This is a genomic window from Ralstonia sp. R-29 (genome assembly GCF_049913345.1).
Taxonomy (GTDB): domain Bacteria; phylum Pseudomonadota; class Gammaproteobacteria; order Burkholderiales; family Burkholderiaceae; genus Ralstonia.
In genome coordinates this window covers 1133812-1190709 of the sequence record NZ_CP184377.1, presented here as the reverse complement: position 1 = coordinate 1190709, position 56898 = coordinate 1133812, and the positions used below count along the sequence as shown (strand labels likewise).

General features: G+C 63.9%; 56 protein-coding genes and 1 tRNA gene (2 of these 57 cut by a window edge). 25 read left to right on the top strand and 32 right to left on the bottom strand.

What is annotated here, in order from left to right:
* From ACN9M1_RS05650 to ACN9M1_RS05635, 4 genes are all read right to left on the bottom strand, one after another.
* Positions 1–224 carry the 5' end (the start) of a molybdopterin cofactor-binding domain-containing protein gene (locus tag ACN9M1_RS05650; RefSeq protein WP_426398128.1) on the bottom strand. 2077 nt of this gene lie to the left of the window's left edge, so 224 of the gene's 2301 nt are visible here — the first part of the coding sequence; it begins with the start codon at positions 222–224; its stop codon lies beyond the left edge, outside the window.
* Positions 221–688, bottom strand: coding sequence for a (2Fe-2S)-binding protein (locus ACN9M1_RS05645; RefSeq protein WP_426398126.1), 468 nt, complete (start codon positions 686–688; stop codon positions 221–223). The genes ACN9M1_RS05650 and ACN9M1_RS05645 overlap by 4 nt, the downstream gene beginning before the upstream one ends.
* 149 nt (positions 689–837) lie before the next feature.
* Positions 838–928 (bottom strand) — tRNA-Ser (locus ACN9M1_RS05640).
* A gap of 124 nt (positions 929–1052) precedes the next feature.
* Positions 1053–1361 carry a DUF7696 family protein gene (locus ACN9M1_RS05635; protein WP_426398124.1) on the bottom strand — a complete coding sequence of 103 codons (309 nt, stop codon included), beginning with the start codon at positions 1359–1361 and terminating at the stop codon, positions 1053–1055.
* 782 nt (positions 1362–2143) lie between these two features.
* Here ACN9M1_RS05635 and ACN9M1_RS05630 point away from each other — a divergent pair.
* The 7 genes from ACN9M1_RS05630 (at position 2144) to ACN9M1_RS05600 (ending at position 8376) form a co-directional block, all read left to right on the top strand.
* Entirely contained in the window at positions 2144–3163 is a 1020-nt protein-coding gene (locus ACN9M1_RS05630; RefSeq protein WP_426398122.1) for a hypothetical protein, read from the top strand.
* Between the two features lie 4 nt (positions 3164–3167).
* Entirely contained in the window at positions 3168–3971 is an 804-nt protein-coding gene (locus tag ACN9M1_RS05625) for a DUF4239 domain-containing protein (RefSeq protein WP_426398120.1), read from the top strand.
* A 627-nt stretch (positions 3972–4598) separates the two neighbouring features.
* Entirely contained in the window at positions 4599–5720 is a 1122-nt protein-coding gene (locus ACN9M1_RS05620; RefSeq protein WP_426398119.1) for an extracellular catalytic domain type 2 short-chain-length polyhydroxyalkanoate depolymerase, read from the top strand.
* 38 nt (positions 5721–5758) lie between these two features.
* On the top strand, positions 5759–6307 hold the full coding sequence (locus ACN9M1_RS05615; protein ID WP_426398117.1) for a hypothetical protein: 549 nt from the start codon (positions 5759–5761) through the stop codon (positions 6305–6307).
* Entirely contained in the window at positions 6304–6930 is a 627-nt protein-coding gene (locus ACN9M1_RS05610) for a hypothetical protein (RefSeq protein WP_426398115.1), read from the top strand. The genes ACN9M1_RS05615 and ACN9M1_RS05610 overlap by 4 nt, the downstream gene beginning before the upstream one ends.
* Positions 6931–7047: 117 nt before the next feature.
* The gene (locus tag ACN9M1_RS05605) at positions 7048–7665 is read left to right on the top strand and encodes a hypothetical protein (RefSeq protein WP_426398113.1); all 618 of its coding nucleotides are present in this window, start codon (positions 7048–7050) and stop codon (positions 7663–7665) included.
* A 93-nt stretch (positions 7666–7758) separates the two neighbouring features.
* A complete protein-coding gene (locus tag ACN9M1_RS05600) occupies positions 7759–8376 on the top strand; it encodes a hypothetical protein (RefSeq protein ID WP_426398111.1) in 618 nt (205 codons plus the stop codon).
* Positions 8377–8732: 356 nt separating this feature from the next.
* Here ACN9M1_RS05600 and ACN9M1_RS05595 read toward each other — a convergent pair whose 3' ends face one another.
* Positions 8733–9365, bottom strand: a complete 633-nt coding sequence (locus tag ACN9M1_RS05595; RefSeq protein WP_426398109.1) for a TetR/AcrR family transcriptional regulator — start codon at positions 9363–9365, stop codon at positions 8733–8735.
* A gap of 146 nt (positions 9366–9511) precedes the next feature.
* Here ACN9M1_RS05595 and ACN9M1_RS05590 point away from each other — a divergent pair, with 146 nt between their 5' ends.
* Positions 9512–10405, top strand: a complete 894-nt coding sequence (locus ACN9M1_RS05590; RefSeq protein ID WP_426398107.1) for an NAD(P)/FAD-dependent oxidoreductase — start codon at positions 9512–9514, stop codon at positions 10403–10405.
* A 100-nt stretch (positions 10406–10505) separates the two neighbouring features.
* The gene (locus ACN9M1_RS05585) at positions 10506–11369 is read left to right on the top strand and encodes a class I SAM-dependent methyltransferase (RefSeq protein ID WP_426398105.1); all 864 of its coding nucleotides are present in this window, start codon (positions 10506–10508) and stop codon (positions 11367–11369) included.
* A gap of 141 nt (positions 11370–11510) precedes the next feature.
* Here ACN9M1_RS05585 and ACN9M1_RS05580 read toward each other — a convergent pair whose 3' ends face one another.
* Complete coding sequence (locus tag ACN9M1_RS05580; RefSeq protein WP_426398103.1) at positions 11511–13574, bottom strand: sodium:solute symporter family protein; 2064 nt, start codon at positions 13572–13574, stop codon at positions 11511–11513.
* A 15-nt stretch (positions 13575–13589) separates the two neighbouring features.
* Positions 13590–15572 (bottom strand): acetate--CoA ligase, encoded by a 1983-nt coding sequence (acs, locus tag ACN9M1_RS05575; protein WP_426398102.1) that lies wholly within the window; start codon positions 15570–15572, stop codon positions 13590–13592.
* Positions 15573–15788: 216 nt separating this feature from the next.
* Here acs and ACN9M1_RS05570 point away from each other — a divergent pair, with 216 nt between their 5' ends.
* From ACN9M1_RS05570 to murI, 6 genes are all read left to right on the top strand, one after another.
* The gene (locus ACN9M1_RS05570) at positions 15789–16748 is read left to right on the top strand and encodes a DMT family transporter (protein WP_426398100.1); all 960 of its coding nucleotides are present in this window, start codon (positions 15789–15791) and stop codon (positions 16746–16748) included.
* 9 nt (positions 16749–16757) lie between these two features.
* Positions 16758–17306, top strand: coding sequence for a metalloprotease (locus ACN9M1_RS05565; protein WP_426398099.1), 549 nt, complete (start codon positions 16758–16760; stop codon positions 17304–17306).
* A 108-nt stretch (positions 17307–17414) separates the two neighbouring features.
* Positions 17415–17954 carry a TIGR00645 family protein gene (locus tag ACN9M1_RS05560; RefSeq protein ID WP_426398097.1) on the top strand — a complete coding sequence of 180 codons (540 nt, stop codon included), beginning with the start codon at positions 17415–17417 and terminating at the stop codon, positions 17952–17954.
* A 132-nt stretch (positions 17955–18086) separates the two neighbouring features.
* Complete coding sequence (locus tag ACN9M1_RS05555; RefSeq protein ID WP_426398095.1) at positions 18087–19187, top strand: Acg family FMN-binding oxidoreductase; 1101 nt, start codon at positions 18087–18089, stop codon at positions 19185–19187.
* A 213-nt stretch (positions 19188–19400) separates the two neighbouring features.
* Complete coding sequence (locus ACN9M1_RS05550) at positions 19401–20924, top strand: fumarate hydratase (RefSeq protein WP_426398094.1); 1524 nt, start codon at positions 19401–19403, stop codon at positions 20922–20924.
* 7 nt (positions 20925–20931) lie between these two features.
* Positions 20932–21780 (top strand): glutamate racemase, encoded by an 849-nt coding sequence (murI, locus tag ACN9M1_RS05545; protein WP_426398092.1) that lies wholly within the window; start codon positions 20932–20934, stop codon positions 21778–21780.
* A gap of 40 nt (positions 21781–21820) precedes the next feature.
* Here the strand turns inward: murI and ACN9M1_RS05540 are convergent, their stop codons facing one another.
* Positions 21821–23098 carry a dicarboxylate/amino acid:cation symporter gene (locus ACN9M1_RS05540; RefSeq protein WP_426398090.1) on the bottom strand — a complete coding sequence of 426 codons (1278 nt, stop codon included), beginning with the start codon at positions 23096–23098 and terminating at the stop codon, positions 21821–21823.
* Positions 23099–23458: 360 nt separating this feature from the next.
* Here ACN9M1_RS05540 and ACN9M1_RS05535 point away from each other — a divergent pair, with 360 nt between their 5' ends.
* Positions 23459–23800 (top strand): DHCW motif cupin fold protein, encoded by a 342-nt coding sequence (locus ACN9M1_RS05535; protein WP_426398088.1) that lies wholly within the window; start codon positions 23459–23461, stop codon positions 23798–23800.
* Here ACN9M1_RS05535 and ACN9M1_RS05530 read toward each other — a convergent pair whose 3' ends face one another.
* A complete protein-coding gene (locus ACN9M1_RS05530; RefSeq protein ID WP_426398087.1) occupies positions 23801–26128 on the bottom strand; it encodes an AAA family ATPase in 2328 nt (775 codons plus the stop codon).
* Positions 26129–26905: 777 nt separating this feature from the next.
* Here ACN9M1_RS05530 and ACN9M1_RS05525 point away from each other — a divergent pair.
* The 5 genes from ACN9M1_RS05525 to hemP all read left to right on the top strand — a co-directional run bounded on the left by ACN9M1_RS05525 (position 26906) and on the right by hemP (position 31322).
* Positions 26906–27565 (top strand): TonB family protein, encoded by a 660-nt coding sequence (locus ACN9M1_RS05525; protein ID WP_426398085.1) that lies wholly within the window; start codon positions 26906–26908, stop codon positions 27563–27565.
* A gap of 33 nt (positions 27566–27598) precedes the next feature.
* Positions 27599–28327 carry a MotA/TolQ/ExbB proton channel family protein gene (locus ACN9M1_RS05520; RefSeq protein ID WP_426398083.1) on the top strand — a complete coding sequence of 243 codons (729 nt, stop codon included), beginning with the start codon at positions 27599–27601 and terminating at the stop codon, positions 28325–28327.
* Between the two features lie 9 nt (positions 28328–28336).
* Positions 28337–28750: an ExbD/TolR family protein gene (locus ACN9M1_RS05515; protein WP_426398081.1), complete on the top strand. Its 414-nt coding sequence runs from the start codon at positions 28337–28339 to the stop codon at positions 28748–28750.
* Positions 28751–28892: 142 nt separating this feature from the next.
* Entirely contained in the window at positions 28893–30908 is a 2016-nt protein-coding gene (locus ACN9M1_RS05510) for a BCCT family transporter (protein WP_426398079.1), read from the top strand.
* A gap of 153 nt (positions 30909–31061) precedes the next feature.
* Positions 31062–31322 carry a hemin uptake protein HemP gene (gene hemP, locus ACN9M1_RS05505; RefSeq protein WP_426398077.1) on the top strand — a complete coding sequence of 87 codons (261 nt, stop codon included), beginning with the start codon at positions 31062–31064 and terminating at the stop codon, positions 31320–31322.
* A gap of 228 nt (positions 31323–31550) precedes the next feature.
* On the opposite strand, the gene ACN9M1_RS05500 is transcribed toward hemP, so the two are convergent.
* The 5 genes from ACN9M1_RS05500 to ACN9M1_RS05480 all read right to left on the bottom strand — a co-directional run bounded on the left by ACN9M1_RS05500 (position 31551) and on the right by ACN9M1_RS05480 (position 34235).
* Positions 31551–31964: a GlcG/HbpS family heme-binding protein gene (locus ACN9M1_RS05500; RefSeq protein WP_426398075.1), complete on the bottom strand. Its 414-nt coding sequence runs from the start codon at positions 31962–31964 to the stop codon at positions 31551–31553.
* A gap of 264 nt (positions 31965–32228) precedes the next feature.
* Complete coding sequence (locus ACN9M1_RS05495) at positions 32229–32498, bottom strand: hypothetical protein (protein ID WP_426398073.1); 270 nt, start codon at positions 32496–32498, stop codon at positions 32229–32231.
* Positions 32499–32743: 245 nt separating this feature from the next.
* Positions 32744–33085, bottom strand: a complete 342-nt coding sequence (locus ACN9M1_RS05490) for a hypothetical protein (RefSeq protein ID WP_426398071.1) — start codon at positions 33083–33085, stop codon at positions 32744–32746.
* A 148-nt stretch (positions 33086–33233) separates the two neighbouring features.
* Positions 33234–33473, bottom strand: coding sequence for a hypothetical protein (locus ACN9M1_RS05485; RefSeq protein WP_426398070.1), 240 nt, complete (start codon positions 33471–33473; stop codon positions 33234–33236).
* Between the two features lie 264 nt (positions 33474–33737).
* Positions 33738–34235 (bottom strand): phasin family protein, encoded by a 498-nt coding sequence (locus tag ACN9M1_RS05480; RefSeq protein WP_426398068.1) that lies wholly within the window; start codon positions 34233–34235, stop codon positions 33738–33740.
* A gap of 190 nt (positions 34236–34425) precedes the next feature.
* Here ACN9M1_RS05480 and ACN9M1_RS05475 point away from each other — a divergent pair, with 190 nt between their 5' ends.
* The 4 genes from ACN9M1_RS05475 (at position 34426) to ACN9M1_RS05460 (ending at position 37160) form a co-directional block, all read left to right on the top strand.
* Entirely contained in the window at positions 34426–34845 is a 420-nt protein-coding gene (locus ACN9M1_RS05475; protein WP_426398066.1) for a PRC-barrel domain-containing protein, read from the top strand.
* A 140-nt stretch (positions 34846–34985) separates the two neighbouring features.
* Positions 34986–35186, top strand: coding sequence for a glycine zipper 2TM domain-containing protein (locus tag ACN9M1_RS05470; RefSeq protein WP_252684146.1), 201 nt, complete (start codon positions 34986–34988; stop codon positions 35184–35186).
* Positions 35187–35342: 156 nt separating this feature from the next.
* The gene (gene nodI / locus ACN9M1_RS05465; RefSeq protein ID WP_426398064.1) at positions 35343–36305 is read left to right on the top strand and encodes a nodulation factor ABC transporter ATP-binding protein NodI; all 963 of its coding nucleotides are present in this window, start codon (positions 35343–35345) and stop codon (positions 36303–36305) included.
* Between the two features lie 33 nt (positions 36306–36338).
* Positions 36339–37160, top strand: coding sequence for an ABC transporter permease (locus ACN9M1_RS05460; protein ID WP_426398062.1), 822 nt, complete (start codon positions 36339–36341; stop codon positions 37158–37160).
* Between the two features lie 66 nt (positions 37161–37226).
* Here the strand turns inward: ACN9M1_RS05460 and purF are convergent, their stop codons facing one another.
* The 18 genes from purF to ACN9M1_RS05370 form a co-directional block, all read right to left on the bottom strand.
* Complete coding sequence (purF, locus tag ACN9M1_RS05455) at positions 37227–38762, bottom strand: amidophosphoribosyltransferase (protein ID WP_426398806.1); 1536 nt, start codon at positions 38760–38762, stop codon at positions 37227–37229.
* Between the two features lie 104 nt (positions 38763–38866).
* A complete protein-coding gene (locus ACN9M1_RS05450; RefSeq protein ID WP_426398061.1) occupies positions 38867–39364 on the bottom strand; it encodes a CvpA family protein in 498 nt (165 codons plus the stop codon).
* Between the two features lie 81 nt (positions 39365–39445).
* Positions 39446–40276, bottom strand: coding sequence for an SPOR domain-containing protein (locus ACN9M1_RS05445; RefSeq protein ID WP_426398059.1), 831 nt, complete (start codon positions 40274–40276; stop codon positions 39446–39448).
* Positions 40277–40289: 13 nt separating this feature from the next.
* Positions 40290–41588: a bifunctional tetrahydrofolate synthase/dihydrofolate synthase gene (folC, locus tag ACN9M1_RS05440; RefSeq protein ID WP_426398058.1), complete on the bottom strand. Its 1299-nt coding sequence runs from the start codon at positions 41586–41588 to the stop codon at positions 40290–40292.
* A gap of 93 nt (positions 41589–41681) precedes the next feature.
* Positions 41682–42554, bottom strand: a complete 873-nt coding sequence (gene accD / locus ACN9M1_RS05435; protein WP_426398056.1) for an acetyl-CoA carboxylase, carboxyltransferase subunit beta — start codon at positions 42552–42554, stop codon at positions 41682–41684.
* A 30-nt stretch (positions 42555–42584) separates the two neighbouring features.
* Positions 42585–43382 carry a tryptophan synthase subunit alpha gene (trpA, locus tag ACN9M1_RS05430; protein WP_426398054.1) on the bottom strand — a complete coding sequence of 266 codons (798 nt, stop codon included), beginning with the start codon at positions 43380–43382 and terminating at the stop codon, positions 42585–42587.
* Positions 43383–43396: 14 nt separating this feature from the next.
* Complete coding sequence (locus ACN9M1_RS05425) at positions 43397–44218, bottom strand: DNA-methyltransferase (RefSeq protein ID WP_426398052.1); 822 nt, start codon at positions 44216–44218, stop codon at positions 43397–43399.
* A 10-nt stretch (positions 44219–44228) separates the two neighbouring features.
* A complete protein-coding gene (trpB, locus tag ACN9M1_RS05420) occupies positions 44229–45422 on the bottom strand; it encodes a tryptophan synthase subunit beta (RefSeq protein WP_426398050.1) in 1194 nt (397 codons plus the stop codon).
* Positions 45423–45531: 109 nt separating this feature from the next.
* Entirely contained in the window at positions 45532–46233 is a 702-nt protein-coding gene (locus ACN9M1_RS05415) for a phosphoribosylanthranilate isomerase (RefSeq protein WP_426398049.1), read from the bottom strand.
* A 14-nt stretch (positions 46234–46247) separates the two neighbouring features.
* Entirely contained in the window at positions 46248–47072 is an 825-nt protein-coding gene (gene truA / locus ACN9M1_RS05410; RefSeq protein ID WP_426398047.1) for a tRNA pseudouridine(38-40) synthase TruA, read from the bottom strand.
* A gap of 84 nt (positions 47073–47156) precedes the next feature.
* Positions 47157–50027 carry a FimV/HubP family polar landmark-like protein TapV gene (gene tapV / locus ACN9M1_RS05405; RefSeq protein ID WP_426398045.1) on the bottom strand — a complete coding sequence of 957 codons (2871 nt, stop codon included), beginning with the start codon at positions 50025–50027 and terminating at the stop codon, positions 47157–47159.
* Positions 50028–50427: 400 nt separating this feature from the next.
* Positions 50428–51531 carry an aspartate-semialdehyde dehydrogenase gene (gene asd / locus ACN9M1_RS05400; RefSeq protein ID WP_426398043.1) on the bottom strand — a complete coding sequence of 368 codons (1104 nt, stop codon included), beginning with the start codon at positions 51529–51531 and terminating at the stop codon, positions 50428–50430.
* Between the two features lie 81 nt (positions 51532–51612).
* On the bottom strand, positions 51613–51780 hold the full coding sequence (locus tag ACN9M1_RS05395; RefSeq protein WP_426398041.1) for a hypothetical protein: 168 nt from the start codon (positions 51778–51780) through the stop codon (positions 51613–51615).
* A gap of 79 nt (positions 51781–51859) precedes the next feature.
* A complete protein-coding gene (leuB, locus tag ACN9M1_RS05390) occupies positions 51860–52930 on the bottom strand; it encodes a 3-isopropylmalate dehydrogenase (RefSeq protein ID WP_426398039.1) in 1071 nt (356 codons plus the stop codon).
* Between the two features lie 29 nt (positions 52931–52959).
* Entirely contained in the window at positions 52960–53610 is a 651-nt protein-coding gene (gene leuD, locus ACN9M1_RS05385; RefSeq protein ID WP_426398037.1) for a 3-isopropylmalate dehydratase small subunit, read from the bottom strand.
* A gap of 23 nt (positions 53611–53633) precedes the next feature.
* Positions 53634–55043, bottom strand: coding sequence for a 3-isopropylmalate dehydratase large subunit (gene leuC / locus ACN9M1_RS05380; RefSeq protein WP_426398036.1), 1410 nt, complete (start codon positions 55041–55043; stop codon positions 53634–53636).
* A gap of 222 nt (positions 55044–55265) precedes the next feature.
* Positions 55266–56567: a citrate synthase gene (gene gltA / locus ACN9M1_RS05375; RefSeq protein ID WP_426398035.1), complete on the bottom strand. Its 1302-nt coding sequence runs from the start codon at positions 56565–56567 to the stop codon at positions 55266–55268.
* Positions 56568–56705: 138 nt separating this feature from the next.
* On the bottom strand, positions 56706–56898 hold the 3' portion of the coding sequence (locus ACN9M1_RS05370) for a succinate dehydrogenase assembly factor 2 (protein ID WP_426398033.1). It continues 95 nt past the right edge of the window; the window shows 193 of its 288 coding nt (coding positions 96–288); its start codon lies beyond the right edge, outside the window; its stop codon occupies positions 56706–56708.

Below are 56898 nucleotides of genomic sequence, written 5' to 3'. Positions count from 1 at the left end.
TCCACGCGCGGCATGGCCAGCACAACGTTGCCTTCAGGCGTGATCTTGATCCAGCCGTTCAGCGCGATCTCGCCGTTGTGTTCGGGAAAGACAGCCGCATCGCCCACGCGGCTGCGCGGCGGCATCACGCCCCAGCCCACTACCAGCGCGCCGCCGACACCGAGCGCCCCCAGCAAAAAGCGGCGACGCCCACGACTCCGGGGCTTGTTTGCTTTCGCGTTCATTTCTGCCCCTCCCGCAACGCCTTGGCGGCACGCTTGATGGCGACGCGCACACGCGGGTAGGTGCCGCAGCGGCAGATGTTCGTCATGGCGGCATCGATGTCGGCGTCACTCGGGTCTGGCACGCGGCTCAGCAGGTCTGCGGCGGCCATGAGCATGCCGGATTGGCAGTAGCCGCACTGCGGCACCTGTTCGTCAATCCAGGCCTGCTGCAGCGCGTGGCGTTTGCCTTCGCCGCCGGCCAGCCCTTCGATGGTGGTGATGTGCTTGCCGGCCACTGCCGCCACCGGCAGCACACACGACCGCACGGCCGCCCCGTCGAGATGGACGGTGCATGCGCCGCACGCTGCCACGCCGCAGCCGAACTTGGTACCGGTGAGGTTCAGGTGATCACGCAGCACCCATAGCAGCGGCGTGGCCGGGTCGCAGTCGACGCTGACCGGGCGGTGGTTGACGTCCAGATCCATGGGGCGGTGGTCTCCTAGCCTGTTGTGATTTTTTGCCGGCCAAGCGTACGTTCAAACGCCTGGGGGCGGCAATAGTGGTCCACCTCGACACGGCGACAGCCCAGAACGCAAAAAGGCCCGAGCACTTGCATGCTCGGGCCTTGGATTCCTGGCGGAGAGAGGGGGATTCGAACCCCCGATAGGCTATTAACCTATACACGCTTTCCAGGCGTGCGACTTAAACCACTCATCCATCTCTCCGGAAGCCCGCGATTGTAGCACACCGTACGGACTCGCCAAGTCTCCTTCCCTAACAAAAGGCCCTGCCTTGCCGACAGGGCCTTTCACATGCGTCGCCAACGCATCGGCCGGCATCCGTTTTCGGTCAATGCAGCGTCCCGCTGACCTCAGCCATCTGCATGGCAGCCTCTTCCATGCGCGATTGCAGGGTCTCCATGACCGTCGCGCGGATCGACTCGGCCTTCATCAGCAGGCGCAGCGCGATGTCGGCGCCACGGCTGGCGGCCACATGTTCGACGAAGGCGATACGTGCGCGTTCGTTGAGCGTGGCAACGTGCGCGGCCTCAGACCACACCTGCCACGCGGCAGGCTGACCCGCAAACTGCTCGCGGCGGCGCAGCAGATCCGAGTCGATGGCAGCGGCAATTTCAACGTCCTGAATGGTGCGGTTCATGGCAGTCCCCTTCTGTCTGTGTGCGGCGCCCTGTGCCGGGCGGGTGCGATCGGATTAACGCAACCTCCATGCCAGTTTTCTGGTGCACGCATTCGGCTTGTTTTGCCTGCATGTCGACCCATCACGAGCTGTTTAAAACGTATGGTGGGCGGACATTTACGGGTGCCATCCCCACATCGGTGGGGTGCGAATTCCTCATCTGAAAAATGCATGCAACGCGATTCGCCTGCGGTTCGTTACGTCGCGCGTTACGTAACGCGCGCGCTCGTTTGGTTGTGCTACGCGACAGTGGCGGCAGACGAAACTCGGCGAGCGCGCCCACGCACTGGTGAATGACATCGACAGCGTGGAGGCCAAATACGGCCCCATGGCCACCAACGTTGTGGGGACGTCGCGAGAACGGTAGCGCGTGACGATCTGAGCAGCCATATCCACGTGCAAGGCAAGGACGAAACGAGCCGCCGGCTCTCTGCCCTGCACGACATGAACGGCCGCCCGATTTCCCCTGCCGTCATCTCCAAGCCGTCTCATTTCCAAGTCGTCTTGTTTCTGTCCTGTGTCTTTCGTTAGGCCGTTGTCCGTGACTTCCGCCGCATTGGCGGACGTGCACGCGCGACGCACAGTGAACTTGCACCGATCCATACCCATGACGGAGCAAGCCCGGGCCGCACACGGCCCGCCCTGCCGACGAAGGTCACCATGCGACCCAACACCCCACACCTGCGGCACAGGCCGCCTTGCGCCGCCATACCGCGCATGCCACATACCGGCGGGAGGCCAGCATGATCCCGCTCGCCCTCATGCAGTGGCTGCGCCCGCGTGCGGCATCGCACAAGGTGCCGGTCACCGCCCTGGCCGAACAGCTGCGCGAAGAATGCGAAGCCATGGCCCGCTACGCCCTGCACCATGGGCTGCCGGTGGCGCCGGAGCTGATCGCCCAACTCGGTAGTCTGATCGACCGGCAGATGCCGGGGCACGCCACACCGCATGCCACACCGCACCACGCGCTGGCGGCCATCCACCGCAAGCTCGCGGCGGCCATCGCACCGGCCACACCGCAGGCTGTCACGCTGCTCGACGCGCAACATCGCAGCGACCACCCACTCGCGTGGCTCGGGCCCGTGCCGCTGATCCGGCTACTGACCACCGCCGCGATCGCCTTCCTGATCGCAGTCATTGCCACCGGCATGTCGCCCGATGTGTCGAGTGCGAATATCGACCGGGGCTTCCTGCAGTCCGACGGCACACGCCTGTTGTGGAACACCCTGTTCCTGCTGTTTTGCGCGGGGCTGGGGGCGTCGTTCGCGACGCTGTTCCAGGCACACCGCTATGTGGCGGCCTCTACCTACGACCCCAAGTACGACGCCTCCTACGGCGCGCGCTTGATCCTTGGCGTGATTGCGGGGCTGATCCTGGTGGAGATGCTGCCCGCGCAGTTGTTCGACCGCGGCAGCATGCACAACTTCGGCAAACCGGCGCTGGCCATGCTGGGCGGTTTCTCCGCCACGGCCGTGCACCGATTGCTGCAACGGCTGGTGGACGCGCTCGAAACCCTGGTGCGCGGCGATCGTGCTGCCGATGCGGATGCCGCCATGCAGGCCTATCGCGCCCGTGCCGCCAGCGAACGCACGCAGTGGCAGAGCGAACTCGCCGCCAACCTGATCGACCTGCAGCAGTCGCTCGACAACACCGCCTCGCCCGAGGCCATGCGCCAGCGGCTTGCCGATTTCACGCGCGCCATGCTGGCCGCCAGCGACCCGGCCGCTTCCTCTTCCCGAGACACATGGCAACCCAAGGAGTGAACCCATGCTGTTCCTGTACAACATTCCGGCCTGGGCGATGGGCGCGGTGATCGTCTTCGTCACGCTTGCGGTCGCGCTGGGCGGCTATGCGCTGTTCCGCCGCTGCTTCCCGATCGTGCTCGACGCCGAGCAACGCAGCATGACGGTGGCGATGATGGCCGCAGTCACGACCATCAACTCGCTACTGGTGGCGTTCTCGGCCATCTCGGTGTGGGGCGCCTACCAGGCCGCCGCCGACATCGTGGCGGCCGAAGCTGCCTGCGCCACCGAACTCGCGCATGACCTCTCGGCGTTCTCGCACCCGAGCGCCTCAGTCGCACGGCGCGAACTGATCGTCTATCTCGAACGCGTTGCCCATGACGAGTGGCCCAGCATGCAACAGCGGGCACGCCCTGACGATGGCGCCGAAGCCGCATTCGACCGCATGTTTGCCACCGTCAACCGCGTCACACCGAGCGACGATCGCGAACGCGTCCTGCTGATCGAGGTGCTGGGCCGCGTCAACGAGATGGTCAAGTACCGCGAGAAACGTCTGCAAAACCTTGACGCCGCCATGCCCGGCACGCTCTGGGGCGTGATGCTCATTGCGAGTGGCCTGTCGTTACTGCTGCTCTATGCGTTACCCGCCACGCGCTTTCACGTTGCCCTGGTGACGGTGTGGGGCGTCACACTCGGCCTGGCGTTCTTCTTTGTGCTGGCCGTGGACCGCCCCTTTGCGGGCGAAGTCAGCGTGAGTGCGGCACCCATCGAGCGGGCGCTCCAGGTGCTCTCGGAAGACGAGGGGCTGATGGCACCCCGGCCCCAGTAGCGCCCCGCGTATGCGCGTGCGAACAGCATGGACGACGGTCCGGAGGCCACGAATGCCCGAGAAACTTGCATGAATGAAGGTCTGAGGTCCATTGATGCTGCAAAAAGCGGCATCAACGGGGTGCCGAGACCCGTGAACGCATAAAAAAGCAGCATGAACGGGTGGCCGAGACCCATGAATGCTCAAAAAAGCAGCATTAACGGAAGTCCAAGGCCCATGAATGCATAAAAAAGCGGCATGCATGGAGGCCTGAGGTCCGTGAATGCCGAAAAAAGCAGCATCAACGGGAGTTTGAGACCCGATGGTGGCTCTTTGGGGGTCAACGCCGACAACGCCACTGGGCCGCGGCCTTCGCGGGAACCGACAAGACTCAGTCCACCGCTTGCCTGAAACGCACGCGCCCCCGCTTTGATTGCTCCGCACGTGCACGCCCACGCTGCCCACAGCGACAGTCCGCCCCAGCGCGCCGTCGCTGTTTTTTTTGGGCGGTCACGTGATGCGTCATAGAACGCCGTCCCTGTCATCCCCCCTATTCAAGCGCGGTGCGCGCCTGCCTACGCTGCATCCACAGCAACACGTTCCCCAACGTTCCCCCACGTTCGACAGACAACCGACCAGGAGCCCAGGATGCACCCCACGGTAGAGCACGCAACCCGCAAGACTTACTCCCATCACGATTGCCAGCGCGCGCGCGCCTGGTTGAACCGGACGGCCTGCATTGCTGCCGTCGCCGCATTGCTGACCAGCGTGTCGGATGCCGATGCCGCGCCCCCCGCCACACTTGGCGCATACGGCGCCGACCTGAAGCGCGTTTCGGCATCGGGCCTGTCTTCCGGCGGCTTCATGACCGCGCAGTTCGACGTGGCGTATTCGGGTGAGCTGATCGGCGCCGGCATCGTCGCAGGCGGGCCGTACCACTGCGCCGGGCTGTCGGACCTGGTCGCACCGTTTGCCGCCTCGACCTCGCTATGCATGCAGCCGATCGGCGACGCGCCTTCCGCCGATGACGCCTGGCGCGATGCACAAGCCTTCGCCAAGCGCGGTCTGATCGACGACCCGGCCAACCTGCGCAAGCAGCGCATCTACGTCTTCAGTGGCGCCAAGGACAGCGTGGTCGCCACGAAGGTGGTCGACCAGACCGCCCGCTTCTATGAGGTGGCCGGCGTGCCGGACACGCAGGTCAGCTACCGCAAGCACCCGGATGCCGGCCACGCCTTCGTGACTGACCGGCCGCAAGACATCGCATGCGACGCCAACCGCAGCCCCAACATCAACAACTGCGGCTTCAAGCAATCGCACGACATCGTGCGCTGGATCTACGGCACGGCCGACGCACCGCTCAACCCGCCTGCCGAAGTGGCGCACGGCAAGGTACTCACATTCGACCAGACACCGTTCGACAAAACGCACCGCGCATCGCTGCTCAAGAGCGGCTACGTGTACGTGCCTGCCGCATGCGAGGCCGGCGGCTGCGCCGTCCACGTGGTCTTCCATGGCTGCACGCAAAGCGCCGAGACCATCGGCGAGCGCGTGGTGCGCGACGTCGGCTACAACGAGATCGCCGACACCAACCGCCTCATCGTGCTGTATCCACAGGTGGCCAAGTCTTCCGCCAACCCGCTCGGCTGCTGGGATTTCTGGGGCTACACAAGCGCCGACCCGGATCGCCCCGACTTCTACACGCGTCAGGCACCGCAGATGGCTGCTGTGATGAAGATGATCCAGCGCCTGGGTCAAGTGCGCCCGTAAGTCCCTCGTCTCCACGAACCTCTTGCCAGAAGACGCCCATGCTCGCCAACCTGATCACTCAGTTGCAGGCCGCCCAGCGCGACGCCCTGCAACGCTGGACCCACGCCGTCGCCGATGCGGCCACCCGCTCCCCGCTGCCCGCAGCAGACCTTGATGCCTGGCGCGGCCTGACCCTGGCCGCCCTGCAGGCCGGCCAGCATTACTCCACTGCGTGGCACTCGGCGCTCGATGCCGGCTGGCGCGAGCAGCGCGATCGCCTGGCGCTCGACGGCTCGGCTGATGCGCTGCGTGCGCTCGCCACGCTGCATGCCGATCTCGCCGCGCGTGCGGGTGCGGCCCGCGCCAAGCACGCCGACGCTATGGCCGCATCTGCCGCGCAGTACCTGCAGGACCTGAACCAGGCACGCGACGCCACCGACATCGCCCTGGCCCTCACGTGCCTGACCACCGACAGCCAGGCCCACAGCCGCGAACACGGCATGCAGCTCGCCATGCTCGCCAGTGGTCTGCAACCGGCACTCACGCAGTGGACCGAGCGCGCACTGTCGCCCACCCGGACGACCAGCACCCCGGAGGCCGCGTCATGAACATCCACCTGCGCTTCATCAACCGCTCCAACGATTGCGGCAACAGCGAGGTCGTGCTCTTCCAGCGCAACGTCATGCCCGATCTGGAAGAACTGGCGATCGCCTGGAAAGTCATCCGCTTCTGCGGGCGCGATTGCATGCACCCGTTCGTGTTCTCGACCGAGCTGGAGGTCTCGCTAGGCGATGAGCATGGCAATTTTTCGCCGCGCGTGGCGGCACACCCCGGGGATCGGCTGCTGGTCACGCCGCACCCGACCGGACGTGGCCGGCTCGTTCACGGTGCGGTGGAGCACGGCACCAGCAGCGCTGATATCCAGGTCGTCAATCGCCTGGGCCGCGGCGCTGTCAACGTCAACGCGTTCAGCGCCGGCAAGTTGCTGGCGGCCAAGGTGGCCGTGGCGCCAGGGCAAAAGGCGGAGTTCCGCTTCACGCCGTCGCTCTGGATTGGCGTGGCCTCGGGCATTGAGGAAGGCCGCTCGCTGAACGCGGCGGTGCTGTCGTCCACCAACGCGCTGCTGCAACTGGCCGGCATTGCCGCCGCCGACATCGTGATGCGCGGCGGCGGCAGCGGCAGCGGTGCGCAGCCCTTCAGCTTCACGCTGGAAAACGTTCAGCACCTGTAACGCATTCCCCAACCCATTGTTTGACGACCTGCCCATCGAAAAACCTGGCAGGCCGGAGGCAAGGTGCGCGGCAAACCGATTGCCGCTTGTTCGACTCTCTCGACTCAGGAGCCCGAAGTGGATATCCAACTGAACTTCATCAACCGTTCCAACGATGCCAACAATTCCAGCATCGTGATCTTCCAGAAGAACGTCGCCACCGACTTCGACGAACTGGCCATCGCCTGGAAAGTCATCCGCAACTGCGGCCAGGGCGACAACCACCCGTTCAAGTTCCCGATGACGATGGCCGTGAGCGCCAGCGACAGCTACGGCAACTACATGCCGCAGCAGCTTGCCACCAACGGTCAGGTATTCCAGGTGGTGCGCTCCACCTCGGGCGACGTGCTGCAGCTTTCCACCGACGCGGGCAACAGCTCGGAAGTGCAGGTGCGCAATGATCTGCCGAGCGGCGCGGCCAACGCGACCATCTACAAGGACGGCAGCGCGCTGGCGATCAAGACGTCGATCGCTCCGGGCCAGAAGGCGGTGTTCCAGTTCAAGCCGACCATCTGGATTGGTGTGGCGTCGCAGATCGAGCAAGGGCAGTTGCTGAATTCGGCCGTCATCTCCGACATCAACACCGAGCTGTCGCTGCTGGGCATCGCCAGCGCCGACATCGTGCTCACCGGCGGCGGCCCCGGCCCGAAGTCGCAGCCGTTCACGTTCCGGCTGGAAAACGTGGTGATGGCGTAAGCGCCCCGGCGCCCTCCCCACTGCCCCCGATGGCGGCGCCGCGCGTGCCGCCCGGGTCACCCTACTCACCTCACCCTCATCCCCCAAGCTGCCATGGACATCAAACTCAACTTCATCAACCTGTCGAACGACAGCAACAACAGCCAGGTCGTGCTGTTCCAGAAGAACGTGTCGACCGATTTCGACGAACTGGCGATCGCCTGGAAAGTCATCACCAACTGCGGCCGTGGAGACAACCACCCGTTCGTCTTCCCGATGCAGACGGCCGTGAGCGCCAGCGACGCTGACGGCAACTTCATGCCGCGCAAGGTGGCCGAGAACGGCCAGATGTTCAGCGTCACGCGCGCGGCCTCGGGCAACGTGCTGGCACTGTCCGGCCGTTCGCCCAGTTCGCGCGAGATCCAGTTGCGCAACGACCTGCGCACCGGCGCCATCACCGCTTCGGTGTTCAAGGACAACCGCCTGCTTGCGCACAAGACCGGCATCGTGCCCGGCCAGAAGGCGGTGTTCGAGTTCAAGCCCACGCTGTGGATCGGCACCGCCTCACAGATCGAGCAAGGCGCGGTGATGAATTCCGCTGTGCTGTCGGACATCAACACCGAGCTGTCGCTGCTGGGCATCGCCAGCGCCGACATCGTGATGACGGGCGGTGGCAGCGGCACCTCGGCCACGCCGTACGTGTTCCGCCTGGCCAATGTTGTGATGGGCTGACGGGAGTGGTCAGCCCCCAGGGTCGGAGCCCCACGCTTCGGCCCGCCCTTTCGCCGGCTCGTCGGGAGCCGGTTTTTTTGGGTTCATCGCCGATCTAGGGGGGGAATGCCCCAAAGCGCCAGCTTCCGGCAACTGCAACTGGCCGTAGGCCGTAGTCGGCCCTTCTCTGTCGCTCCACTCAGGCCACAGTAGCGACCGCTATCGTATGCAAAGCGGCCTCTGCCCTGCCCGCTCGGGCGGCTTTTGCGCTCGTGCAATGGCCACGCCCATCAGTCGTCCACGCATCATCCATAGGTTGCTCGGCGAACAGCGCATGCAATCGCTGCGTGTTCTTCATCGGCCGTAATAGCGCACCTTCAGATGCCACCGTGCGCGGCGATGAACATGGCAACGGCCGACCGGCAATAGGATTCGATTTCGTTGTCGTCTTCTGCGCTCGCCTCATCGAAGCGCGCGATCAGCAGGAGATCGGATCCTTTGAAAAGCGCGGCAAACAAGCGTGCGGACAGGTGCGCATCGGGTACGTTCAGCATCCCTTTCTCGTGCAACTGACGCAACACGGCCTCGATGTGGGCGATGACACGGGCGGGCCCGGCTTCGTAATGAAGCTTGCTTAACGACTGTTGATTCGTCTTGTCGGCCAAAACCATCGCTTCGACACTGCGCACGTCCGGGCTCAACAGCGTGCGAAGCAGGGACGATCCCACAGCCACCAGCTGATCTTCGGCCGACCCGTCCACGCTTTCAGAAAGGGCCTGCGGTGCAAATTGATCGCAGCGGGCCACCATGGCTGCGCTGAACAGCGCCTCCTTGTTCTCGAAGTGCCGATAGATGCTCAGCTTGGATATCTTCGCCCGCTGCGCGACCTTGTCCATGGTCGTCGCTTGAAAACCCAGTTCCACAAAGAGTTCGCAGGCGGCGTCGACGATCGTTTGGCGAAGCGCCTCGTTGGCAGGCCGGCCGCGCCGGCCCTGGCTATTTTCGGTCACGGCAATTCCAGTACTTGACAGTATTCAAATTGGTTAATACGATACCACTCAGTATCTCAATGTGCAAGCCAAGGGCGGGTTTCAACCGGTTGTGCTGATCAGGTTTCCCCGGCCCACCCTTCATCCACAACTCGGAGCCCCTCACCATGAATGACGTCATCATCATCGGCGGCAGCTTTGCCGGCCTCGCCGCCGCCCTGCAGCTTGGTCGTGCCCGCCGCAAGGTCACCGTGCTCGATACCGGCCGGCCGCGTAACCGCTTTGCCGGCCACTCGCATGGCCTGCTCGGCCACGATCACAAGCCGCCGCTGGACATCCTGGTCGGGGCACGGCAGCAGCTGGCGCGCTATCCAACGGTCAGCCTCGTCAACGCCCGGGCCGAGAGCGTGTCTGGCGCCATCGACGATTTCTGCGTTGTCACTGACGATCACGAAACCCTGAGGGCGCGCCGTCTGATCCTGAGCTATGGCGTCGTTGACCAGATGCCTGATGTTCTGGGCTTTGCCGAAAGCTGGGGCACGTCCATCGTGCCGTGCCCGTATTGCGACGGCTTTGAAGTTGCCGGCCAGCATTGGGGCCTTGTCTGGTCCAGCCCGCAGTCGTACCAGTCTGCCAAGCTATTCCGCGATTGGACTGATAAGTTAACTGTCTTCGCCGATGGTCGTGACATTGCGCCCGACATTCAGGCCGATCTGGCGCGCCGCAACATACCCCTCGTCGATGGCCGGATCGTCGAGATCGCGCACGAGAAGGGCCATATCGCCACCGTCAATCTCGATACCGGTCGCAATGTCGCGGTCGAAATCTTGTTCGCCAATCCGCGTAACAAGCCATCCGCAAGCCTGCATGAATCACTGGGCCTCGCCACGCTCGATACGCCCACCGGCGTGGTCCTCAACGTCGACGACCGACGCCAAACCAGCATGCCCGGCATCTACGCCGCCGGCGACCTTGCCACGCCCTTCTTGCCATCGGTTACCCAGGCGTCCTCGCAGGGCGCAATGGCTGGCATCTTCGCACAGCAATCGATGGTGGTTTGAGAGCACAGATTCCCTGCGCCCGTTGAGTCGTCGCCTTCGAAAAGGTTGGCGTAGATCGGCGCGGCAAAAGGCGGATCGTCGAGTCAAGCAAGGAGATGACATGACAAAGCAAAGTGCCTATCAGGTCGGTGACTGGAATGGTCAAAGCGGGGAGCGCTGGGTCGCCAACCAGGCCCGGCTCGATGCTATGGTGGCGGTGTTCGGCCAGGCCGCGATAGAAGCCGCCGCGCTCGCGACGGGTGAGCGCGTGCTGGACATCGGCTGCGGCGCGGGCGCGTCGAGTCTGGCTCTGGCAGCCCGCGTCGGCGCGGGGGGCCAAGTGCTGGGCGTGGACATATCCAAACCGCTGATCGACCGAGCGCGCGCGCTTGCACGACCCGATACGCCGGCCCTGTTTCAGGTGGCCGACGCCAGCAGCGCAGAGCTGCCGGAAGGCGCGTTCGACATCCTGTTCTCGCGTTTCGGCGTGATGTTCTTCGACGATCCGACAGCGGCGTTCGCCCATATGCGACGCGCGCTCCGGCCGGGCGGCCGGGTCGCTTTCGTCTGCTGGCGCGGTGCGGCCGAGAACGATTGGGTGCGCCTGCCGATGGGCGCGCTCAAGGGCATTCTCGCCCCGAGCGCGCTGCCCGATCCCAAAGCGCCCGGCCCATTTTCGTTCGGCGACCGGCAGCGCGTGGCACGCATCCTGACGGCGGCCGGCTTTAGCGATATCGCTATCGCGCCCTTCAACGCGGCCGTCCCGTTCGGCGAGGGCGAAACGCGGGACGCTGCGATCGACGACGCGGTAAAGATGACGCTTGAGGTCGGCCCGCTGTCGCGTGTGCTCGCTAATCAGCCCGACGACATCCGCGCCCGCGCCTCGGCCGCAGTGCGTGCCGCCTTTGCGAACCTTCCCGGCGAGAGGTCGGTGATGATCAACGGCGCGGCGTGGATCGTCATGGCGCGCAATCCGGCAAGCTGACAGGTTACGTCGACCAATCTGTTAGAACCGGCAATTCCTCGTGTCTCGGGGAGGGCCCACCTTGAGCGCCGAACGGCCGAACTCGGCCCATCGGTCCGCCCTTGGGTTCTTCCCCGGAAATCGGCGATGAACCGTCTTTTTCTAGATCGGATCGCGGATGTAGCCGACCAGCTTGTCGACCACCGGCCGGTTCGGTTTCGTCAGCAGGCTGACGACAACGGCGGCCGCAAACCCGGCGGGCACGCCAAACGCGCCCGAGGCAATCGGGTCGACGCCAAACCACGGCTGCCCCAGTACGCCCGTCATGCGCGTGAAGAACGGATAGTTGGCGATGATGTAGTACACGCTCACCGCCAAGCCGCTCACCATGCCAGCAATGGCGCCCGCGCGGTTGGTGCGCTTCCAGAACACCCCCAGCACCAGCACCGGAAAGAAGCAAGACGCCGCCAGCGAGAACGCCGCCCCCACCAGGAAGAGGATGTTGCCCGGCTTCAACGACGTCACATACGCCGCGAGCAATGCCACACCCAGCAGGACGACCTTGGCGCTGGTCACACGCCGCTGGTGGCTTGCCGTGTTGTCGATCATGTGGAAGTACACGTCGTGCGACAGCGCATTGGCGATGGTCAGCAGCAGGCCGTCGGCGGTGGACAGCGCAGCCGCGAGCGCCCCTGCCGCAATCAACCCAGAGATCACATAGGGCAGCCCGGCGATCTCGGGCGCCGCCAGCACGACCATGTCGGGCTGCATCATCACCTCGGCCCATTGCACGATGCCGTCGCCATTGATGTCGTGCAACGCAAACACAGGCGGATCGACCTTGCGCCATGGCACGATCCATTGCGGCAAATCCGCGAACGGCGCGCCCACCAGATGCTGCAACAAATCGAGCTTGACCAACGCCGCCAGCGCCGGGGCCGACACGTACAGCAGCGCGACGAAGAACAGGGTCCAACTCACGGAATTGCGCGTCTCGCGCACCGACGGCGTGGTGTGAAAGCGGGTGAGGATGTGCGGCAGACTCGCCGTGCCCACCATCAGGCAGAACACCAGCAAAACGAAGTTCAGCCGCTCGGTGCCGCGCTCGTTTTCCGAGGTGGAGGGAAACGGCTCGGCCGAGGGTGGCGGCAGTTGGCTGCGCGCCAGCGCATCTTCACGTTGCTGATTCCACACCATCGAGGCGGTTGCGGCATCGGCGGGAAATTCTTCCCGCGCCCGCTCCAGCGCCTTGATCTCGCGCAGCGGCGCGTTGCGCTCGCGGGCCAGTTTGAGTTGTGTGTTCAGCGCCTCGCGCGCTTCCACAAACGACTGCGGCAGTTGCGCAATGCGCTCCTGCAGCGCGCGGGCTTCGTTCAGGAAGTGGTCACGCACGCCCTGTTCTGCCGGGTCATGGGCAATGCGCTGCTCCTCTTTCTGAATCTGCAGCAGCAGGCGGCCCGTCGAAAGCTGCGGCAGCGGATCGTGATACCGCTGCCAGCCGATCAGCCCCACCACCCCCAGGAACGACACGATCATGATGATGTACTGCGCCACCTGGGTCCACGTGACCGCGCGCATGCCGCCCAGGAACGAGCACACCAGAATGCCCGCCAGCCCGAAGAACACCCCCACCGAAAACTCCACGCCGATAAAGCGCGTGACCACCAGCCCCACACCCTGAATCTGTGCGACGAGGTAGACGAACGAGCAAAGCGTCGCCCCCAGCACCGCGATGCCGCGCACGACAGAACTGCCGCCGCGTTCGCCATTGCCGTAGCGATTGGCAAGAAAATCCGGCACCGTGTAGCCACCAAATTTGCGCAGGTACGGCGCCAGCAAGAAAGCGACGAGGCAGTAGCCGCCCGTCCACCCCATCACGTACGCCAAGCCTTCATAGCCGGAGGCAAACACGATGCCCGCCAGGCCGATGAACGAGGCGGCGCTCATCCAGTCAGCCGCGGTGGCCATGCCGTTGAAGAACGCGGGCACGCGGCGCCCGGCCACGTAGTACTCGGTCAGATCCGCCGTGCGGCAGATCAGCCCGATGCAGGCATAAACCGCGATGGTGACGAACAGGAACACATAGCCCAGCCACACGCCGGGCCCGCGCACGCGCTCGATCGCCCCCATCATGACGATGAAAAGCAGCAGCCCTACGGTGTAGAGCCCGTAATAGAGAAACAGCCGCTTACGAAAGCGGCTGTCTTGTTGTGGAGCAGAAGCCAAGATTGGCGACCCGTGTTAGCGCGCGTCCTTCAGCTGATCCAGGATGGCTGGATTCTCCAGCGTGGACGTATCTTGCGTAATGTCCTCGCCCTTGGCCAGCGAGCGCAACAGCCGGCGCATGATCTTGCCCGAGCGCGTCTTCGGCAGGTTGTCGCCAAAGCGGATGTCCTTCGGCTTGGCAATCGGGCCGATCTCCTTGCCCACCCAGTTGCGCAGTTCGGTGGCGATCTGCTTGGCTTCGTCACCCTCGGGGCGCGAACGCTTGAGCACCACGAATGCGCAGATGGCCTCGCCCGTCATGTCGTCAGGGCGGCCCACCACGGCGGCCTCAGCCACCAGCGGGTTCGCCACCAGTGCCGATTCGATTTCCATCGTGCCCATGCGGTGGCCCGACACGTTCAGCACATCATCGATACGGCCCATGATGGTGAAGTAGCCGGTGTCCTTGTCGCGGATCGAACCATCGCCCGCCAGGTACAGCTTGCCGCCCAGCTCTTCCGGGAAGTAGCTCTTCTTGAAACGCTCCGGGTCGCCCCAGATGGTGCGGATCATCGACGGCCACGGGCGCTTGACGACCAGGATGCCGCCCTGCCCGTTCGGCACGTCCTGCCCGGTTTCATCGACGATGGCGGCCATGATGCCCGGCAGCGGCAGCGTGCACGAGCCCGGTACCAGCGGCGTGGCGCCTGGCAGCGGCGTGATCATGTGGCCGCCGGTTTCCGTTTGCCAGAACGTATCGACGATCGGGCAACGGCCGCCGCCCACGTTCGTGTGGTACCACATCCAGGCTTCCGGGTTGATCGGCTCACCCACGGTGCCGAGCAGGCGCAGGCTGGACAGGTCGTATTGCTTCGGGTGGATCTTCTCGTCGGCTTCAGCGGCCTTGATCAGCGAGCGGATTGCCGTCGGCGCGGTGTAGAACGTGTTGACCTTGTGGCGCTGGATCATGTCCCAGAAGCGGCCAGCGTTCGGGTATGTCGGCACGCCTTCGAACACGACCTGCGTGGCACCAGCCGCCAGCGGCCCATACGTAATGTAGCTATGCCCCGTGACCCAGCCGATGTCGGCCGTGCACCAGAAGACATCGTCGGGCTTCAGGTCGAAGGTCCACTGCATGGTCAGCAGCGTCCACAGCAGGTAGCCGCCTGTGCTGTGCTGCACGCCCTTCGGCTTGCCGGTCGAACCCGAGGTGTAGAGAATGAACAGCGGGTGCTCGGCGCTCACCGGGGTGACTTCGCAGGTGTCCGGCTGGCCCGCCTCGACCTCGTCCATTGCGCGGTCGCGGCCTTCCACCCAGTTCACGTTGCCGTTGGTGCGGCGGTAGACGATCACGTGCTTGACCGCCTCGGTACCTTCCATGGCCAAGGCTTCATCGGCGATGGCCTTGAGCGGCAGCGCCTTGCCGCCGCGCATCTGTTCGTCTGCCGTGATGAGCGCCACGGCGCCCACGTCGACAATGCGCTCCTGCAGCGACTTGGCCGAGAACCCGCCGAACACCACGGAGTGCGTCGCACCAATACGCGCACAGGCCTGCATGGCGACGATGCCTTCCACCGACATCGGCATGTAGATGACGACGCGATCGCCCTTCTGGATGCCCAGGGCCTTCAAGCCGTTGGCGAAGCGGCAGACGCGTGCATGGAGTTCGCGATACGTGATGCGCGTGACCTTGCCGTCGTCCGTCTCGAAAATGATGGCGACCTTGTCGGCGTTGCCGTTCTCAAGGTTGCGCTCCAGGCAGTTGTACGAGGCGTTCAGCTCGCCGTCTTCAAACCACTTGTAGAACGGCGCGTTGGATTCATCCAGCACCTTGGTAAAGGGCTTGTGCCACACGAGGTGCTCGTGCGCCAAGCGCGCCCAGAAGCCTTCGTAGTCTTGCTCGGCCTCAGCGCACAGGGCACGGTATGCATCCATGCCGGCGATGTTTGCCTGTTTGACAAAGGACGCGGGCGGGTCAAAAACGCGCGTTTCCTGCAGGACAGATTCAATGCCAGCCATGATGTCTCCTGATAGCGATGTCTGTGATCGTTTTGCGGCGAATCTAAGGGGCTGACCTGACTCCAGCCTTACGTATTCTGACGCCGCGCTTGGACCACGATTGGACACGAAGGGCATTACTATAATGCGTCACTTCGTCTGACGGCTCGCATCGCAGTGCAGCATGACCGGCCCGAGAGCCGCGCCGCGCGCCGTTTTCCACCCCATTCATTCATCGTGTCCATCCACGCCCTCTTCTTGATTGCTGCCATGGCATTGGTGGGCAGCAACGTCGGTTTCGGCAAATCGATTGTTGCCGTCATGCCGGTGATGCTGTTTGCACTGCTGCGGTTCTTGATCGCCATCGTGTGCATGGCACCGTGGTACAAGCCCGCCCGCATGCGCCGCGTGACGCGTACCGAGTGGACCAACCTGTTCCTGCAGGCGTTCTTCGGCACGTTCGGCTTTACGCTGCTGATGCTCAATGGCGTCAAGCTCACGTCGGCGCTGGCCGCCGGCATCATCACCAGCACGATTCCGGCCACGGTGGCGCTGCTGTCGTGGCTGGTGCTGCGCGAGAAGCCGTCGCGGCGGACCTTTGTGTCGGTCGTGCTGGCGGTGGCAGGCGTGGCCATCCTCAACGCTTATCGGGGCGGCGAATCCTCCGGTGCGGCGCCCGCCGATGCGTCACAGGCGCTGCTGGGCAATTTGCTGGTCATGGGCGCAGTGCTGTGCGAATCGATTTACGTGATCCTCTCGCGGCGCCTGACGCAAACATTGCCCGCCATCGAGATCTGCGCGTACACGCATTTGATCGGCGGCCTGCTGATGCTGCCGCTGGGGCTGATACCGCTGCTGACGTTCGATGTGTCGAGCGTACCGGCATCCATCTGGGGCTTGGTCGTCTGGTATGCGCTGTCGGCCAGCATCTTCTCGTTCTGGCTGTGGATGAAGGGCATCCGCCACGTGCCGGCACATCTGGCGGGTGTGTTCACTTCCGTGCTGCCGATTGCGGCGGCCACATACGGCGTCGTCGCACTGGGCGAGACACCCGGATGGCCGCATGCCGTGGCGCTGGCGTGCGTGGTGGTGGGCATTCTGGTCGCCAGCTGGCCAGCACGCCCTCGCCAGCCGGCGCGCCGTGGGCGCGTCGTCGATCCGCTGGACCCGCTCGACCCTTCGCTTGATCACGAATAACAACGCTGCATGAAACGCCACTTTCGCCTTCGCAATCTGCGCATCTTCGGCGCGCCGGTCTATGTCCATTGGACGGTGCTTGCCGGCTCGGCAGTGCTGCTGATGCTCTCGCTCAAAACCCCCATCACTGCGCTGGCCACGCTCTGTTCGTACCTCAGCATGATCTTGCTGCATGAGGCCGGACATGCCTACTTGGCGCGACGTGCCGGCGCCCGCGTTCACGCAATCCACCTCGGTCTCTTCCACGGCCTGTGCGTGTACGAAGCACCGCCACGCGAACGGGACATCTACGTGATTGCCTGGGGCGGCGCGCTGGCTCAGCTGGCCGTGGCCCTGCCCTTGATCCTGCTGGCCAACCTCACGCCCATCGTGCGCTGGCCGATCCTGGGTGAAGTCGTGCTGTATCTCGGCTATGTCAGCCTGTTCTGGGCCATCGTCAACCTGATCCCGGCACCCGGCCTGGATGGTGAAAACGCTTGGCGTCTGCTGCGCTGGCCCGGCAAATGGCGATCGGGCACTAAACCAGCCCGGGCCCGGCATCTGCGCCGCGTGAAATAGCACGCACGGGGCCGCAAACGTAGGCAGATCCTAAGCCGGCCCGCATCGTCCTGACGCCACAAGCCGCTACAATCGCGCGGTTTTTCGTCCACCGCCCCTTTCTGCCCCATGAAGTCGCCCATCGCTCCGCTGCGCCCGATTCCGCGCCTGATCTTCTTTTCCCGCTGGCTGCAATTGCCGTTGTATCTGGGGCTGATCGTCGCCCAGGCGGCGTATGTGTACCTGTTCGTCGTCGAGGTGTGGCACCTGGTTTCACACCTGGGTGACATGGACGAAACCAAGATCATGCTCGCCGTGCTGGGCCTGATTGACGTGGTCATGATCTCCAACCTGCTGATCATGGTGGTCATTGGCGGGTACGACATCTTCGTGTCCAAGCTGGGCATTGAGGGGCATGAGGATGAGCCCGAATGGCTCGACCACGTCAACGCCGGCGTGCTGAAGGTGAAGCTCTCGATGGCGCTGATCAGCATCTCGTCGATCCACCTGCTCAAGACCTTCATCGACGCCAGCCAGAAAGACACGCATACGATCCTGTGGCAGGTGGCCATTCACCTCGCCTTCCTGGTATCTGCGCTGGTGATGGCCTGGGTGGACAAGATCGTTTCGCACGCCCACCCGCACGACGAGACTGCTGGTGCGCATTGACGCGCTCCCCTGACGGCGCTCGCCCTCAAATCAAACACCCCGCATCGGCACGCGCAAAGACGCTAACCGCTTGATGGAGATCAACCGCCCCTGGCCCTGTTGCCGATAGCGTGCGGGCAAAGGGGGGGCAGCATGAATCGACGCGGCTTCACGGCAGGAACCATCGGCTTGCTGGCGCTAGGCGGCGCGAGTGCTTGGGGCTGGCGTGCGTCGATCGGCTCCATGCGCGAATACACGCGCTATGCCGCAGCGTTGCGGGCCGACCTTGCACCCGACCCAAGCCTGCGCGAACTCATCCGCTACGCAACGCTGGCGCCGAACAGCCACAACACGCAGCCGTGGCGCTTCACCATCGGTGGCGGGATGGTCGGTATCCATGCCGATCTATCCCGCGCGACGCCCGCTGTTGACCCCGATCACCATCACCTCTTTGTCAGCCTAGGCTGCGCTGCGGAGACGTTGCGCATTGCGGCCCAGGCAACGGGGCGTCCGGGAGCGTTGCTGGTCGAGGAGACTGGCGCCATTCGCTATGCCTTCTCGAACGGCACGTCACGCGCGGATGCCTTGTTCGCGGCCATCCCGAGACGGCAATCCACCCGCGCGGAGTTTGATGGCCGCTCCGTCCCTGCCGCCGATCTCAAAACCCTGGTGCGGGCCGCCGCCATCCCCGGCGTGAATCTCGTCCTCGTCACGGACCGGCCTCGCATTGACGACATTCGCGATCTGGTGATCGCCGGCAACGATGCGCAGATGGCCGACCCCGCGTTCATCAACGAGTTGAAGCATTGGCTGCGTTTCAATCCGAAGAGCGCAATGGCGGCAGGAGACGGGCTCTTCTCAGCCACCAGCGGCAACCCCGTGCTACCCGACGCCGTTGGCCGCCGCGCATTCGACCACTTCGTGACAGCCACTGCCGAAAGCCGCAAATACCAGCGCCAGATGGACAGCTCCGCTGGCATCGCCGTGTTCGTCGGTGAAAGCGAAGACCGCGCACATTGGGTCGCGGTAGGCCGGGCTTACCAGCGCTTTGCGCTTGCCGCGACCAGCCTCGGGTTGCGCTGTGCCTTCGTGAACCAGCCAATCGAAGTGGCCCGCTTACGCCCCGACTTGGCCGCGATCATCGGCGCACCGGGCAAGCGCCCCGACCTCGTGATGCGGTTCGGCTACGGCCCCGAGCTTGCCTTCTCGCCACGCCGGCCCGTGGAGGCAGTCCTATCCCCTGCCGACCAATAGACGCGGCCGCTGACGCACATTGACGCGCCGAGGTTGTCGGCACAGCGATTCCGACGAACGCGCTCGGACAATCCGTGCCCAACATTGGGTGTATGATCTTGGGCTGTTCTGAGCCGGTGGCGCCCGCTGCCGGCACTTAGCGCAGGTGTGCAGATCACTGCGCTCTGCCGCATCCAGCACCCGGTTTCTCATTCCTATACGTTGGTCCCCACCATGACCGTCATTCGTCAAGAAGACCTCATCCAGAGCGTCGCCGACGCGCTGCAGTACATCAGCTACTACCACCCGATGGACTACATCACTGCTCTGGGCCGCGCCTATGAGCAGGAGCAGAGCCCGGCGGCGAAGGATGCCATCGCGCAGATCCTGACCAACAGCCGCATGTGCGCGGAAGGCAAGCGCCCGATCTGCCAGGACACTGGCATCGTCACCGTGTTCTTGAAGGTGGGCATGAACGTGCGCTGGGACGGCGCCACGATGAGCCTGGAAGACATGGTCAACGAAGGCGTGCGCCGCGCGTACAACGACGTCGACAACAAGCTGCGCGCCAGCGTGCTGGCTGACCCGGCCGGCAAGCGGACCAACACGAAGGACAACACCCCGGCCGTGATCAACATGTCGATCGTGCCGGGCGATACGGTGGACGTGATCGTCGCGGCCAAGGGCGGCGGCTCGGAAGCCAAGTCGAAGTTCGTGATGCTGAATCCGTCGGACTCGATCGTCGACTGGGTGCTCAAGACCGTGCCGACCATGGGCGCCGGCTGGTGCCCGCCGGGCATGCTGGGCATCGGCATTGGCGGCACGGCTGAAAAGGCCATGCTGCTGGCCAAGGAAGCCCTGATGGAGCCGATCGACATTCAAGACCTGATCGCCCGCGGCCCGAGCAACCGTGCAGAAGAACTGCGCATCGAGCTGTACGAGAAGGTCAACGCGCTGGGCATTGGCGCGCAAGGCCTGGGCGGTCTGGCCACCGTGCTCGACGTGAAGATCCTCGACTACCCGACCCACGCGGCCAACCTGCCGGTCGCCATGATCCCGAACTGCGCCGCCACGCGCCACGCACACTTCACGCTGGACGGCAGCGGCGTTGCCAAGCTGGAAGCGCCGGACCTGTCGCAATGGCCGAAGGTCGAATGGGCACCGAACACGGAAACGTCGAAGCGCGTGGACCTGAACGCGCTCACGCCGGAAGAAGTCGCCTCGTGGAAGCCGGGCCAGACCCTGCTGCTCAACGGCAAGATGCTCACCGGCCGCGACGCTGCACACAAGCGCATCGCCGACATGCTGACCAAGGGCGAGAAGCTGCCGATCGACTTCACCAACCGCGTGATCTACTACGTCGGCCCGGTCGACCCGGTGCGCGATGAAGTCGTCGGCCCGGCCGGCCCGACCACGGCTACCCGCATGGACAAGTTCACCGAGACGATGCTCGCCCAGACAGGCCTGATCGCCATGGTGGGCAAGGCCGAGCGCGGCCCGGTTGCCATCGAGTCGATCAAGAAGCACAAGTCGGCCTACCTGATGGCCGTGGGCGGTGCGGCTTACCTTGTATCGAAGGCCATCCGTGGTTCCAAGGTGCTGGCGTTTGAAGACCTGGGCATGGAAGCCATCTACGAATTCGACGTGAAGGACATGCCTGTCACCGTCGCCGTCGATAGCTCGGGCACCTCTGTGCACAAGACCGGCCCGGCGGAGTGGCAAGCGAAGATCGGCAAGATCCCCGTCGCTGCTGCTTGATTCTTCTATGACGACACGCGCGCAGGCACCGGTCGGAGTCTTTGATTCCGGCCTCGGAGGGCTCTCCGTCCTGCGCGCGATTCGCGCCGAACTGCCGGCCGAATCGCTTCTCTACCTGGCGGATTCCCGCCATGCCCCGTACGGGGAAAAATCTCCTGAATACATCGCTGATCGGACACTGCGTGTGTGCGAGTGGCTGGTCGACCAAGGCTGCAAGGCGCTGGTGATCGCGTGCAATACCGCCACCGCGCAGGCCGTGCATGTGCTGCGTGAAAAGCTGGCGGTGCCCGTGATTGGCGTTGAGCCGGGCCTGAAACCGGCGGTCGCTATATCAAAGAGTCGCGTGGTCGGTGTGCTGGCGACCGAAAGCACGCTGCGCAGCGAGAAATTCGCGCGCCTGTTGGCAGCAGTCTCCGGCGATTGCACAGTGCTGAGCCAGCCCGGCTACGGCCTCGTCCCCTTGATTGAACGCGGCGAGACGCACTCGCCTGCCGTGCTGGAGTTGCTGCAGGCCTATCTGCAGCCGATGCTCGATGCCGGCGCCGACACGCTGGTCCACGGCTGCACGCACTACCCGTTTCTGGAAAACGCCATCCGCGAGATTGCGGGCGATCGGCTGACGCTGATCGATACCGGCCACGCTGTTGCGCGACATCTGGGCCGCACGCTGGCGGCAGCGCAATTGCAGGCCACGGGCAACGCTGCGTCACCGCGCTTCATGAGCACCGGTGATGTGCTCCCGCTGCAGGCCATGGTGGCCGCCTTGTTGGGCGAGGCGCCCATGGCGCAGCACGTGGACATTGGCGACGCACCGCTCACCCCTGCAGCGACCTCGCTCGCTTCGCAAGCTGAATAAAAAAACGCCACCTGGGTAGGTGGCGTTTTTACTTTGGGCTTCAGCCGAGGTTTGGCTGCGCGACAGGCTCGGCCACTTCGGCTTCGCTGTCCTCTTCAGCCGGCTCGTACTTCGCCACCACGGCGGTGGCCAGGCTATTGCCGATCACGTTGGTGGCCGTGCGGCCCATGTCGAAGAACTGGTCGATACCGATGATCAGCAGCAGACCCGCTTCCGGCAGATGGAACATCGGCAGCGTGGCCGCTACCACCACCAGCGAGGCACGCGCCACGCCAGCCATGCCCTTGCTCGTGAGCATCAGCACCAGCAGCAGCGTGACTTGCTGCGTAAAGCTCATCTGGATGTTGTAGGCCTGGGCGATGAACATCACCGCAAACGCCTGGTACATCATCGAGCCATCGAGGTTGAACGAATACCCCAGCGGCAGCACGAAGCTGGCCACGCGCTTGGGCACGCCAAACTTCTCCAGCGCTTCCATCGTCTTCGGATACGCGGATTCGCTGCTTGCCGTGGCAAACGCCAGCATGGTCGGTTCACGAATCAAGCCCAGCAGGCGGCCCAGCGAACGGCCGAGCAGCACATAGCCGACGAAGAACAGGATCGCCCACAGCAACGCCAGACCCAGGTAGAACTCGCCGATCAGCTTGCCGTACGTCCACAGCACGCCCACGCCTTCCACCGTGATGGCGGCGGCCATGGCGGCAAACACGCCCAGCGGTGCGAAACGCATGACGTAGTCGGTGATGCGGAACATCAGCTTGGTCAGCTCTTCCAGGCCACGGCCGATCACGGACTCCATCGGGTTCTTCATCGTCGACAGCGCAGCGCCGAAGAACAGCGAGAACACCAGGATCTGCAGGATCTCGTTGGTGGCCATGGCCTCCACGATGCTGCGCGGGAACACGTGCGTGATGAAGGCCTTGAGCGTGAAGTCGCCCGTCTTCAGACCCGACGTGGCCGACATGTCGGGCAGCGGCAGGTTCATGTGCACGCCCGGCTGGAAGAAGTTGACCAGCACCATGCCCAGCGCCAGCGACGTGGCCGATGCGCACACAAACCAGATCATCGCGCGCAGGCCGACGCGGCCGACCGCGTTGCCACCGCTCATGCTCGCCAGGCCCGTCACCAGGGTCGAGAACACCAGCGGCGCAATGATCATCTTGATCATGCGCAGGAAGATGTCGGTGATGATGCTGAAGTACGACGCGATGTCCTTGGCCGCCGCAGCGTCCTTGGCGTATTCATGGCAGCCCCAGCCGACGGCAATGCCCAGCACCATGGCAATACCGATATGGGAGGTCAGACGTTTGGTGTTCAAGACTTTCTCCAAGGAATACCTGTGGCCGGAGGGCGGCACAGGCAGACGCGGATCTTATGGGGACCAGGGCGGCCCAATTTCGTCACGCTTTGTAAAAAGCGACGATATTAGACAAGCGGATGGCCATCGTTATGTCGATGTTGCATAGCACCATGCAATTTCTGCATACATTGACCAGCCACGGTTAGCGCCCTGCTGCAACGCGGCGCCAGCATTGGAACGGCGAGGAATCCGCTTGATGATTGAGGCACGCGCAAGATCGCCGGTGGGCACGCGGCAAGCGCCTCTACATGCACACGCCATGCGGCGCGCACGCCACTGCTACCATCGCGGTTCGGCCGAACCAACCGGACACCTTCGATGAAAATGTCCCCATTTGCCTTCGGCACCACCGACTGGTCTGCCGTCGAGCCCACCGAACATGCCGGCGAAACTGGCAAGGCGTTCTGGCGTACCCGCTACTTTGGTGACGAACCCAACCGCATCCGCGTGCGCATGGTCGAGTACACGCCCGGCTATTTGGCTGACCACTGGTGCAGGAAAGGGCACATCCTGTTCTGCCTAGACGGCGAACTGGAAACCACGCTGGAAGATGGTCGCAAGTTCACGCTCACGCCGGGCATGAGCTACCAAGTGGGCGACGATGCGGAGGCGCACCAGTCCTATACCAAGACCGGCGCCAAGCTCTTTATCGTCGATTGATTAGCGCGGCGGCGTGAATCCGATCGACCGCCGCTCACGCAGCTCCGGCTTGATCGAGTGCTCCTGCCGCAGTTGCGCCAGAAACGCCTCAGGGTCGAGCGCCTCGCCTAGCAGCACGGATTGCTGCTTCACCACCGCAAAGTCCCCCGGCGTGAGCATGTCGAGCGAGGCAAGGATCTCGCGCCACACCGGTTTGAGCGCGTCAGCGTTCCCGCCCAGCGCTTCGGCAATGAACATCTGCTCGCGCTGCGGCCGCATCAGTGGCTTGAAGCGGATCTTGAACGCAAAGCGACGCAGCGCCGCCTCGTCAATGCGATCAAACAGGTTCGTGGTGCACACGAAGATGCCGTCAAAGCGCTCCATGCCCTGCAGCATCTCGTTGACTTCCGACACCTCGTAGTTACGCACGGCGGCCTGGCGGCTCTGCATGAAGCTGTCGGCCTCGTCGAGCAACAGCAGCGCGCGTTCCTCTTCTGCGCGCGAGAACATCGCGGCAATCTGCTGTTCGGTCTCACCCACGTACTTGCTCATCAGGTCGGACGCGCGCTTGATCATCAGCGGCACATCGAGCTGGCTGGCAATGTGTTCGGCCAGCACCGTCTTGCCTGTGCCCGGTGGGCCGTAGAAGCACAGCGTGCCGCGCTTGCGGGCACGCAGCGCATCGATGATGCGGTCGATCGAGAACCGCGTCTCCACATTCAGGTAATCGAGCTTGTATTCGGTGACCACGCGGTGTGCCTGCACGTCAGGGCGCAGGCCCATGGCTTGGTCCGCATGGTCAAGCTGGCGCACGATGAGCGATTCGGCAGACTCCTCCATCGCCGGCTGCGTCAGGCGTGCGAAGCGCGCTGCGGAGTCGATCTGCGCGGGCGTGAGCGTCTTGCGCGCCGCCAGCTTGGCCATGAAGGCATCCGACACATCCAGCCCCTCCAGATGCTTGCGGATGATGCTCTCGCGCACCGTCGGCGGCGGCACCTTGAGTTCCAGATGGAACTGGAAGCGGCGCAGATACGCCGGATCAATCTGGCGGATGGAGTTCGATACCCAGATCACCGGCACGGGGTTCTGCTCCAGCGTCTGGTTGACCCACGCCTTGCCGTTGACCGAGCCTCGCGGCTCTTCGTGGCCAAACAGGCTCATCAGCTCGCGCGTGGGGCCGGGGAACACGTCCTCTACCTCATCGAACAGCAACACCGCGCCGGGCCGCCCGCGCAGGAAGGCTTGCGATACCTGCAGCGAGCGATAGCGATCTTTGCCGGTGAGGCTGTTGCCATCCTTGTCGAAGCAATCCACTTCATACAGTTCGCAGCCGGCATCGCGCGCCAGCACGCGCGCCAATTCTGTCTTGCCGGTACCTGGGGCGCCGTAGAGCAGAATATTCACGCCCATTGCGCGCGTCTGCGAGGCGTTCTCCAGCAGCGCGGTCAGATAACGCGCGTCGGTTTCAACGTGCGGGTAGTCGGATTGCGAGAGCGTGGTCGGCGGTGCGGGGCGCGTGAAGACCGCCATCATGTCCGCTTCGGTGGGGTAGTCGCCCAGCAGCACGTGCAGGAGGCGGTCGGAGATGCGCATCAGATCGCCCAGGTCGGTGACGCTGTTCTCCGGCAGCGGCGGCTCGATCAGGCCCAACGTTTCCAACCGCGAGCCAGGCCGCAAGGAGGCCGCCACCTCGGCGGTGCTCGCCCCGGCCAGACCAGCCAGCAATTGGAACGCCTCCTGGCTGTGCGCGACCTTGCAATCGACCATCACCGCACGCAAGTCGCGCTTGTACTTCACCAGCGAGGCAAACAACAGCAGCGCGCGCTCGTGCGGCGGCAGGCCCAGTACGCGCGCCAGCATGTCGATATTGCCGACCAGCAGCACACGCTCGTTGGAGAGCCGTTCGCCCAGCGCATCGCACGACGCGCCGAACACGGTGAACATGTCCTTGGCGTGGTGCTTCACGTACTCGTCCAGGTAATAGAACAGCGAGCCCTCGTCGAAGGCGCTGCTCCACTGGCCGTGGCGGTCCATGAAGGTAGGGAGGTCCAGCTTGCCGACCGCGCGCCAGCCCGGCATATCAGCGCAGCGCGCCGCCAGGAAGCGCTGCAGGCGCTGGATGACCGTCACCGGCCAGATCAACTCTGGCGCGCAGACAGTGAGGATGTCGTTGATGTTCGTGCGCAGATTGAAGCGCAAGCCCATCGCGCAAACGGTACGCAGCGCGAATTGCGCGCACATGGAATCCAATGACGATAGCAGCGATTGTGGCTGCCTTCCGCCGGTGGGGACGAACGTCCCGTCGTCATCGCCATCGGCGTCGTCCAGGCTGAGGTTGGCTTCGTCCATGGTCGCCCCCTGTTCCCACTTCCCCGTTCACGGTTGGCCGGCCGGTCACCGTGTTTGAATGTGTTTCATCCTAGCGCGTTCGCGCACACAGCGTACCCGGGTTGAACCCCGGGTTTTGCAAGTTACGCGCCTGCACCTGCCGCGCGCGCAAGCCGCCTGGGCAACCGGTTCTCCGCCATCCGCCATCTGGACGGCGGCCGCACCCCACGAATGACATGGAATTCTTACAAATGGGAATCATTATCATTTATACTTTGCCAATCGGCCCAATAGGCTGACCCTAGGTTTAGGCTGACTTATCGCAACACGGTTGCATATTGCAGGCCTACAATACCTGTCATGCTGGCGGCGATCCGCTGGCTCAACGATAGAGCGTGTTATGCACTTAAACAGGAGATGCGTTCGTCCCAAAACGGTTTGCGTGGTAGGCGCGGTCCGCCGCCCTTGGTCGTTCCAAGGGCAAGGGCTGCAACGCCCCACGCGGGCCGTTTTGGGACGAACCCTCCGGGAAGCCCATCAAAAAGCCGCATGGCTGCGTTGTGGCTCGCTTATGTGGCCCGCCACACCGCACTCGCCACGCCTTGCCCTGCGACTTTTTGATGGGCTTCGCACTCCTGCTTAAGTGCATAACACGCTCTGGACGCCATGGAACTGCTCCTCAGTCTGCTCATCAGCATCGGGGTGTCATTGATCGTCTTTGGCAAGCGCTGAAGCCTCCGTCCTGCTGCATACCTTGCTGCGTCGCCAACTTTTTCCGCTTTCGATTCCCGGTCGTTGATGATTCACCCTCGTACTCTCAAGATCCTGGTGGTCGTGCTGCTGTTGCACGCGGGCGTGCTGATGCTGATCCAGCTGGGCCTGATCCAACCGCCGCTGAGCAAGGAAGAACCGCCTGAACTGCAGGTGAACCTGATTCCGGCGGCCCAGCCCGAGCCCATCAAACAGCCCGAGCCGCCCAAGCCGCCGCCGGTCAAGCAGGAGGCACCTAAGCAGGTCAACATCGTCAAGCCGGTGCCGCAACCCAAGCCGACGCCCATGCCGACGCCTGCCTTGCCGCCATCGAACAACGCACCCGTGGTGCCCGCCGCACCGCCTGCTCCGCCAACGCCTCCAGCGGAACCCGCGCCCGCGCCGGCTCCGGTGTCGTCGGGCCCGATCAGCGTTGGCATCAACGATATCCAGTGCAGCGATCCGCAACCGGTCTATCCGTCGATGTCGCAGAAGATGGGTGAGGAAGGCCGCGCCATGGTTAAGCTCTCCATTGGCACGGGTGGCGAAGTCACCAACGTGGCGCTCACATCGTCCTCGGGCTCCCCTCGGCTGGACCGCGCTGCCACGGAAGCCGCACGCTCCATCAAGTGCACCCCATACAAGCAGAACGGCCATGCCGTGCCCGTGGTGGCCAGCAAACCGTACGTCTTCAAGCTCGATAATTAACCCGATCCGTCTCTCGTAATCAGGAAACCCATCATGCAGGAACTCGGTCTTTCCCATCTCTGGACACAAGGCGACATCGTGACGCGCGCCACGGCGATTCTGCTGCTGCTCATGTCGCTGGCCTCGTGGATCGTCATCCTCACCAAGGCGTGGGACATCGTGCGCCTGAAGTCGATGGCGCAAGGCGCGGAAAAGCGCTTCTGGCACTCCGATGACTTCGACCACGCCATGCAGACGCTTGGCAACCCGAAGGACAACCCGTTCTACACGCTCGCGCAGACGGGCCGCGAAGCCGCGCAGCACCATCGCGCCAGCCAGCCGCAACTGCACGACGTGATGGACATCTCCGACTGGCTCACGCGGTCGCTCAAGAGCGCGATTGACGAATCCGTCGGTCAGATGCAATCGGGCCTGGCGGTGCTGGCATCCGTGGGCTCGACTGCACCGTTCGTCGGTCTGTTCGGCACGGTGTGGGGCATCTATCACGCGCTGCTGGGTGTCGGCGCGGTGGGCGTGCCGACCATCGACAAGGTGGCAGGCCCCGTGGGCGAGTCGCTCATCATGACGGCCTTCGGCCTGGCCGTCGCCATTCCCGCCGTGCTGGGCTACAACGCGCTCACGCGCGGCAACAAGGCCATCATCGCCAAGCTCAACCGCTTTGCGCATGACCTGCACGCCTACTTCGTGACCGGTGCGCGCCTGCGCCCGGGTGCCGCACGCGATGAAGCCGGTGTGCGCCTGGCCGCCGTCAAGCCGCAATAAGGAACGGCCATGGCTTTCGGTTCCTTCGACAACGACGACGAGGTGATGAGCGAGATCAACATGACGCCGCTGGTCGACGTCATGCTGGTGCTGCTCATTATCTTCATCATCACCATTCCGGTGATCAACCACGCGGTGAAGATCGACCTGCCGCGCGCGTCCAACAAACCCGACGACGCCAAGCCGCAAAGCGTGAACGTGGAGATCGACGCGCAAGGCCAGGTGTTCTGGAACAACCAGCCGGTCGATGAAGCCACGCTGCAAGCCGACATTGAAAAGGCCGCGCAGCAACAGCCGCAGCCGGAAATGCATCTGCGTGCCGACCGTAGCGTGCGCTATGAGCGCGTGGCGCAGGTGATGGCCGCCATCCAGCGCGGCGGCCTGGCGCGTATCGGCTTTGTTACGGAGCCGCAGCGCAACTGACGCCTCCGCGCCGCAACGCACACACCCCCGTCTCCGTACGGGGGTTTGTCATTTCTGACGCGGCACATTTGCAATGGGGACGCGCTGCTTGTACTTTTGTGACCATCTACCCACTCCGGCGACCGGTTCATCCAGCACGCGTATGTCCCATCCCTCTTCCGAATCCGCTGCCGCTTCACGACGCGCGACTCTCGTCCCTCAGGTGGTCGTGCCGGCGCTGAGCGTGCTTGTTTTGCTGCTCGTGCTGTGCACCGTCCGCCCGGAACTGGCAGGCAACGTCTTCGGCATCGCCCAGCGCTGGGTGACCGGGCATTTCGACTGGTTCTACATGCTGGCCGTCACGGGCTTCCTGGGCTTCCTTGTCATCGTGGCGGCCAGCCGCTTCGGCGACATCCGCCTGGGGCCCGACGAGGCCGAACCCGAGTTCAGCTTCGTGTCCTGGACGGCGATGCTATTTGCCGCCGGCATGGGCATCGGCCTGATGTACTTTGGCGTCGGCGAGCCGATGCAGCACTACCTGCAACCGCCGACTGCCACGCCGCAAACCGCCCTCGCCGCGCGCGAGGCCATGCTCACCACGTTCTTCCACTGGGGCCTGCATGCGTGGGCGATCTACGGCGTGATGGGCTTAGCACTGGCGTATTTCGCATTCCGCTACAACCTGCCGTTGACCATGCGCTCGGGCCTGTATCCGCTACTGCGCGAACGCATCAATGGCGCGCTCGGCCACGGCGTGGATGCCTTCGCCCTGATCGGCACCATCGCCGGCATTGCAACGACACTCGGCTACGGCGTGCTGCAGCTCGGCGCGGGCCTGCATCAGGTGGGCGGCTGGCAGACCGATTCGGATACCTTCCGCGTGGCGCTGATCTGCGCCGTGGTGGTGCTCGCCGGCATCTCCGCAGCGTCGGGGCTGGGCAATGGTGTGCGGCGGCTCTCGGAGCTGAACCTCACACTGGCCTTCCTGCTACTGGCCTTCGTCATCATCGCGGGGCCCACGGTGTTCGTCCTGCAAGCCTTCAGCGAGAACGTTGGCAACTACATCGCCAATATCGTCAGCCTGTCGTTTCGCACGTTCGCCTATACCCCGGCCAACTCGGCGGACTGGTTTGGCGGCTGGACGATCCAGTACTGGGCGTGGTGGGTGTCGTGGTCGCCGTTCGTGGGGATGTTCATTGCGCGCATTTCGCGCGGGCGCACGGTGCGGCAATTCGTGATCGGCGTGCTGATCGTGCCGACGGTATTCAACCTGCTGTGGATGACGGCCTTCGGCAATAGCGCCATCTGGCTGGATGCGCACCAAGCCGCCGGTGGCCTGGCACAGACCGCCACCAACGTTGACGCCCTCCTCTTCCGCTTCTTCGAGTTCTTCCCCGGCACCACGGCGTTGTCATGGCTGGCGATCGTGCTGATTGGCGTGTTCTTCGTCACGTCGGCCGATTCGGGTGCTTTTGTGATCGACACGATCGCCTCGCGCGGCGCAGCGCACTCGCCTGTGTGGCAGCGGTTGTTCTGGGCGGCGGTGCTCGGCGCCACGGCGGCCATCCTCATGCTGGCTGGTGGCCTGAAGGCGCTGCAGGCGATGACGCTGGTGGCCGCGCTGCCGGTGGCCATCATCATGGTGCTGCTGTGCTATGGGTTGTGGCGCGGCATGTCAGCCGACCGTGCGCACTATTCGCGTGAACTGGCCCCCGCAACGTCATTCTGGAGCGGCCAGCGCTGGCGGCAACGCCTTGCGCAGATGGTGAGCCCATCGACCCAAGCCGACGTGCGTACCTTCCTCGCCAAGCAGGTGCGGCCGGCCATGAACGATGTGGTCAGAGAATTGAGCCGGCGCGGCATCGAGGCCCACGTGGCCGACACCGACGACAGCGTGCGCCTGGTCATCCCCGACCCGTCGGATCGGGATTTCGTCTACGGCGTGCGCAGCGCAAGCAAGCCGCTGCCGGTCGCCACACCCAGCCAGGCCGCCGAGCCGGAAGCCGCTCAGGTCTACGAGCCCGTCACCTTCTTTGAAGACGGCCGCGAAGGTTACGACATCGAATACCTGCGGGACGAAGAAATCATCGCCGACATCCTGCGCCACTACGAACGCTATCGCACCCAACGCGCCGACGAGCGCACCAGCCTGCTGCGCGAAGCGCCGGGCCACACCTGATGCACGACCGGGCCACGCGCCCGGTTTTTGTTAGGGGGCAGCGATCAGCACATCGTCAGTCACAACTTGAAATGATAACGATTCTCATTTATTCTGAGCAACATTCGCTGGAGACCCTTACCAGTCCACGCTTTCACGCCCATCAGGCCCGCCATGAATACTGCCGAACACCCAGACGCAGGACGCACCATCACCCGCCGCCGCCAGATCATCGTGGCCCGCAAACGGCCGGTGTCCGCTGATGCAGCACCGACAACCCCATCCACCGAACCCGCTGCCGTGACGATCGGCGACACGCGGGTCATGACGTCCGAACAACTCTTCGCGGGGCAAAACGCCGTAGCGATCCATCACAACGGCGCGGTGTACACCCTGCGCGTGACCCGCTTCGGCAAGCTGATCCTGACCAAGTAAGCCGCACCACGTACCGACTTTTGTGGGGACGTCTCTCAGGAGACATTCGGCCGTAGCCAGCCTGTCGTTATTTCGCGTGGGCAGAGACCAGACCCCTCTGCCAGACAACCGCCAGCCAAGCCGCTCTTTCGCGTCCACGTGCGACCCAAGCAAAAGGGCGCGACCTACGCCGCGCCCTTCCCCGCTACTTGTCTGATCTGCCGATATCGGCAGATAGTGATTCGCGCCTCAGCAGATCACGTGTACCGAGGCAATGCCCGCCTTGGCGATCTGCACATCCTCCGCCGATTTCACACCCGACACGCCCACGGCACCGGCACACACACCTTCCACCAGAATGGGCACACCGCCTTCGAGCATGCCCTGCAGATTCGGTGCCGACAGGAACGACGTGCGACCGTTGTTGATGATGTCTTCGTAGACCTTCGATTCACGGCGGCCCAACGCGGCCGTCTTGGCCTTTTCCGGCGCGATGTACGACGAAATGACCGCGCAGCCGTCCATGCGGCGCAGACCCATGAGGTGGCCGCCATCGTCCACCACGGCGATCGTCACAGCCCATTGATGCGCGCGCGCTTCCTTCTCGGCGGCATCCAGGATCTTGGTGACATCGTCCTGGCACAGGCAGGGCTTGGTTTTCATGACGTTCTCCTTTGTCGTGGTGATGCGAATGCGCGAGTGCCGCGCGAAGCGAAAGTATGCCACCGGCATGTGTCGCGACCGTAGCGTAATCCTGGCCTTCCAACGCAACTGAGCCGATACATTCCTGCGTCTTCAGTATCGTCGTGCACGCGCCGCTTTCCAGCCTTTCTTGTTGCGCACGTTAACACCCCATGCATCGATTGAAGATGCGCAAAGAAAAAGCCCGGGTATCGCCCGGGCTTGATGTTGCGATGCGGCAGCAGATCAGGCGCCGTCGGTATAGGTGTCTCGACGGTCGACACGAGCACCGTCCGTATACGGGTCTGGGCTGCCCACCTTGGCGCCATCGGTGTAGGGGTCGGCACGGCCCACCTTCGCACCATCGGTGTAAGGGTCAGCGCGGCTGACCTTATGCGCATCCGGGTACGGATTGATCGAACCCGCGTGCGCGACCGCCGCACCGAGTGCCAACGCCAAACCGCCCACTGCAGCGGCGAGGGTGCGTATTGCAAAGCGTTGCATGATGACTTGCATGAGGCCTCCTTCGATCATGGCACTGCGAACATGACGCGCGCCGGCGCGAGGCTGGTGCACGTGCCCACATCGTTTTCATGCGGACGTCATATCGACCGGGCAAGCACGCTAATGTTGCGGCCCCGCGCCGGTTTGTCGCGGGGAAAGACGGCGGCTTGCCCGTCCTCTTCCACGCAGGTGCCGTGCCAAGGGACGCAGGCAAAGAAAAAGGCTCCCGAAGGAGCCTCTGTCAAAGAAGCAGCTGCTTAACGCCAGTGGCCCCAGCGGCGACCGTCATACCAGCGATAACGCGGCCCCCATCGATACCACCCGGCACCCACGACCACGGGCGGCGGCCCGTAGTACACCGGCGCCGGCGCGTAATACGCGGGCGGGGGCGGTGGGTAGTAGGCCGGCGGCGGAGGCGGATAGTACGCCGCCGGAGGGGGCGGGTAATACACCGGGGCCGGCGCCACATACACCGGCGCAACTGGCACACCAAAACCAATGCCGACGCTCACGTGCGCCGACGCCACTTGCGGCACAGCCAGCACTGCCAGTGCGGCTGCACCTGCCACCAACAGCCCATTGCGTCGAATCATGTTCATCACCTGCAGCTTGATGCACTGGCTAGAGGGGTGGGCCAGCGCCGATTACGGGTATCTGTATTGTATTCAGCGCGACTGACACAGGTGATACGGCACATACGACTTGGTAACAGGACGTAACGGCACCACGGGGTGCGCTAGCGATACGTCACCCCAGCGCGGGGCTGCAATCCAGCTCTCCCGCAGCGATCATCGCCTCCGCATAGGCGCGGGCGGCCTCAAGCGCGATGCTCGCGCTCGGGTAGGTATTGACGGATTCGCGCACCGTGGTGCGTGGCAGGAGCGTCAGGCCGTCACTGACGCGCGTAATGGTCACTTCCGCGCGCCAAGCGTTGGGCGAGAGTTCGTAGGCTGACACTTCGATCTTGCAGTCGTCTCGGAAAGTCATGCGTCCTCCGCTTCGTACTGAGGCGCCAAGGCCACACGCGTCAATGAACGAACAGCCAGATCAGCAGCAACACAAATGCGGGGACACCCAATAGCCACGCAATGAGATAGGGCATGGTCGCCTCCTACATGTGGGTGGGCCATGTAGAAAGCGTATAAAGACGCGCACGGACGTCGTATCCATGCGCGTCCGCGTCGCCTTGTAGGAAGGGACCGAAATCGCTGTCGGCCCGCTGCCGACGGCGCTACCCCGTGCGGGGGAGCCTCAACGTGCGGACTCGGCCTTGGCGGCCACGTCACTTGCCTCGGAAACGGCCTCTTCCGCCGCTTCCGCAGTGGCGACTTCCAAACCCACCGTGGCCTTCAGAAACTTCACCGCAAGCTCGGCTCCGGGGGGCGCAGCATCGGCAAGGTTCTCGGCGACAAAGCCCCACTGACGGCGGACCTCATCGCCATGGCGTTGCAGCGCACGGCTGATGCTGTTTTGCGTCTGCACGCCGATCTCCACGAAATTGCGCGTGTAGCCGGAGACACGCTCGCCAGCGGGCTGCAGATAACGCGCTTGCGCTGTCCACCATTGGCTGGGGTCTTGGGCGCTCACGGCGTCTTGCAGGCACTGCTCGGTCTCGCCAAAGCCAGACTTGAATGCCTGGAGGTTGAGCCCGATCAAGCGATTCACGCCGTCGACGGTTTCTTCGGTCACGGCCAGCCACGCTTCGAGCTGGGATCGGTGCAGTATGCCGAGTTGCTCCAGAGTCATCATGTCGGGTTCTCCCGGGTGAGGTCGGTGGTTGCGTCCGGCATCTGCCGGCGTTTCAGTGTAGCCGTGGGCGCAGCCGATTTCTTTGACATCCCCCATTTGTCCTACAGGTCTTTCGGAAGGGTTCACCTAGGCACGTCAGCGGCGCGCGCAATACAGTGAAACGCGTACCTTGCCATCCAATGGAGCCACGATGAAAAGACTCACTGGACTCACAGCCACCCTCCTTGCCACCGCTGTACTCGCCGCTGCACCGCACGCGTTTGCGCAGGTTGCGGGCCATGCTGCCTTGGGCGTGTCGGTGACGGAACTCGATGCGATCATCAAGGGTGTGAGCGTGAAGAAACAGGTGCTCGGCAAGCCGGTCTACAACGAGGCCAATCAGAAAGTCGGCAACGTGCAGGACTTGATCGTGACGCCGGAAAACGCCGTGTCGTTTGCGATTGTCGGCGCCGGCGGGTTCGTTGGCGTGGGCCGCCACGACGTGGCCATCCCCGTGAATCAATTCACTTATGACCAAGGCAAGATCACGCTGCCCGGCGCCACCAAGGACGCCATCAAGGCGCTGCCGGAATTCCGCTACGAGCGCCAGGAAAAACCCGCCAAGACGTGATCGAAAAGCGCGGAACTTTGCCGCAGAAAGCCGGTTCGCAAGTGTCGGAATCGGCTGACAGATTTTTCAGGCAGCGGTCTCTGCACATCCTCGCCCACGCGACCTTCAATAGAGGTACATAGACAACACAAGGAGTGTTTATGCGTGCCTTCGTATCCTTGATTCTGGCGGCCGCATTGGCATCCGTCAGCGGATGCGCGGACATGACGCCCAAGCAGCGTAATACCGCACTCGGGGCGGCCGCAGGTGGTGTCGCCGGGGCGGCCATCTGGGGCGGTCCGGGCGCCACGCTGGGTGGTGCTGCACTGGGTGGCGTGATCGGTAACGCCGCCACCAAGTAACGCGCCGCAAACGCAGCAAAGGGTTGCTGCAAGGCAGGGCCAGGCAGAGTTGCCTGGCCCTTTTTGTTGTCTGAGCGCCGCCGCCGCATATCCATATTCCCCTCATACGCGTATGCCAATGCCGGCGCATAATCGGCGTTTTGTAACGGAGGCACTGTGCGATACGAGCAAGAGGGCTTTGGCGTGAGCAGCACACCGATCCTGAGCGTCGAAGGCCTGCGCAAACGTTATGGCGACCAAACGGTCGTCGATAACCTCAGCTTCAATGTACGCCGCGGCCAATGCTTCGGGCTGCTCGGCCCCAACGGCGCGGGCAAGACGACCTCCCTGCGCATGCTGCTCGGCATGACGATGCCGGATGCCGGCGCCGTGCAACTTTGCGGCGATGCGATTCCTGAATTTGCACACCGTGCGCGCATGCGCGTGGGTGTGGTGCCGCAGTTCGACAACCTCGATCCGGATTTTTCCGTCTCGGAAAACCTGCGCATCTTCGGGCGCTACTTTGGCCTGTCCGCCGCCGTCATCCGCGAGCGCATCCCGAGCCTGCTGGAATTCGCGCGGCTCGAACAGAAAGCCGATGCGCCGGTGCGCGCGCTCTCCGGCGGCATGAAACGTCGGCTGACCGTGGCCCGCGCGCTCATCAACGATCCGGACATCCTCGTCATGGACGAGCCTACTACGGGGCTCGATCCGCAGGCGCGCCATCTGATCTGGGAACGCCTGCGCTCGCTGCTGGCGGCTGGCAAGACCATTCTGCTGACCACGCACTTCATGGAAGAAGCCGAGCGCCTGTGCAACGAGCTTTGCGTGATCGACAATGGCCGCAAGATCGCGCAAGGCAAGCCGCACGAGCTCATCGCGCGCGAGATTGGCTGCGATGTGGTGGAGGTCTACGGCGACGATCTCAACGCGCTGCGTACGCTACTGAGCCCCATGGCTGAACGCGTGGAAACCAGTGGCGAAACGCTCTTCTGCTATGCACGCGATCCGCAACCGCTGGTGGCCGCCCTTCGCGCACAGACAGAAATGCACACCATGTCCGGCCTGCGGTATCTGCACCGCCCGGCCAATCTCGAAGACGTGTTCCTCCGCCTGACTGGCCGCGAGATGCGCGACTGACGCGGACTGAGACACGACAGAGACACCCCCACCATGTCCACAGAAATCACCCTCGCCACCGCGAAGCAGCGCGCGTATCCCCAACCGCTGCTGCCGCTCAACTTCCGCAACTGGCAATACGTCTGGATGCGCAACTTCATGGTGTGGCGCAAGCTGGCCATCCCATCGATGGCCGGCAACCTGGCGGACCCGATGATCTACCTGTTCGGCCTCGGGCTCGGCCTGGGCCTGCTGGTCGGGCATGTGGATGGCGTGTCGTACATCGCCTTTCTGGCCGCCGGCACCGTCGCGTCGAGCACGATGATGTCGGCGAGCTTCGAGGCGATGTATTCAGCGTTCTCGCGCATGCACGTGCAGCGCACGTGGGAGGCGATCCTGTATGCGCCGTTGAGCCTCGGTGACGTAGTCCTCGGCGAGCTGATCTGGGCAGCCAGCAAATCGGTGCTGTCAGGTCTGGCGATCATGCTGGTGGCCGGCGCACTGGGTTATGCGTCGATGCCGCAGGCGCTGCTCGCCCTACCCGTCATCGTGCTCACCGGTTTCACCTTCGCTTGCCTGGCGATGAACATGACGGCGCTCGCGCCCAACTACGACTTCTTCATGTTCTACCAGACGCTGGTGATCACGCCGATGATGCTGCTCTCTGGCGTGTTCTTTCCGCTGTCGCAACTGCCGCCGCCTGTGCGCGCCATCACAAGCGTGCTGCCGCTGCCGCATGCGGTGGAGCTAATCCGCCCGCTGATGCTTGGCCGCACGCCCGACAACACCCTGCTGCATCTTGGCGTGCTGCTGCTCTACGCCGTCGGCGCACTGTGGCTGTGCCTGTGGCTCCTGCGCCGACGTATGCTCAAGTAAGCCAGCCATCCGCCCAACAAAAAGCCCGTCACGAAGACGGGCTTTTTTGTTGGCGATGAGAAACGATTACTCGTTCACGGCTGAGCGCTGCAGGTGCAATTGCGTGCGCGGATCATCGTTCTGCGCGTTTTCACGATCGGCCTTGGCGGAGTTGTTGCGCGCGGCTTCCAGACGATCGAGATACGCCTCGTCGATGTCACCCGTGACGTACTTGCCGTCAAAGCAGGAGGCATCGAAGTCCTGGAGCGCAGGGTTCACGTCGCGCACGGCGCGCTTCATGTCTTCCACGTCCTGGTACACGAGCTGGTCTGCGCCGATGATCTTGGCGATCTCCTCATGCGTGCGGCCGTAGGCCACCAGTTCGCCGCGCGTCGGCATGTCGATGCCGTACACGTTCGGGAACTTCACCGGCGGCGCAGCCGAGGCGAAGATCACCTTCTTCGCGCCCGCGTCGCGCGCCATCTGCACGATCTCCGACGACGTCGTGCCACGCACGATGGAGTCATCAACGATCAGCACGTTCTTGCCCTTGAACTCGATCGCCATGGCGTTGAGCTTCTGGCGCACCGACTTCTTGCGCACTGCCTGGCCCGGCATGATGAAGGTGCGGCCCACGTAGCGGTTCTTGAAGAAGCCCTCGCGGTACGGCACGCCCAGGTGGTTGGCCACCTGCATGGCAGCCGGACGCGACGAATCCGGAATCGGCATCACCACGTCGATCGGGTCGCTCACCTCCCGCTTGATCTTCTCGGCCAGGTAATCGCCCATGCGCAGACGCGCGTCGTACACCGACACACCGTCCATGCGCGAGTCCGGACGTGCCAGATACACGTATTCGAAGATGCACGGCGTGAGCACCGGGTTCTTCGCGCACTGCTTGGTGTGCAGCTTGCCTTCGAGGTCGATGAAGATCGCTTCACCGGGCGCTACGTCGCGCTCGAACTTGAAGCCGATCCCTTCCAGCGCCACCGATTCGGAGGCGACCATGTATTCGATCTTGCCGTCTGGCGTTTCCTGGCTGCCTAGCGCCAACGGGCGAATACCGAACGGATCACGCACGGCCAGCACACCGTAGCCGGAGATCTCGGCTGCGATGGCGTACGAGCCGCGCACCCGGCGGTGCAGGCCTTCCACGGCGGTGAAGATGGAGTCGCGGTTCAGCGGGATGTCATTGCTGGCACGTTGCAGTTCGTCGGCCAGCACGTTGAGCAGCACTTCCGAATCGGACTGCGTATTGATGTGGCGGCGGTCGCGCCGAAACATCTCTTCACGCAGTTGATCGGAGTTCGTCAGGTTGCCGTTGTGCGCCAGCACGATGCCGAACGGGGCATTGACATAGAACGGCTGGGCTTCTTCCTCGCTGGAAGAACCGGCGGTCGGATAGCGCACTTGGCCGATGCCGCTCGTGCCCGGCAGACCACGCATATTGCGCGTGCGGAACACGTCGCGCACCATGCCGTTGGCTTTGTGCATGTAGAAGGTGCTGCCGGCTGCGGTGGCAATGCCTGCCGCGTCCTGCCCCCGGTGCTGCAGGAGCAGCAGGCTGTCATAGATCAGCTGATTGACAGGCGTGGAGGAAACCACGCCAACGATACCGCACATGTCGATCTCCAGCGAGAACGTATTGGTGGCGCCCACACCCGTTGCAGGCGCCTGGAAAACTTCGCAAATCGTCTAGCTTGTGGCCAGACGCCCCGAATCAAGCATCAATAGTGGACGTACTTCGCGACGTCCGGCGGCAACAACGGCTTGGCCGCCTGCGCCGCTTGCTCCGCATAGGGCCGCGTAATCGCATCACGCCAGAACGGCTGCTCGGGCAGGCTGGTAAAGCCCGCCACCGTCATCAGCACCAGAATGATGACGCCGCCGCGCGCGAGCCCGAACACCATCCCCAAACCACGATCCGCCGGTTTGAGGCCCGCACTGGACAGCACCGCCGACAGCAACGCTCCCACCAGCGACGTCGCAATCACCGTCACGATAAACAGTAGGACGAAACCCAGAACCGTGCGCGCCACCGGCCCGCCCGGCAGCGACTCGGGCATCCACCCTGCCGCCACGCCCGAAAACGAATACGCCACCCACGCCGCAAACAACCAGCCCAGCAATGCCAGGACTTCGCGGATCAGCCCCCGAAACAGCCCGACCAACGCCGACGTGACGACGATGAACAGCACGCCGTAATCAAAAAATGTCGGTTGCATCGGGCAGCAGCTGGGGTTGGCTTGGGACGAGGCTTGCGCAGCGGATCAGCGTGTGTGGCGTGTGCGCTGCGTGCCGCATGGTTATTGCTGAACGAGTTTAGGTGTCAGGCCGATCTGCTCGGCACGCTTCTGCGCCGCTTCCGCCGACGCGCGATCATTGAACGGCCCTGCACGCAGCAGCGCCAGATCGCCCTTCTCGGGCACCTTCTTGTGTTCGATGTAGCCGGGAATCTTGTCGGCCTTCAACTTGGCGAGCCAGTTGCTCGCGCGCTTTTCGTCCGCGAATGCACCAATCAGCAGGATGAACTTGCCGTCCTTGGCATCGGTGCTTGGTGTGGCGGCTTGCTGAGTCTGTTGCGCCGGCTTAGCGGCTGGTTTTGTTTCGGCAGGCGGCGTCGGCTTGGCGGCAGGTGTGCTCGAAGCAGGCGCAGCGGCACTGGGCGCCGGTGCATCGTTCGCGGCAACCACTTCCTCGCCTTGATCCAGCGCTTGCGCCGGGTCGCCAGAAGCCCCAGCGGCGCGCGACGCGGCACGGCGGCTGGCCACCTTTGGCTCATCGCCATGGGCCTTGGCGCCACGGTCGACAGGCTGATCTTGAATCTGCACGGCCACCGCGTCTGTGACGGGGCGCGGCTTGGCGTCAAACACGAGTGGCAGCACGATCACGGCCGCCCCCACCAACACCAGCGCGCCAATCAGGCGACGGCGCGCACGTTGCTTTTGCGGGAGTTCGGGGTCAAGGCCATCGTCGTCATCGTCTGTACGACGCGACGCGCGGCTGCGAGCGTTCGACGATGCGCGAGACCCGCGCACCGCATCGCGGGCCACATCGGCGGCACTGCCCGTGGCGGCGCCGCGAGTGCGTTCGCCTTCAGCGTTCTTGCGGGAGGAGAAGATGGAAAACAGTCCCATGAGGGCCCCGGGTTTAGTGCGCGCGACGCTTGCGCTCCGCCAGCACGCCGGCAACGGTGTAGAACGATCCGAAGACCACGATTCTATCATCCTCGGTCGCCCGCTCCATGGCGTTGCGATAGGCTGTGGCGGGATCGCTGAATGTGTTCACGCTCGACTCCTTGCCCGCGTGGAAGCCTGCGTCGGTCAGCGCCTTCGCCAAGTTGGCGGCGCTCGCGGCACGCGGCGTGGGCAGATCGGTCAGGCACCAGTGATCGACCTTGTCGAGCATGTGGCCCAGCACGCCGGCAATGTCCTTGTCCTGCATCGCACCGAACACCGCATAGGTGTAACGGTAGAAGCCCATGTTCTCGAGGTTCTGACCCAGCGCGGCCGCCGCGTGCGGGTTATGCGCCACGTCCAGAATGACCGACGGGCGGCCCGGCAGCACCTGAAAGCGCCCCGGCAACTCCACGTGCGACAAACCCAGACGGACATCCTGCGCCGAGATCGGCAGCCGATCACGTACCGACTCCAACGCCGCCAGCGCGGCAGAGGCATTCAGCAACTGATTCGCCCCACGCAGCGCCGGATAGCCCAGGCTCGGCCACCGCCGCCCTCGCCCGCTGAAGCCCCATTGCTGCTTGTCGCCCTGGAAATTGAAATCGCGGCCGATCAGCCAGAGGTCCGCGCCGATGGCTTCGGCATGCTTGACCAGCGAAATCGGCGGTACCGGGTCGGAGCAGATGGCCGGTTTGCCCGGGCGGAAAATGCCCGCCTTCTCAAAGCCGATCGCCTCGCGCGTGTCGCCAAGGTAGGCCATGTGGTCCAGATCGACGCTGGTGACGATGGCGCAATCGGTATCGATGATATTGACCGCATCCAGCCTGCCACCGAGGCCCACTTCCAGCACCACGGCATCCAACCCCGCGTGGGCGAACAGATGCAGGATCGCCAGCGTGGTGAATTCGAAGTATGTCAGGCTGACGGGCTCGTCAAAACTGCAACGCGCACGCTCAACCGCCTCGAAATGCGGCAGCAGCATCGCGTCGGAAGCGATTTCGCCATTCACGCGGGCACGCTCGTTGAAGTCAATCAGGTGCGGCGACGTATGGCAGCCGACCTTGTACCCGGCGGCCAGCAGGATCGCCTCCAGCATCGAACAGGTCGAACCCTTGCCGTTGGTGCCGCCCACCGTGAAGACGACGGATTTGAGCTCCAGCCCCAGCGCATCACGTACGCGGCTGATACGGGCGAGGCCCATGTCGATGCCGACCGGATGTGCAGTTTCGAGGTGGGCCAGCCAGTCGGGCAGATTGTCGAATGTAGGCATGCGAAATGTGTAGCGCGGCGTTGGTGAAACCTGCCGCGCAAAAACAAGAAGCGCGGACTCTCGCCCGCGCTTCGGTTCAACAGGTGTGGCGCATCAGGCCAGTGCGTCGGCCGGTTGCTTCTGCAAGAGCGCCAGCAGCTCGGCGATCTCGCGGCGCATGTTGCGACGGTCGACGATCATGTCGATGGCGCCCTTCTGCAACAGGAATTCGGCGCGCTGGAAGCCTTCCGGCAGCTTTTCGCGCACCGTTTGTTCGATCACACGCGGGCCGGCAAAGCCGATCAGCGCCTTCGGCTCGGCGATCACCACGTCGCCCATGAAGGCGAAGCTGGCGGACACACCACCCATGGTCGGATCGGTCAGCACGCTGATGAACGGCAGCTTGGCTTCGGCCAGCTTCTGGATCATCGCCGTGGTCTTGGCCATCTGCATGAGCGACAGCAGGCTTTCCTGCATGCGCGCGCCACCCGTGGCCGACACGCAGATGAACGGCACCTTCTGCTCCAGCGCCGTCTGCGCGCCGCGCGTGAAGCGCTCGCCCACCACGGAGCCCATCGAGCCGCCCATGAATTCGAACTCGAAGCAGGCCACCACCACCGGCAGCGCGTGAATGGCGCCGCCCATCACCACCATGGCGTCGGTCTCACCCGTGTCGTCCATGGCCGCCTTGATGCGGTCGGGGTACTTCTTGCTGTCCTTGAACTTGAGCGCGTCGACCGGGACGATCTCCTGGCCCATCTCATAGCGGCCTTCGGCGTCCAGCAGCGCGTCCAGACGGGCGCGCGCACCAATGCGCATGTGGTGGTCGCACTTCGGGCAGACGTGCAGGTTCGCTTCGATATCGGTGCGATACAGCACCGACTCGCAAGACGGGCATTTGATCCACAGGCCTTCCGGAATGCCTTTACGTTGCGACGGATCGGTCTGTTGGATCTTGGGCGGAAGCAGTTTGTCCAGCCAGCTCATGCGTGCTCCTTGAATGCAGTGTCGCCGAGATCAGGCGTCGAGCGCCTGGCGAATCTCTGCGATGAAATCAGTCAAGTATTGTACCGCGTGTTCGCGGGGTGCTTCTTCAAGCAATTGCACAATGCGGGATCCGATGACCACGGCATCCGCAACGCCGCTGATCGCACGTGCCGTTGCCGCATCACGAATACCGAAACCGACACCCACCGGCAGCCTGGCGTGCTGGCGGATTTGCGGGATACGCGCGGCCACGGCGTCCAGGTCGATGGTGGCGGCGCCCGTCACGCCCTTGAGCGACACGTAGTAGATGTAGCCGCTTGCCACGCGGGCGATCTGGGCGATGCGCGCGTCGGTGGACGTGGGCGCCAGCAGGAAAATCGGATCGATGCCGGCTTCGCGCATGGTCTTGGCAAAGCCCTCGCACTCTTCAGGCGGGTAATCGACCACCAGCACACCATCGACACCCACCTCGGACGCAGCCTTGGCAAAGGCGTCGACGCCCATGCGCTCGATCGGGTTGGCGTAGCCCATCAGCACAACGGGCGTCGTCGAATCGGTAGCGCGGAACGTGCGCACGTACTCCAGCACCGTGCGCAGGCCCACCTTGTTGGCCAATGCGCGTTCGGAAGCACGTTGGATGACCGGGCCATCGGCCATCGGGTCGGAAAACGGCACACCCAGTTCGATGACATTGGCGCCGCCCTTGACCAGCGCGTGCATCAGGTCAACGGTCATCTCGGGATACGGGTCGCCCGCCGTGATGAACGGGATCAGGCCCTTGCGGCCCTGTGCGGACAACTGCGCGAAGGTTTGAGCGATACGGGACATAAGAGGGTCAGGTTTCAGGCGACCTTGATGGTCTCAGGCGCCTGCGAATCAGTCGGTTGGGCGTTGGCGGCAGCGGCGGCATGCACGGCGGCCACGCGCTCGCGCGCTACGCGGCAATAGTCGGCGTTGATCTCGAAGCCGGCGAAGCGGCGGCCCAGGCGCGCGCACGCTGCGGCCGTCGTGCCGCTGCCCAGGAACGGGTCCAACACCAAGCCATCGGGCGGGCAGCTTGCCAGGATCATGCGTTCCACCAGTTCCAGCGGCTTCTGCGTCGGGTGCTCCGCGCGCTCCGGGTCTTGCCGGTGCAGGCGCGACACGCTCCACACGTCTTTCGGGTTGTAGCCGACTTCCAGCCACTTCTTGCCCTCGAAACGCTTGCGGCTGCGCGCCTTCTTCGTCTCAGCGTCGTACGGAATGCGCACGGCGTCGACATCAAAGTAGTAATCGCGCGAAGCAGCAAAGAAGCCGATGTTGTCGTGCACCGACGAGAACTTGCGCGTGCTGCCACCCATGCTGGGCACGCGGCGGTCCCAGATGATCTCGTTGACCATCGTCAGGCGCTGCTTGAGCATCACGAACAGTTCCGGCGCGTATTGCCACGTGCAGAACAGATAGAGCGAGCCGTTGCGCGCCAGCTTCGGCCGCACCGCATCGATCCAGCGTTCGGACCACGCGAGGTAGGCATCGCCCGATAACTTGTCGGAGTCGTTGCCGTAATCCTTGCCCAGCCCGTACGGCGGATCGGCGATGACGAGGTCCACACTGCCGTCGGCCAGATGCCCGACCCCGGTGATGCAGTCCTCGTTGAAGATGCCGTCGATGGCGCGCTCGGTCATGCGGGTTCGCTCAGAGCTGGATGCCGGAGAATTCGGCGACAGTGTGCATATCCTTGTCGCCGCGGCCGGACAGGTTCACCAGCAGGACCTTGTCCTTCGGCAGCGTCGGCGCCAGCTTGCAGGCATACGCCAGCGCGTGGCTCGATTCCAGCGCGGGGATGATGCCCTCCATGCGACACAGATCGTGGAAAGCCTGCAGCGCTTCCTTGTCGGTGATGGGGACGTACTCCGCACGGTGCGCATCCTTCAACCAGGCGTGCTCCGGGCCCACGCCCGGATAGTCCAGGCCCGCCGAAATCGAATGCGTCTCGATGATCTGGCCGTCCTCATCCTGCAGCAGGTACGTGCGGTTGCCGTGCAGCACGCCCGGCGAGCCGCCCGTGAGCGACGCGGCATGGCGGCCCGTTTCAATACCCTCGCCTGCCGCTTCCACGCCGATCAACTTCACGTCGGCGTGGTCGATGTACGGATAGAAAATGCCCATGGCGTTGGAGCCGCCGCCCACGCAGGCGATCACGGCATCCGGCTGGCGGCCGATCATCTCGGGCATCTGCACCTTGCACTCCTCGCCGATCACGGTCTGGAAGTCGCGCACCATCATCGGATACGGGTGCGGGCCGGCCACCGTGCCGATGATGTAGAAGGTGTCGGCTACGTTGGTCACCCAGTCGCGCATCGCTTCGTTCAGCGCATCCTTGAGCGTGCGGGAGCCGGATTCCACCGGCACCACGGTCGCGCCCAGCAGCTTCATGCGGTAAACATTGGCGGCCTGGCGGCGCACGTCTTCGCTGCCCATGTAGACGACGCATTCCATGCCGTAGCGCGCGGCAATGGTGGCTGTGGCCACGCCGTGCTGGCCGGCGCCGGTTTCGGCAATCACGCGCGGCTTGCCCATCCGGCGTGCCAGCAGCGCCTGGCCGATGACGTTGTTCACCTTGTGCGCGCCGGTGTGGTTCAAGTCTTCGCGCTTGAGGTAGATCTGCGCGCCGCCGCAGTGCTCAGTCAGGCGGCGGGCGTGATAGATGGGCGACGGACGGCCGACGAAATGCTTCAGCTCGTACTCGTATTCCTTGATGAATTCCGGATCGTGCTGGTAGCGCGCATAGGCGTCGCGCAATTCGTCCAGCGCGTGGGACAGCGTTTCTGCAACGAAGGTGCCGCCGTAAGGGCCGAAGTGGCCGTGGGCGTCGGGCAGGTTGTACATGGCAATCTCTCGAGGCGTCCGCCGAGGTCAGTATTGGGACCGTCCGGCGGAGAAATTCAGGAAGGTGCGAGCCGCGAGGTAGTCAGCAAACCCTACTGGCCAGCGTGGCTCAGGCTTGCGCCGATGCGCCCAGGGCTGCATCGGCCTCGCGGACCGCACGCACGAATGCGGTCATGCGGGCGTGGTCTTTCACGCCCCGTGCGGCCTCGATCCCGCTGCTGACATCTACAGCGTAGGGCCGCACGCGCTCAATCGCGCCAGCGACGTTTTGCGCGCTCAACCCACCACTCAAAACGAGGCGAGGAGCGGCGCTTGGGGTTGGCGAGGATGGCGATTGCGGGAGCCATTGCGGGGGAATCAGGGTCCAGTCGAAGACGTGGCCGCCACCGCCATACCCCTCAACAAATGCGTCGAGCAGCAGGCCTTGGGCAGCGGCAAACCGATCCGCGAATTCTACCAAATCGGCCCCCGGCTGAACACGCAGGGCACGCAACCACGGCAGCCCGACTTTCGCGGCGATCTCGGCGCACTGCTCGGGCGGCTCGTCGCCATGGAACTGAAGCAGCGTCAGCGGCACTTGATCGAGCACGCGAGCCACATCATCCACGCTGGCGTTCACGAACAGGCCCGTCACGGTGACAAACGGGCCGGCACGGCGGGCCAGTTCAGCCGCGCGTTCGGGAGCGACGTAGCGCGGGCTGGGCGGATAGAACACCAGCCCGATCGCATCGGCACCCAGCGCGACGGCGTGGTCGACATCGGCCGGCTGGGTCAGGCCACAGAGCTTGATGCGGGTTCGGTGAAGCGACATGGCGGAAGCGGGATTCACAGGCCGGCGTGCTCGTCGAACACGCCGCGAAACAGGCTGGACGATGCCGGGGACGCCGGCAACGAGAAGGCATCAGGATAGCCGACCTCGGCCAGGTACAAACCATCGGGCATGAACGTCGGTGCGGCGGCCACGCGACTACGTGCGGCCAGCACATCGGCCATCCACGATACCGGCTGACGGCCGCGTCCGATCGCCACGAGGCAGCCCATGATGTTGCGCACCATGTGATGCAGGAAAGCGCTGCCGCGAATGCGCACGAACACCCATTCACCCTCGCCCCGCACTTCCATCGAATACATCGTCTTGACGGGCGATTTGGCCTGGCACTCCGCGGCGCGGAAGGAGGAGAAATCGTGCTCGCCGACCAGCACCTGCGCGGCCTCGTGCATGGCTGCCACGTCAAGCGACTGGCCGGGCGGCAGCATCACATAGCCTGCCTTGCCTTCAAGCAGGGGGGTACGCGTCGGGCCAAAGGTCAGCGCGTAGTAATACGTACGGCGATGCGCGGAAAAGCGCGCATGAAAATCCTCCGGCATCTCCTGCGACCAGCGTACGGCAACCGTCGGCGGCAGGAACGCGTTGGTGCCGCGCACCCACGAAAACGGATCGCGCACGAGGTTGGTATCGAGGTGGACGATCTGACCCAGCGCATGCACGCCGGCATCTGTGCGGCCGGCCACCGTCGTGGGCAACGCCACGCCGGCAAACTGGCGCAGCGCCGCCTCCAGTGCGTCCTGCACGGTATTGCCGTGCGGCTGCGATTGCCACCCCGAAAACGCGGCACCGTCGTACTGGATGCCGAGCGCAATGCGCGTCATGCCTTGTGAATCCTCATGCGGAAAGAAAAACGCCGGCAGGATACCACCCTGCCGGCGTTGTCGATGGCTTTGCGACGTCGTGCGTCAGCCGATCTGGCGCATCAGCGCTTGAGCCTCGGCGTGGAACGACGGGTCGCCCAGGTCCAGCACTTCCTGCAGCAGTTCGCGTGCGCCTTCCTTATCACCGATTTCGATATAAGCCTTGGCCAGATCGAACTTGATCTGCAGATCGCGCACGCCATCGGCGCCATGCTCGCCGGACAGCGTGTGCGGCAGGTTGGTGTCCAGGCGGATGGCCGATTGCGGCTCGTCATTGATCTCGTGCGCCGGCTCGGCGTGATGCGCTTCTTCTTCGAAGTGCATCGGCGCTTGCGACGGATCGGTCGGCTGGGCCCACGACGGCAGGCTTTCTTCGGCAGCCGCTGCAGGCGCGGCCGGAGCAGCTTCTGCGGCAGGCGGCGTCGGGTTCAGGTCCAGCGACAGATCCGACAAGTCCATATGCAGCGGCGGCGCGGACACCGGCTGATAGGCCTCACCAGCATGCGCGTTGAACTGCGGCAGCTCAGCAGCCGGTTCGGCGTGCTTGAATATGTCGGCCGCCTCGTCCGGTGCGGTAATCGGCTCACCCGCGACCGGCGCCGGGAACGACTCCAACGGCAGTTCGAGATCGGCCAGCTGCGGGGCCTTGGTCGACGGAGCCGACGGGTCCAGGTCCGGGGACAGCGTCGTCCAGTCGTCTGCACGGCGGGTGGTCTCACCCGTCACAGTCGGCTGGAACGCTTCGGCTGCGGCCACTGCGCCAACACCCGCCAGCGCGGCTGCGGCGGCTGCCGTACCAGCATGATCGTGCGCGGCGGGAGCCTCAGCGGCCGGATGTGCATCACCCTGCACCGTCAGATAGAGCGGATTGGCAGGGTCAAACTTGCGGCCCATCGCTGCAGCTTCCGCCCATTCCGACGAGCCCGCACCCACCTGCGCCAGCATTTCTTCTGCAACGGTCTGGAAGCCGTGTGCGTCCTGGCGATTTGCGTAAATTTCCATCAACTTCAAACGAATGGCTTGGCGCTCGGGGTGTTGCTCCAGCGCCTCGCGCAAAATTTCCTCGGCCTGCACGTCGCGGCCATAGGCGATATAGACATCGGCTTCAGCGATCGGGTCGACTTCGTTGCTCTCGTTGCCGCCGCCGATGCGGAAATCCGCACCGAACACGCTGTGCTGCGAGGTATCAACGCTCTGCCCGCCCGCGGCGCCGAACAACGAGTTGGCGCCGGCCATCACCGTGCTTTCCTGAGACAGCAGGCTGTCCTGGAAGCCATGCGGCTGTTCCGGCTTCTGCTGGCGGCGGCGAATAACGGCCAGCGCGCCCAGACCAGCGACCAACAGGCCACCCAGGCCCAGTGCCATCGGGTTACCCAGCAGCGACGAGAAGAACGACTCTTCCTCGATCGGCGGCTGCGGCGCCACGACGACCGGCGCCTTCTTCGGCGCAGCGGCCGGAGCGGATGCCGCTGCCACCGGTGCGCTGGCAGCTGCCGTAGCGACAGGCGTCGAAGCCGATGCAGCCTCCGGCGAGGACGCTGCTGCGGTTGCCGACGAAGCCGGCGCCGCGGCAGCCGTTTCTGCTGGAGCCGGAGCGGCCGACGCTTGGGCCGGTGCCGGTGCAGCCGCAGACGGCGCGGGTGCCGGTGCGTTGGCCGCAGCCACAGCCGGGGCAGCCGCCGACGGCGCTGCGCCTGCTGCCGGCTTAGCGGCGTTCGCTGCCTTGGCCAACTCGGCGTTCTTCAGCTCCACTAGGCGCTGCATGTCGGCGAGGTTCTTCTCCAACTGTGCAACGCGCGATTCCATGTCCTTGAGCGCACGCTCCTTGGCAACGAGCTCCTCGTCACGCGCGGCAGCATTGGCCTTGCCGGCGCGATCCGCCTTCGACAAGCGCAGTTCGTCGCGCCCGCTGGCAGCCGGCGTGGCTTGATCCTGCACGCGCGCCGAAACGCTGCCGCTCTGCTGGCGAGCCGAATCGGTATCCGTGGCAGCGTTGGCTTCCGCTGCCGTTGCCAAGCGATTGCGGTAACCGGCAAAACCGGACGTTTGAGCGACCACCTCGCGACGGGCTTCACGCGGCGACGTTTTCTGCGCCTCCGCCTGCGACGGCACCTTCAGCACCGAACCGGTACGCAGCCGATTGATGTTGCCGCCAATGAACGCGTTCGGGTTATTGCGGTACAGCGCCAACAGCATCTGGTCGAGCGACACGGCATCCTGGCCTTGTGCGGCCGTCGATGCGATGTCGTACAGGCTGTCGCCGCGCTGTACGGTATACGAACCGCCTGGGGCCGCGTTCGGTGCGGCCGCTGCTGCGGCAGGTGCAGCCTGCTGCGGACGTGCCGCCTGGCGAGCCGGACGTGCCGGCGCTGCAGCCGCTTGGGATTGCGTCGCGGGCGAAGAAGCGGTTTCTGCTGCGCCCGGCGTGGTGGCCTGCACCACCGGCGTCGGCGCAAAGTTCTGCGGGCTGTTGCGGGAGCCGACCGGATCCAGCAGGAACGTGTAGGCGCGCGAAACGTGGCCGCTCGCCCAGTTCAAATCCACCAGGACATCGACAAACGGCTCAGCGACCGGCTGGGTGGAGCGCAAGCGCACCACGTAATTGCCGTCCGACTGACGCACCAAGGAGGCGCGCAGCGAAGACACGATCGGGTTATATGTCAGGCCGGCACGCGCGTAAGCGTCGGGAGCGGCCAGTTTGGCAACCAGATTCTGCGCCTCCTCAGCCGTCACGCCGGTCAGGTCGATATCGGCCTGAAGCGGCTGGCCGAGGCTGGAACGCACGTGCAGCGCGCCGAAGCCGGCCGCCTGCGCAGCGGGCTGGATCAGCAGCAGACTCGCCGCGGCAAACGCGACGGCCGACCAGCTAGGACTGCGATGGGACGATTCTCTCCGGCGGTATTGGCTCACCCTCACCTTCGACTCCGTTATCTTGTAATGTGCAAACGAACTTAACATCAACGAGTTAGCGCAGCAAGTTCACTCAAAAGGTGAAAAGCTGGGATAAGAACCGCCGTCAATTTTTATCAAAACGACACAATTGGCGAGATTCTGAAGCACCCGACGTACCCCCCGGATTGCGCGTGCCTCAACGTGGCGCTAACTCTTCCCCGTATCCGTCCACCCCACGAACGGGGGGACAGTTTCCATGCGGTAATTCTGGCCGCTATTGTGTACCAACGTTACAAGCCGTGGGCATTCAGATGGCACAACGCCGCGCAGGCCGCGCGGCGTTGGTCCAAAAAGCCCACTTTCTGTTGTCAGCTTGCAACGACGAGCGCCGAAGCCCGCCCCGACAACGAAAGCAAACCCAGCATCACTTACCCAGCAGGATGCGCAGTGTACGACGCAGCGGCTCGGCAGCGCCCCACAGGAGTTGATCGCCAATCACGAAGGCGCTCACATATTCCGGGCCCATGTTCAGCTTGCGCACCCGGCCCACGCCAATCTGCAGACCACCGGTGATGGAAGCCGGCGTCAATTCCTTCTCGGTGATGCTGCGGTCGTTCGGCACCCACTTCACCCACGGGTTGCCCGAGCGGATGATTTGCTCGATCTCTTCGAGCGGCAGGTCGCGCTTGAGCTTGAGCGTCAGGCCCAGGCTGTGGCAGCGCATCGCGCCGATACGCACGCACAGGCCGTCCACGGGAATCGTCTGCGCCGTACCCAGAATCTTGTTGACCTCGGCCTGGCCCTTCCACTCTTCCTTCGACTGGCCGTTGTCGAGCTGCTTGTCGATCCAGGGGATCAGACCGCCAGCCAGCGGTGCTGGGAAGAACTCGGTCGGCACGTCTTCGCGGATGGTCTTGGCGACCTTGCGGTCGATGTCCAGGATGGCGGACGCCGGGTTGGCCAGCTCATCAGCCACGGCGTTGTGAATCACGCCCATGCCCTTGAGCAGTTCGCGCATGTGGTTGGCACCACCGCCCGAAGCGGCCTGGTAGGTCATCGAGCTGACCCACTCGACCAGGCCTTCGCGGAACAGGCCGCCCACGCCCATCAGCAGGATGGAGTTCGTGCAGTTGCCGCCGATGAAATTCTTGGTGCCGGCCGCCACCGCGTTCTTGATGAGCGACAGGTTGACCGGGTCCAGCACGATCACGGCGTCGTCTTCCATGCGCAGGGTCGACGCAGCGTCGATCCAGTAGCCGTTCCAGCCGGCAGCACGCAGCTTCGGGAAGACTTCAGTCGTGTAGTCACCGCCCTGGCACGTGATGATCGTGTCGCAGGCCTTCAGGGCTTCGATGTCGTTGGCGTCGGCCAGGGGCGCATCCGTCTTGGCGAATGCGGGCGCCTTGCCGCCGGCGTTGCTGGTGCTGAAAAACACGGTGTCGATCAGGTCGAAGTCCTTCTCTTCCTGCATGCGCTGCATCAGCACACTGCCGACCATGCCGCGCCAACCGACGAGACCTACCTTCATGATTGTGAACCTCTAGTGATTTTCCCCGCCTCGGTCGCCCGGCGTGACCGCGCGGGGAAGGCGAACGGGCACGACGGACGATCAGGAGATCGTTTTTTTGGTAATCGTTTTGATGGTCGTGCGAATCTCGACAGGCGTGATGCGAGCGCGAACGGCAGTGCCCTTGGCGGCGATCGCCAGGGTACCGAGAATGCCGAAGAGAAGCGCGGTCGAGATCATCTGCAAAAATATACACGATTTGGCGGACACACAACGCACCGCAACATGCGCCCGCTCAAAAAACGACGATTGCGGCGCCTCAAGTGACGGCGCCGCAACGCATTGTGATTTACAGCGCGGCTACCACAGCCTCGCCCATCTCAACCGTGCCGACCTGCTTACAGCCCGGCGTCAGGATGTCGCCCGTGCGATAGCCCTGGGCCAGCACCTTCTTGACGGCGGTTTCGATGCGGTCAGCCTGTTCGGCCTTGCCCAGCGAATAGCGCAGCATCATCGCCGCCGACAGGATCGTCGCCAGCGGGTTGGCCACGCCCTTGCCCGCGATGTCCGGCGCCGAACCGTGCGACGGCTCGTACAGGCCCTTGTTGTTCGCATCGAGCGACGCCGACGGCAACATGCCGATCGAGCCCGTCAGCATGGCTGCCTCGTCCGAGAGGATGTCGCCGAACATGTTGCCGGTGACGATCACATCGAAGTTCTTCGGCGCCTTGACGAGCTGCATGGCCGCGTTGTCGACGTACATGTGCGACAGCTCGACTTCCGGGTACTCCTTGTGCACATCGGTGACGATGTCCTTCCAGAACTGGAACGTCTCCAGCACGTTGGCCTTGTCGACGCTGCACAGCTTCTTGCCGCGCTTGGCGGCGGCTTGGAAGGCAACGTGCGCGATGCGGCGGATTTCCGGCTCGCTGTAGCGCATGGTGTCGAAACCTTCACGTGCACCGGCAAACAAGCCATCCGGCGCAGCACGCACACCGCGCGGCTGGCCGAAGTAGATGTCACCGGTCAGCTCGCGCACGATCAGGATGTCGAGGCCACCCACGATTTCAGGCTTCAGGCTCGATGCGCCGGCCAGTTCCGGATAGCAGATCGCAGGGCGGAAATTGGCGAACAGCTGCAGATGCTTGCGCAGGCCGAGGATGGCCTGCTCGGGGCGCAGTTCGCGCGCCAGCGTGTCGTACTTCCAGTCGCCCACGGCGCCGAACAGGATGGCGTCGGCCTCTTTAGCCAACTTGAGCGTGTCTTCCGGCAGCGGATGGCCCTTGGCCTCGTAGCCGGCGCCGCCCACCGGGGCGAACTCCATCTCGAACGACTCGCCCAGCGCGTTCAGCACCTTGACGGCCTCGGCGACGATTTCCTTGCCAATGCCGTCACCCGGCAACACTGCAATCTTGGTCATGTGGTTGTCCTTGTTGTTCTGGTGTCAGCTCAGCCGACGAGCTTGTGTGCGAGCCACGGCATCTTGGCCAAGCGCTGCGATTCGTAGGCCTTGATCTGGTCGGCGTAGCGCAGGGTCAAGCCGATGTCGTCAAAGCCGTTGAGCAGGCAGTACTTGCGGAACGCCGTGATGTCGAACGGATACGCCGTGCCACCCGGCGTGACGACGACCTGCTTGTCCAGGTCCACCGTCAACTGATAGCCGGGGAACGCCAGCGTCTCGTTGAACAGATGGTCGACTTGCGACTCTGTCAGCACGATCGGCAGCAGGCCGTTCTTGAAGCAGTTGTTGAAGAAGATGTCGGCAAAGCTCGGCGCGATGATGGCGCGGAAGCCGTATTGCTGCAGCGCCCACGGTGCGTGCTCACGCGAGCTGCCGCAGCCGAAGTTCTTGCGTGCCAGCAGCACCGATGCACCTTGATAGCGCGGCTGGTTCAGCACGAAATCCGGGTTCAGCGGGCGCTTGCTGTTGTCCTGGCCGGGTTCGCCGACGTCCTTGTAGCGCCACTCGTCGAACAGGTTCGGGCCAAAGCCCGTGCGCTTGATCGACTTGAGGAATTGCTTCGGGATGATGGCGTCAGTGTCGACGTTTTCGCGGTCGAGCGGAGCCACGAGGCCGGTGTGGATGGTGAATTGTTCCATGATTGCTCTCTCTATCCTGCCGCTCAAGCGAGCTTGCGCACGTCGACGAAGTGACCTTCCAGCGCAGCCGCAGCGGCCATCGCCGGGCTCACCAGATGGGTGCGGCCACCCGCGCCCTGACGGCCTTCGAAGTTGCGGTTGGACGTGGATGCGCAGCGCTCGCCCGGATCCAGGCGGTCGGCATTCATCGCCAGGCACATCGAGCAACCCGGCTCGCGCCATTCAAAACCTGCCGCCTTGAAAATCTTGTCGAGCCCTTCGCGCTCGGCCTGTTCCTTCACGAGGCCCGAGCCCGGCACGACCATCGCCAGCTTCACATTGGAGGCAATGCGCTTGCCCAGCTTCTGCACAACCCACGCGGCCGCGCGCATGTCTTCGATACGGCTGTTGGTGCACGAACCGATGAAGACCTTGTCGATGTTGATATCGCTGATGGCAACGTTCGGCTGCAGGCCCATGTATTCGAGCGCGCGCTCCATGGCGTTGCGCTTGTTCGGGTCCTTTTCCTTCTCGGGATCCGGCACGCGGTCTTCAATGCTGACCACCATTTCCGGCGACGTGCCCCAACTCACCTGCGGGCGAATGTCTTCAGCACGCAGTTCGACCACGTGGTCGAAGTGGGCGCCTTCGTCGGAATGCAGCGTGCGCCAGTATTGAACGGCCTGTTCCCATTCCACGCCCTGGGGCGCAAACGGACGGCCCTTGATGTATTCCAGCGTCACATCGTCCACAGCGACCATGCCAGCGCGAGCGCCTGCCTCGATCGCCATGTTGCACACGGTCATGCGCCCTTCCATCGACAGCGCGCGAATAGCCGAGCCGCCGAACTCCATGGCGTAGCCCGTGCCGCCCGCCGTGCCGATCTTGCCGATGATAGCAAGCACGATGTCCTTGGCGGTGCAACCGCGCGGCAGCGTGCCTTCCACCTTCACGAGCATGTTCTTGCTCTTCTTGGCGAGCAGCGTCTGCGTGGCCAGCACGTGCTCAACTTCCGACGTGCCGATACCGTGCGCCAGTGCGCCGAATGCGCCGTGCGTGCTGGTGTGCGAGTCACCGCAGACCACGGTCATGCCCGGCAGCGTCGCGCCCTGCTCCGGCCCGATCACGTGCACGATGCCCTGACGCTTATCGTTCATCTTGAATTGCGTGATGCCGTAGCTATCGCAGTTGGCATCGAGCGTATCGACCTGCAGCTTGGAGACCGGATCGGCAATGCCGTGCGAGCGATCCGTGGTCGGCACGTTGTGATCCGACACAGCCAGGTTGGCGCTGATGCGCCACACCGGACGCTGCGCAATCTTCAGGCCTTCAAACGCCTGCGGGCTCGTCACTTCGTGCAGCAGTTGACGATCGATGTAGAGCACGGTCGTGCCGTCGTCTTCGGTATGAACGACGTGGTCGTCCCAGAGTTTGTCGTAGAGCGTCTTGGCCATGATGCGATCCGTGCACAACGCACCTCAATTTTTGGATTCGAGGCGGCTGCGCGAGCAGTTTCGTGGGGAGTGATCGATTATGCCACCCGAGGCATTGCGCACCGGACGTGACTGACGAAAGGGGGTTTCGTCATTTCGCGAAAGCTCGCCCGGGCAATGTCCGGACAACAAAAAACCCCGCCGGTTTCCCTGGCGGGGTTCTTGTGAAGCGAACAGCCTGGCTTAGCGCTTGTCGATCGACGGCACTTCGCGCAAGGCGGCGCCATTGAACAGCTGGCGCGGACGGCCGATCTTGTATTCCGGATCGGTAATCATCTCTTCCCACTGCGCGATCCAGCCCACCGAGCGGGCCAGCGCGAAGATACAGGTGAACATCGACGACGGGATGCCCAGCGCGCGCTGCACGATACCCGAGTAGAAGTCGACGTTCGGGTACAGCTTGCGGCTGACGAAGTACTCGTCTTCCAGCGCGATCTTTTCCAGCTCCATGGCGAGCTTGAACAGCGGGTCGTTGTGCAGGCCCAGCTCGTTCAGCACTTCATGGCAGGTTTCGCGCATCAGCTTGGCGCGCGGGTCGTAGTTCTTGTAGACGCGGTGGCCAAAGCCCATCAGGCGCACGCCGCTGTTCTTGTCCTTGACCTGCTTGATGAACTCGGGAACCTTGTCCACCGAGCCGATCTCTTCCAGCATGTTCAGCGCCGCTTCGTTCGCACCGCCGTGCGCCGGGCCCCAGAGGCAGGCGATACCGGCAGCGATCGCGGCGATCGGGTTCGTACCCGACGAACCAGCCAGACGCACCGTCGACGTCGAAGCGTTCTGCTCGTGATCGGCGTGCAGGATGAAAATGCGGTCCAGAGCACGCTCCAGCACCGGGTTCACCTTGTAGTCTTCACACGGCGTGGCAAACATCATGCGCATGAAGTTGCCGGTGTACGACAGATTGTTCTGCGGGTAGATCAGCGGCTGGCCGATGTTGTACTTGTACGCCATGGCCACCAGCGTCGGCAGCTTGGCGATCAGGCGGATCTGCGAGATCTCGCGCTCACGCGGGTCGTTGATGTTGGCGGCATCCGGATAGAACGCGCTCATTGCACCAACCAGGCCCGTCAGCACGGCCATCGGGTGGGCGTCACGACGGAAACCGCGCAGGAAGAACTGCATCTGCTCGTGCACCATCGTGTGGTTCGTCACAACGTGGTCGAACTCTTCCTTCTGCTTGGCGTTCGGCAGTTCGCCCTTGAGCAGCAGGTAGCAGATTTCCAAGAAGTCGCACTTGCTGGCCAGATCATCGATGGCATAGCCGCGATACAGCAGCTCACCCTTGTCGCCGTCGATGTAGGTGATCTTGGAATTGCACGACGCGGTCGACATGAAGCCGGGGTCGTACGTGAACTTGCCCGTCTGGCCGTACAGCTTGCGAATGTCGATCACGTCGGGCCCGACCGTGCCCTTATAGATCGGCAACTCGACGCTGGGCGAGCCATCGGAAAACGATAGGGTGGCTTTCACTTCGGACGGCGTCATGTCGGTTTCCTTCTCTGCTGTTTATGAAAATGAAGTCGGGAGACTCCCGCCAGACGGATCGCGGAGTGCCCAGCGCCGCATTCGGGCGGCTGGACCCGCTGGATCGATTCGTCTTGCGGCAACCTCTCGGGCGCTGGTTCAGACCGAGCGCAGCAAGGTCAAGACGTGCTGGATGTGCGGCACGTCGAGCTCACCCTCCGGCTCCTTGCGTGCAAGCAGGAGGTCCATCAGGTCGTTGTCGGCCAACTCGAACAACTGCGAAAGTGCGGCAACGTCGTCATCTGACAGTTCCGTCTCGTAGCGGTTGAAGAAACGCTCGACGATGATGTCG

Excerpts from the sequence above, each read along its gene's own strand:
- ACN9M1_RS05645 (WP_426398126.1), bottom strand. The coding sequence starts at position 688 with ATGGATCTGGACGTCAACCACCGCCCGGTCAGCGTCGACTGCGACCCG.
- ACN9M1_RS05635 (WP_426398124.1), bottom strand. The coding sequence starts at position 1,361 with ATGAACCGCACCATTCAGGACGTTGAAATTGCCGCTGCCATCGACTCG.
- ACN9M1_RS05630 (WP_426398122.1), top strand. The coding sequence starts at position 2,144 with ATGATCCCGCTCGCCCTCATGCAGTGGCTGCGCCCGCGTGCGGCATCG.
- ACN9M1_RS05625 (WP_426398120.1), top strand. The coding sequence starts at position 3,168 with ATGCTGTTCCTGTACAACATTCCGGCCTGGGCGATGGGCGCGGTGATC.
- ACN9M1_RS05620 (WP_426398119.1), top strand. The coding sequence starts at position 4,599 with ATGCACCCCACGGTAGAGCACGCAACCCGCAAGACTTACTCCCATCAC.
- ACN9M1_RS05615 (WP_426398117.1), top strand. The coding sequence starts at position 5,759 with ATGCTCGCCAACCTGATCACTCAGTTGCAGGCCGCCCAGCGCGACGCC.
- ACN9M1_RS05610 (WP_426398115.1), top strand. The coding sequence starts at position 6,304 with ATGAACATCCACCTGCGCTTCATCAACCGCTCCAACGATTGCGGCAAC.
- ACN9M1_RS05600 (WP_426398111.1), top strand. The coding sequence starts at position 7,759 with ATGGACATCAAACTCAACTTCATCAACCTGTCGAACGACAGCAACAAC.
- ACN9M1_RS05590 (WP_426398107.1), top strand. The coding sequence starts at position 9,512 with ATGAATGACGTCATCATCATCGGCGGCAGCTTTGCCGGCCTCGCCGCC.
- ACN9M1_RS05585 (WP_426398105.1), top strand. The coding sequence starts at position 10,506 with ATGACAAAGCAAAGTGCCTATCAGGTCGGTGACTGGAATGGTCAAAGC.
- acs (WP_426398102.1), bottom strand. The coding sequence starts at position 15,572 with ATGGCTGGCATTGAATCTGTCCTGCAGGAAACGCGCGTTTTTGACCCG.
- ACN9M1_RS05565 (WP_426398099.1), top strand. The coding sequence starts at position 16,758 with ATGAAACGCCACTTTCGCCTTCGCAATCTGCGCATCTTCGGCGCGCCG.
- ACN9M1_RS05560 (WP_426398097.1), top strand. The coding sequence starts at position 17,415 with ATGAAGTCGCCCATCGCTCCGCTGCGCCCGATTCCGCGCCTGATCTTC.
- ACN9M1_RS05555 (WP_426398095.1), top strand. The coding sequence starts at position 18,087 with ATGAATCGACGCGGCTTCACGGCAGGAACCATCGGCTTGCTGGCGCTA.
- ACN9M1_RS05550 (WP_426398094.1), top strand. The coding sequence starts at position 19,401 with ATGACCGTCATTCGTCAAGAAGACCTCATCCAGAGCGTCGCCGACGCG.
- murI (WP_426398092.1), top strand. The coding sequence starts at position 20,932 with ATGACGACACGCGCGCAGGCACCGGTCGGAGTCTTTGATTCCGGCCTC.
- ACN9M1_RS05535 (WP_426398088.1), top strand. The coding sequence starts at position 23,459 with ATGAAAATGTCCCCATTTGCCTTCGGCACCACCGACTGGTCTGCCGTC.
- ACN9M1_RS05530 (WP_426398087.1), bottom strand. The coding sequence starts at position 26,128 with ATGGACGAAGCCAACCTCAGCCTGGACGACGCCGATGGCGATGACGAC.
- ACN9M1_RS05525 (WP_426398085.1), top strand. The coding sequence starts at position 26,906 with ATGATTCACCCTCGTACTCTCAAGATCCTGGTGGTCGTGCTGCTGTTG.
- ACN9M1_RS05520 (WP_426398083.1), top strand. The coding sequence starts at position 27,599 with ATGCAGGAACTCGGTCTTTCCCATCTCTGGACACAAGGCGACATCGTG.
- ACN9M1_RS05515 (WP_426398081.1), top strand. The coding sequence starts at position 28,337 with ATGGCTTTCGGTTCCTTCGACAACGACGACGAGGTGATGAGCGAGATC.
- ACN9M1_RS05510 (WP_426398079.1), top strand. The coding sequence starts at position 28,893 with ATGTCCCATCCCTCTTCCGAATCCGCTGCCGCTTCACGACGCGCGACT.
- hemP (WP_426398077.1), top strand. The coding sequence starts at position 31,062 with ATGAATACTGCCGAACACCCAGACGCAGGACGCACCATCACCCGCCGC.
- ACN9M1_RS05500 (WP_426398075.1), bottom strand. The coding sequence starts at position 31,964 with ATGAAAACCAAGCCCTGCCTGTGCCAGGACGATGTCACCAAGATCCTG.
- ACN9M1_RS05495 (WP_426398073.1), bottom strand. The coding sequence starts at position 32,498 with ATGCAAGTCATCATGCAACGCTTTGCAATACGCACCCTCGCCGCTGCA.
- ACN9M1_RS05490 (WP_426398071.1), bottom strand. The coding sequence starts at position 33,085 with ATGAACATGATTCGACGCAATGGGCTGTTGGTGGCAGGTGCAGCCGCA.
- ACN9M1_RS05485 (WP_426398070.1), bottom strand. The coding sequence starts at position 33,473 with ATGACTTTCCGAGACGACTGCAAGATCGAAGTGTCAGCCTACGAACTC.
- ACN9M1_RS05480 (WP_426398068.1), bottom strand. The coding sequence starts at position 34,235 with ATGATGACTCTGGAGCAACTCGGCATACTGCACCGATCCCAGCTCGAA.
- ACN9M1_RS05475 (WP_426398066.1), top strand. The coding sequence starts at position 34,426 with ATGAAAAGACTCACTGGACTCACAGCCACCCTCCTTGCCACCGCTGTA.
- ACN9M1_RS05470 (WP_252684146.1), top strand. The coding sequence starts at position 34,986 with ATGCGTGCCTTCGTATCCTTGATTCTGGCGGCCGCATTGGCATCCGTC.
- ACN9M1_RS05460 (WP_426398062.1), top strand. The coding sequence starts at position 36,339 with ATGTCCACAGAAATCACCCTCGCCACCGCGAAGCAGCGCGCGTATCCC.
- purF (WP_426398806.1), bottom strand. The coding sequence starts at position 38,762 with ATGTGCGGTATCGTTGGCGTGGTTTCCTCCACGCCTGTCAATCAGCTG.
- ACN9M1_RS05450 (WP_426398061.1), bottom strand. The coding sequence starts at position 39,364 with ATGCAACCGACATTTTTTGATTACGGCGTGCTGTTCATCGTCGTCACG.
- ACN9M1_RS05445 (WP_426398059.1), bottom strand. The coding sequence starts at position 40,276 with ATGGGACTGTTTTCCATCTTCTCCTCCCGCAAGAACGCTGAAGGCGAA.
- folC (WP_426398058.1), bottom strand. The coding sequence starts at position 41,588 with ATGCCTACATTCGACAATCTGCCCGACTGGCTGGCCCACCTCGAAACT.
- accD (WP_426398056.1), bottom strand. The coding sequence starts at position 42,554 with ATGAGCTGGCTGGACAAACTGCTTCCGCCCAAGATCCAACAGACCGAT.
- trpA (WP_426398054.1), bottom strand. The coding sequence starts at position 43,382 with ATGTCCCGTATCGCTCAAACCTTCGCGCAGTTGTCCGCACAGGGCCGC.
- ACN9M1_RS05425 (WP_426398052.1), bottom strand. The coding sequence starts at position 44,218 with ATGACCGAGCGCGCCATCGACGGCATCTTCAACGAGGACTGCATCACC.
- trpB (WP_426398050.1), bottom strand. The coding sequence starts at position 45,422 with ATGTACAACCTGCCCGACGCCCACGGCCACTTCGGCCCTTACGGCGGC.
- ACN9M1_RS05415 (WP_426398049.1), bottom strand. The coding sequence starts at position 46,233 with ATGTCGCTTCACCGAACCCGCATCAAGCTCTGTGGCCTGACCCAGCCG.
- truA (WP_426398047.1), bottom strand. The coding sequence starts at position 47,072 with ATGACGCGCATTGCGCTCGGCATCCAGTACGACGGTGCCGCGTTTTCG.
- asd (WP_426398043.1), bottom strand. The coding sequence starts at position 51,531 with ATGAAGGTAGGTCTCGTCGGTTGGCGCGGCATGGTCGGCAGTGTGCTG.
- leuB (WP_426398039.1), bottom strand. The coding sequence starts at position 52,930 with ATGACCAAGATTGCAGTGTTGCCGGGTGACGGCATTGGCAAGGAAATC.
- leuD (WP_426398037.1), bottom strand. The coding sequence starts at position 53,610 with ATGGAACAATTCACCATCCACACCGGCCTCGTGGCTCCGCTCGACCGC.
- leuC (WP_426398036.1), bottom strand. The coding sequence starts at position 55,043 with ATGGCCAAGACGCTCTACGACAAACTCTGGGACGACCACGTCGTTCAT.
- gltA (WP_426398035.1), bottom strand. The coding sequence starts at position 56,567 with ATGACGCCGTCCGAAGTGAAAGCCACCCTATCGTTTTCCGATGGCTCG.